Genomic DNA, 54,962 nt, shown 5'->3' on the forward strand with positions numbered 1-54,962 from the left:
GGACGCACCCCGAGCGAGGCGCTCCCTACTCGCACTGCTTGAGATGTTCCGGCGGCGACAATGAGCCGCATCGCATGGCCAAATGCCTCGAAGTCCAGATCCGGCAATGTCACGTGCTCAACTTGATGACCCAGTCCCTCGCACAGGCGCGCCGCATCTTCCACGGCGGCGATGCAGTCTTGATGCACCGGTGCGCCGGATGGTGAGTCTAATATCAGTCCGATGCGCAGCGGCTGCAACGGTCGCTCGAGTTCCGCTAGATACTTGCCCATATAGGCCGGCGCCGCATATGGCGCGCCTAGATCAGCGCCGTGCGTTGCGTCGAGAACGGCAGCACTGTCCCGAACCGAACGCGAGACGACGTGTTCAACACTCATCCCTCCCCATCCCTCCCCAGCGACAGGACCAAGTGGATTGCGCATCTTCGTGGGTTTGAGACCAAATAGGCCACAACAGGCCGCGGGGATTCGAATCGAACCACCGCCGTCGGACGCGTGGGCCACGGGCAGGATGCCAGCTGCCACTGCAGCAGCAGCGCCCCCCGACGAGCCCCCAGAAGAGTAGTCGGTATCCCAGGGATTCCGAGTAGGCGCGCCGTAAGCTGGGCTTTCCGTCGTGCAATTAGCGCCAAACTCAGGCGTGGTTGTCCGACCGAAGAAATTGAACCCGGCACGTCTTAGGCGCGCCGCGAGTTCACTGTCATGTTCACAGCGCACACCTGCGAATAACCGAGAACCATTGGTAAGGCGGAACCCGCTAACTGCAAGCATGATGTCCTTAACCAGCATAGGCACGCCTGCAAAGCTTCCGCGGACGGGCGACTGTTCCATGGAGAACGCGACGGTACGCGCCATGTCGAGTTCCTCCCAGCAGACCGCGTTGATGAAGGGCTGTACGCGCAACATCTGCTCGACTGCGCATTCCAACAGCTCGATGGGGCGGACTTCTTTCTCTCGAACCAGCATCGCTAGTGCCAGTCCATCATGGAGCAAGTATTCGGATAATTTCATAGTCTTGACTCACTCTTCCTTATCGATTGACAAGCTGCGAGGGGATCAATAGAGCGGCCAAACTTCCCAGTGCGGTACAGGTTGCGAGGATGGTCAGGCCCCATGTTGGGCTACCAGTCGCTGAGAATAGCCATCCGAACATGGTAGGGCTGGAAAAGCCCGCGATCTGCCCGAAGGCGTTGATGAAAGCTATGCCTACTGTGGCCGCCCCGCCAGACAGAATTGCCGTCGGCAAGTTCCAGTACAAGGCATTGCCGATGATATTTCCGCAAATCGCGGCCAAACAGGCCAGCCACAGAAGCTGCGGGTCATGGAGAACGATTGGCATAGATGCCGTGCCAACGGCGCAAACCAGGCCGGGAATGACGACATGCCAGCGTCGCTCGAGCATCAGGTCAGATGTGCGCCCAAGGATAAGCATGGCGACGAGTGCGACTACATAGATCGCGGAGACCATCCACCCTAGCTTGACCGGGTCCATCAATCCGGCGGAGCGCAGCATGGACGGCATCCAAAAGTGCAAGGTCACGTTGCCAAGGATAGAGAAGTTCACGACGGCCAGTAGCCAGACCGTCGGTGAACTCAGTGCTTTGCTCATTTTGTGCACGACTGCGTGGCTCTGATCACCTTGCGTTCGCTGCTGCAGAAACTGCTTTTCCCCTTCAGTAAGCCACCTTGACTTACTGATCGAGTCATCAAGAAACCTCAACGTAACGATCCCTAACAACACGGCGGGAATTCCCTCGATGAGGAAGAGCCATTGCCAGCCCGCGAGTCCATACGCACCTGAAAAACTTTTCAGTATCCAACCAGAAAGCGGGCCGCCCACGATGCTCGACATCGGAATCGCAGCCATGAAGAGTGTGATAACGCGACTACGACGCTGCGCCGGATACCATTGCGTTAGATACAGCATGACCCCTGGAAAAAAGCCGGCCTCCGCCGCCCCGAGAAGGACGCGCAGCACATAAAACTGCATGGGTGTTTGCACAAAGAGCGTCATCACGGACAACAGGCCCCATGAAACCATAATTCGCGCAATCCAGCGCCGAGCACCGAAGCGAGCGAGCAACAGGTTACTCGGCACCTCCAGGAGGAAATAGCTCACAAAGAAGATTCCCGCCCCGAGTCCGAAGACGGCCTCACTGAAGCCAAGATCCGCAAGCATAGCGCTCTTAGCGAATGAGACATTGACCCGATCGAGGAAGGCGAAAACGTAGCAGACAAAGAGTAAGCCGACGATTCTGCGAGTCACCTTGGCATAAATTCTGTCTTCATCGACGGCATCGTAGTCAGCGAGATCCGTAGACGCTCGAGCTGCGTACGGGAGGTTGGTTGAAAAAGGCATCTGGTCTCCACTAGAGTTCTGGGCTCTGCGCACCGCGCGTTAAGCTGATTAGATGCTAACCAAAGTCATCTGCCGCGGGTACTGATATTATTTAAGCGCGAGCACTTTTGGTTATCACCTAGTCTAGTAGTCGGGCCCCCCCGCCGGCTGCTCATCCTTTGCGATTCAGGCAGAAATGAAAAATCATCAGCTTCGGGCGTTGGTCAGCATCGCCCAATATGGCAGCATGCGCGCGGCGGCGAAGGCACTTTCCTTGTCGCAAACCGCGCTGACAAAATCAATCCGTGAGTTTGAGCTTGAACTGCATGCCACCCTGCTACATCGGAGTCCCCAGGGCGTTCAATTGACAGACGTGGGGAACGAGCTGCTGCATCACGCGAAGCTGATTCTTGCGGAAATGGACGAGGCTCGTGCCGCTGTACGTGCCATGCTCGGCAGGAGCACACCCCGCGTCACAGCCGCAGTAACACCGGCATTTTCTGTCCTGTGTCTGCCGCAGACCCTGGAGAGATTTCGATCACGCTTCCCTGATGCGACCCTCAGCATTCGAGACGCGTTCCTGTCGCAGACATTGCCTATGCTGCGCGATGGCACGGTAGATTTGGCGATCACAGCGCTGCTCCCTGATACGTTGGGGCCAGATCTGTCGTTTGAGCCATGGGGCATGATGAGCATAGCGATCGTAGGGCGCCGAGGCCGCTTCAGTAAAGCTCTGCGTACGATAGATAGTTTGACGGATGCGGCTTGGATAATGGATAGTTCGAGCGGAGGCATTAGCGAAGCCGTCCGCAGGTGGCTAACGCAGCACAATGTTTCTATGCCCAGCACCGTGATCGAATGCCCATCGTCATTTGCCTCCATGGTCCTGATCACGCAAGGCGACGTAATCGCTCCAGTCCCACGTGCAATGTTATCGACACCGTGGCTGGCTTCGAGTGAAGAGATCGGTTTGGTCGAAGCATCTCCGACGGTGCCATTCGGTATCGTAATTCGTGCAGGCAGCAGGCTTGACGCACCCGCTAACTGGTTCTTGGAATGCGCGCGAATTACTATTAAGTCTAGTTCGCTAGATTCTTAATGAATCGCTGAATGTTATTTATATTTCTTAGAGACTTTTTAAAAAGGAGCCCCGGGGGCTGTTAACCTTTTCGGCAAGCTGTTAACCTTGGCCATCTGAACAACTGGAACCGAGGGGATGATCGCGCCGATCATTGACGACGAACTTGGGGGCACTGATCGAACCTTCGCTGCAGCCGCCGAGACCTCGACGCAAGAAGTGTCCAGGGCGGCCACCGGTTTCGAACTGGGCTGCACTGCACGACATCCTGTTCGTGTTCAAGACCGGCGTACGCTGGTGCGACCTGTCGACCAAGTTGGGATTTGGGTCGGGGCCGACCTGCTGGAGGCGCTTGCGCGATTGGCAGACGGCCGGCGTTTGGAAGCGATTGCGCGAGCTACTGCTGCCGACGTTGCGCGAGGTCGGCCAGCTCGATTTCTCCCGAGCAGCCGTCGATTCATCGTCGGTGCGAGCCGTTGGGGCGGGCGAAAAACTGGTCCGAACCCCACGGATCGCTCGCGACCAGGTTCCAAGCATCACATCCTCGTCGATGCAAATGGCGTCCCCATTAGTGCAATCCTGACCGGGGCGAACCGCAACGACGTCACCCAATTGCTGCCACTCATCGACGCGATCCCGCCAATTCGCGGCGTGCGCGGTCGTCGAACACCTGTGGCGCAGCGTCAAATATGAGGAGGTCCACCTGAAAGCCTAAGACTCGGTCAGTTATGCGCGCCGCTCCGTCGCTGACTACCTGAGCTGGTACAACCAACCACGGCCCCATTCCAGTCTGGCAGACAAGACTCCGAATGAGGCATACTTCGCCACGCTGCCAGCGATCAAATCGGCAGCTTGACTGCCCCAGCGCCTCCACTTAAAAATCCGGATCCCCTGTCCGAACAAACGGCGCCACCTCTGAGGACCCTGTTAACCGGGGCGCCACTGGTTAGCTCACAAGGTCAGTCAAATTGCTGCGAAATTGCACGAAGGCATTCGATAGTCTCAATTTCCCGATTTGTCTCTTCCGTCATGGTTGTCCCGTATGCATGGTTCGACGAGAGTTTGACAATGACGACGCCGCGGGAAGGATCAACATAAACGAATTGGTTGTAGATACCGATCGCGCTGAACTCGTTTCGATTGCCGTCGGGAATCCACCATTGGTAGCCATAGCCGAGTGGCAACGTGTGGTCCGCCAAGATTGGCATTCCCGGCATCAGGTGGAGTGCGTCAGGAGTGATCGAGGCCTTCACCCAGGCTTTGGGGACGAGCTGCTTGCCCTTCCAGACACCGTCCTTTCGATACAACTCTCCCAGTTTTGCAAAGTCACGAGCGGTAAGGTTGAGTCCTGCGAACGCCATCTCCATCCCGACGCTGTCAATCAGCCAGTAGCCCGGCGACGTCATTCCGAGCGGTTCATACAGCCGCTCCTTCATGTAGTCGGTCAGTGAGCGCTTTGTTGCGTGAACCACCAGGGCGCCGAGCGCCTGCGTGTCTCCCGAGTTGTAGCGACACACCGTGCCGGGCCGACTCTCGCTCACCATGCCGGCGACAAACGCATCAAGCGTACCCACGTCACTCATAGCGGCGCCGAGACGGAAAACGTCCGAACTGGAATCATGGTAATCCTCATTCCAGCGTGCACCCGATGACATCTGCAATACTTCCTTGATCCGGACGCCGTCATATGCCGAACCCGTCGGTACAGGAACATAGTCGCTGATTGCATCGTCAACGCTACGGATGTGGCCCTCGGCTATGGCGATACCTACCAGAGCCGAGACAAAGCTCTTCGAGACTGACCACGAGATCCACTGCACGTTTCGGCCGCCGGTTAGAGCATACCGCTCGTAGCGAACGACACCATCTTTCAGTACCAGTAGCGCTGCCGTGTCGGTATCCGAAAGGAATCCTTCAAGGGAGCGGGTCGCGCCTCCAAACTCATAGGTTGGCGGGAGTGAGATCGGCTCGCCATCGGGAAACTCGCACGGCACCGCGGACTGCGGCATCCGAGATGTGGGCAAAATTTCCTTGAAGCTGGAGAACGACTCATGTTGCGATGTGCCGTTGAACAGCGGCAAGCGGTCTAGTGTCGTCTTTTCCTGATCAATCATTTGTGAACTCCGTTACAAGTTGATTTCTTCCACAAAGTGGCGTCTTGGCCGGGATACCATCCGCCACATGGAACAATCGCAGGCAAACCAATGCCGTCCAGGCGGCCTGATACCTTCCCAAAACGAAACGGCGACAAGAGGCTGGTTCAAGCGTATTCTGCGGGAGGGCTGTAGCCCGCCGTTATCCATTTTCAGCAAAGTTTTGCGGATACCTGCTGGGCGATATGGGTGCTTCGTGTATCCCGAAGATGCGCAGCCATTTTCAATGTACGATGACCATGAGGAAGCGATCGCCACCGGGACCGATGAGGCGTAGCATGACAACGCAGATGTTGTTACGCTGGATGCCCTAGTCATTGGCACAATCGGTGGCGGAAAGTTGCGGAAAACCAGCGACTTTGTTATCGCGATGCTACAGCCGATGGCTCCCGACGACCCGCGGGCGAACTGCTGCGCCAGTGCGGAAAGCCACCATTGCTGCCGCCACATGTCAACTGATTCTCGAAACTTGCCTAAACGCAGGCTCGCTGACGGACTTTTTTCTCATGTTTTCTTCTTTGCCCCACGCCGCACGGCCATGGATTCATCAGGTTTTCAGTCGCGACGTAGACGAGCATGCGATCGCGCAACATGACTGGACCGATGTTGCCCCTGTTTGGTGTAGCTCTTAACTCTCGGGTTATGCGGCCTTTTTACGCTGTGCCGCATGCCAGCGTTGCTCGTATTGCATGGGACTGAGATAACCCAGCGCGGAATGCAGCCGTCGGTGATTATAAAAGGCCATCCAGTCCAGCACCGCGTCCATGGCCTCCCGCCGGGTGGCGAACTTTCTTCCGTGCAAACTGGTGGTCTTGAGCCGTCCCCCGAAGCTTTCGGTGGGCGCATCCCAGCAATTCCCCTTCCGGCTCATGGACGAGCGCACGCCCCAGTCGCGCATGGTGCGCTGGAACTCATGGCTGCAATACTGGGCGGATTCAACCGGTCGTCGGAACACCTTTGATCAAGGAGGTGTTTATGGGACGGCCAGCGGGGTGGATGCACAGGGCGAGGAGCGATGCGCTCGCCAGGTGCGCTGTCGCATCGGCGTGAGATCGAGCGGCAATTCTGGAAGCAAATCGCAACAGGCATTACAAGTGAGAAGACTGCAGAGGCGGTTGGCGTGTCGCCGGCAGTAGGCACTCGCTGGTTCCGCCATAATGGTGGCATGCCACTTTCCATGTCATGCCCAGTATCCGGGAGGTACTTGTCGTTCGCGGAGCGAGAAGAGATTGGACTACTTTCGTTCCAGGGCGTCGGGGTGTGCGAGATTGCTCGCCGTATCGGACGCAGCCCATCAACGGTCTCCCGGGAACTGACGCGTAACGCTGCAACTCGTGGCGGCCGGCTTGAGTATCGAGCTTCGGTTGCACAGTGGAAGGCGGAACTAGTTGCCAAACGCCCCAAACCTTCGAAACTGGTGACTAACCCACGGCTGTACTACTACGTGCAAGACCGTCTGGAGGGCAAGGTTCGCGCCGCTGATGGCCGTGAGATTTCCGGGCCCGGGCAAGCGCCGTTCAAAGGGAGAAACAAACCGCATCGCGGTGACCGTAAATGGGTCAATGGCTGGTCGCCCGAACAGATTTCCAACCGGTTGCAGATCGACTTCCCGGATGACGAATCCATGCGCATCTCTCACGAAGCCATTTACCAGGCTCTCTATATCCAGAGCCGAGGTGCCCTCAAGCGCGAGCTGGTCAGCTGTCTGCGCACTGGGCGGGTGTTGCGCGTGCCGAGGGCCAGGGCCCAAGCCAAGGCTTGAGCGTACGTTAGCGAGGATGTAATGATCTCCAACCGGCCTGCAGAAGCGCAGGATCGTGCTGTGTCAGGGCATTGGGAGAGTGACCTGATCATCGGCCTGAACCGGTCCGCGATCGGAACGCTGGTCGAGCGATCAAGCCGATTCACCATGCTTGTCCACCTGCCTCGCGAGGAAGGCTAAGGGCTGATTCCCAGGACAAAGAATGGCCCTGCGCTGGGAGCTATCACGGCAAGCGTCAGCGGAACCCAATTGTAATAGACTTGACGCCTTCCTCTGACCGTGGGTGACGGCTACAGATCGACCACTTTACGCAGAAACGCGAAGGAGACCCGCCAGTGGCCCTCGTCGGGATTGCACTGCACGGACACGGTCTTCTGGTTGACGCGCACGACGGTGCCGATGCGCTCATGCAGGTGCTGGTCCGTAAAGGCCGCCGTGTCACCGACCATGAAGTCAGCACGTTGCGCATGGGGCGGGGGTGGAGAGGCGTGCGATGACGGTTGGGCCGCAGCGGTGGCATCGGCGATGACCGCGGCATAGGGCAAGGCCCAGCGCCGGCGCGTGGCGGTGTCCTCGACCACGGCCTGCGTCTGCCGCAGTTCGAGGATACGGCCCCGCCGCAGCGGCTGGATGAGATCGTCGGCGGCGTAGCTGACGGTCATGCCGATATGCAGGTGCCGGCGGCTCTCCAGGATCCGCTTCGAATCGTCGAGCATGCGCCCGATGGTCAGATACAAGCGGTACAGGTCGGCGCTTGGAGCGAAGCGCAGTGCGTCAAGAATGCAACCCCGAGCATCACGAATACGAGCTCCATCTGGCCGTGGAAAATATCGACCACATCCGTACGCGGGCCAGGTTGCCTCAGACCAACGGCATCGTCGAACGGCTGCACAAAACCATGCTCAACGAGTTCTATCGCATCGCCTTCCGCAAGAAGGTCTACGACTCGATCGGCACATTGCGGCTCGATCTCGATGCCCGGCTTGACCAGTATAACAACCGGCGAGAACATCAGGGGCGATGGTGTTACTGCAAAACGCCCATGCGCACCTTCCTCGACTCGCTGGAACTCGCCAAGGAGAAACTGATCCCGGCATTGAGCCGCGCTTGTCGATTCAACAGCCCGACTATCATCATGATTTACAACTCAATCATGTAAAAGTCGCTTTTCCCAGCTCCGCACTCGGGGCAGCTCCAGCTATCGGGAACGTCTTCCCACTTCGTACCTGGCGCGATTCCATGGTCGGGGGCACCAAGCTCCTCATCATAAATCCATCCACAGATTACACACATCAACGTTTTTTTCATCTTAACTGCTCTTTTTTCTTTAGATCGCTACGGTAATTGTTTTGGCTATTGCGTCAGCTTCACGGGCTACATCCCCGGCGAGGACGAACCCACAAATCGAGCCGTACTTGTCCTTGTAAATCAGTTTCTGGCCGCCTTCTGTTGCCTCCAATTCGGCCGTCACGTCCTCCAAGGACGCCGGGGGGAGCAAAGAAATTGGATACAAGTGAGTCTTCAGTTTCACGGGCATCGGTGGGAAAGCCATCTTCGTTGCCTCGCCCGTGATGGAGAGAGCTACTGCCTTGCTCGCGAAACTGATAGGCGCAATGTACGGCAGCCACCCAGACTTGTACTCAGCGCAGTCGCCCAGGGCGTAAATATTCGGCTCGCTCGTGAGGCCGCACTCGTCGACGACAATGCCGACAGAAGTTCGAATGCCAGCGGCCTTGGCCAGCTCTGCCCGGGGTACCTGGCCGGCGGCAACCAGGAAGGCATCTGCCTTCACCGGAGCAAGTTCATCCACAGAGATTGCGTAGCCAGTGCTGTCAGCCGATACCTCCATGCTCTTCATCCCGCAGTACCACTCCACTCCCGCTTCATAAAGAATACGCTGCAAGCAGGTGCCTATTTCGATTGGCAGCATTCGTTGAAGTGGATATGCATCAGGAGTAATCACCAGGGGCTTGACCCCATGCTGAATCAAATCTTCAGCGATTTCACATCCAATCATTCCACTGCCAATGACTGCGATGCGCATACCCTCCTGCAAGTGCTCGCGCAAGCGGCCATACTGAGCAAGAGAGTTGACGTCAAAGACGTGATTCTCGGGCGCTGCCAACGCAATCTTCCTAGGCCGGCTACCTGTCGCCAGCACCAAGTTGTCATATTCCAGATCGGTTGCGTCCTTGAGCACCACCGTCTTGTTGGCGATGTCCACATTCTCAGCCTCGCCGAGCACGAATTCGGCACTGAGCTCAGTGCTTAGGCGGCTTACTTCCTTCAATACCAGCGTTGCCGCAGTCTTTCTCATCCTCAGCGCGTTCGAAATCGCCGGCTTGTAGTAGTAGCCACCACCCTCATCGGTAACGAAGGTGATGACGTGTTCCACGTCAAGGCGGCGGATTTCTCGGGCAACGGAATAACCAGCCATCCCGCTGCCAATAATTACAGTCTTTTTCACGATACGACCTTATTTATGCGGCCGCTGTGCGGCCTTCCATCCCAACTCTTTGAGTTCCGCAGCCTCTTCGCGGTCGAACTGCCTTGCGGTCCATCATGTCGACCGAAAGTCTGTTGTCTTGGGGCTGGCGTATTCCGTTCCTGGCCAGCGTACCGCTGATCGGTGTCGGCATGTATAAACGCTTTAGAGTTCACCATTCACTCGGCCGTCCACATGGCACGGCATGACTTGGCGTGCGTGATTCACACTCATACTGCTGACGGTATGGCCGATTCGGCTCAGGAGGAAGGCCTGCTGCCGATTTCTCAACACGCTCTGAAGTTCTACAACCGCCTTGCCTACCACAGCTACGAAGGCATCGCGCTCGGCCTGGAAGAACGTGAACGTGATGCAGGACAAATATGCGGATGCAAAGGTACCAAAGGCCAACAAGGTACCAATCAAGGGGTCAAACTTCGGGAAGAAGATTCTATTGAAGACGAAAGCGGACGCTGTCGCGGAGACGAACAAGTCGTACCACTCAACGGTTGTCCCAATGACGCTGGCTCCGGCAATCTTCTTGACGCTATTTTCAGTTTTGGAGGGCGAGTTGAAGAGTAGCTGGTATTCATTTTTGCTGTGCTTTCGGTGGGTCCGCCGGGCAGTGCCTGCGGAATCATGCGCCTCTCTGTTGCCCTGGGAAATACTCGTCGCAGGGTCCTGTTTGAGCTAACCATCTATCCGGATCAGCCCATAGCTTCCTTAAACAACTTTCGTGCGTCTTCCTCGGTAAGGGCACGCGGATTGGTCAGCGTCGAGTGGTCGCTCAGCGCTCCTTCAACTACAAAATCTTCAACGTCTTCGGCAACCTGCAGCTCGCGGAGGTTTTGGGGCATTCCGATACGAACATTGAGCTTTTCGACTTCTTCGGCAAAATTCGCTGTCATAGGCAGGCCGAGTGCAACACGAAGGCGTGCGTACTTGTCACCTACATGCGCCTCGTTAAAGCGTAGAACTGCTGGCAAGATCACCGCATTCACTGTTCCGTGGTGGAGTTTCGGGTACGTTAAAGCACCGAGTGGATGGGAGAGCGCGTGCACAGCACCCAGCCCTTTCTGGAAAGCCAAGCCACCTTCGATGCCCGCCATCATCATTTCCCAGCGAGCCTGCTTATTGGTGGGGTTCTTAACTGCCAGCTCTATCCACTTCCAGGCACGAGCGGCGCCATCTAATGCAATCGCTTCTGCTGGAGGATTCACCCGCGGCGACAGGAAGGTTTCGATGCAATGAGTAAAGGCGTCCATCCCCGTACCTGCGGTCAACGCCGGTGGCATACCTTCTGTCAGATCGGGGTCGCACAGCGAGCGCTTGGGGAGCAAATGCGGACTGACAATGAGCTTCTTCTGCCCATCGTGCAAACAAATCAGCGCACCGCGCCCAACCTCGCTACCAGTGCCGGCAGTTGTCGGGATGGCGATGAATGGCGCCGCGCTCGCCGTGATGAGTGGCATTGCAGCCATTCCCGCATATCGAGAAAGCGGCCCCTCGTGGGTAGCCAACACCGCCACACCCTTCGCCAAGTCCAGCGGAGAGCCGCCGCCGATGGCAATCATGCCGTCGCACTTCTGGGCGCAATAAAGGGCGGTCGCCTGTTCCACCGCCTCTTCAGTGGGATTAGGAGGAGTATCCGTATAGATAACCCGGCGGTGCTCCTCGCTCAAGTGGGCGGCGATTTTTTCCCATATGCCAGCTTTTACGATACCGGTATCGGTGACAATCATTGGCCTACGAATACCAGCACTGGCCAAGGCGGATTCCAGCTGTTGCAGGACCCCGGTACCAAACTCAATGTTTGTCAGATAGCTGATTGAAGCCATTTTCACGCCCTCAAGAAGCTGCGCGCAGCATAGCGTCCAGCAGGACATTGCAGCCTGCTTCGAGATGCTCTGATTTCGCGTCTTCAATCTCGTTGTACGAAACGCCGTCTTTGCTCGGTACGAAAGTCATCGCTACTGGAAGTTGTCCAGCGACATATACGGCATCGTGGCCGGCGCCGCTGACGATACCCGCAGCGAACTGAGTCGGACCTTGCCGATTGAGTGCGAGGATCAGCGTAGCCGGCTCCGGCTGCATCAGCATGTTCAGCGTGCCGCCGGCTTGTTGTTTCTCAGCAGTTTGCGCAAGCGCCGGTGCTTGGCTAAAAAAGCTGGCCGCTGCGACCAACGCCAGTTGCGCGATGGCATCTATTTTCTTGGCATCCATGGAATTTCCTTTCAACGTGGCTCGTGGAGTTGAGGTACGGAACGGCGGGTGATGGAATTTAAGAATCAGTCGGCTGTGGCCTGCTCACTGGCTCACCGCGGATCTCATGTTTGATGTAGCGCAATACAGATACTGTCGACGCTGGGTATCCTTTCTCTGTGTTCGTAATGTGAGTTGCCAAGATTGCGTTGAGCTTGGGCAAAGCGTGGAACGGAACCACTGGATAAGCGTGGTGCTCGACGTGGTACGGCATGTTCCAAGCAAAGAATCGGATGAGCGCGTTGGTATATGTAGTGCGCGTGTTCGCCAGCATGTTCGGGCCGTGCTCACAACCGGTATGCTCTGCCAACAGGTAAGGGCGAAGGAACCACTGGCCAACCACTACAGGAACAACCCATAACAGTAGAGCGGCGGGAGAACGCGTAGCAATCGAAACCACGATGATGGTGAGATAGCCAAGCAAATAGAATCTCGCTTCGCGCGCAATCAAGCCACGCTTGTTCTCAGGAACCCAAGGCTTAGTGACCTTCCCTTTAACGCCATGCACGAGCAGCATGCGAACGCGGTCAATCCATGTCGGAATTCCTGACCAGAAAAATACCAGTCCGAAACGAGTAGTAGGTAGAGGAACGGCCAGCTCAGGGTCTTTCGCGGGGTCTTGAGTATAACGGTGATGATCCCAGTGGTATGCGCGGTAATACTCATACGGAAGCAAAATTGCGAATCCCGCGAAATGCCCACAGATGTAATTGAGTGTACGGGTCTTGAATGCCGTTTGGTGGGCCATTTCATGTTCGGTAGTGAACAGGAATGCGATGAGATAGCCTGTGATGGCAGTCAGTGGGATGGCCCAGCATGTCCCGATGCTATTCCAGAGCGCGGTTCCGGCTATCGCCATCGCACCGAAGTGCCCCAGCGCGCGCATCACGCCAGAGAAATCAGACTTCACTGAAAGCGGCATCAGTTCACTTGCTTTCAGTCGAAATTGGGCTGGTTTTTCCATGATTACTTTAATCCTTTATTTGGTCAGTCGCGTCTTCGGCCGCTATGCCAAAAGCAGCTCTTTGACGTTTTCTTCAATGAAGTCACGTTCTTCGGTCAGGCCTGCAGGGTTGCCGGCACGGTGTCCCCAGACAGAGGGAATCGGTTTGAGCGCAGCGTTTTTCAGATGCTCCATTTCGCGGCGGTTGTCCTCCACTCGGAAGTAGAGATCCTGCGCGCCCGGCATAAGCAGCGTCTTGGCGCGGATGCTGCTAAGCGCCTGACTCAGGTTTCCGCCATAAGTCGTGTTGTCGCTGATATCGCCCTTTTGCCACGTCCACATTTGAGCCAGAAGGTCGGACGGGTCGCGACGCGCAAACGTGGTCTCCCAATACAACACCAGGTAATCCTCCAGGGAACCATATGCCGGGCTGCGCCACATTTCGTCTCGGTACACAGTCTGCGAAAGTGCCCAACCTGCATAAACGCGACCCATCGCACGGACGCCGCGCGCGGGATAGTGTGTAAAGACACCGTCCTGGTAAGCAGCATCCGCCATCAAAGAGTGCTTCACGCCTTCGATAAAGACCCGATTGTGGGGAGAACACTTGGCTGTGCCGCACACGACGGCGATTCGCTCGACCGCGTCGGGAAACAACGCGCCCCAGTGATAAGCCTGCATACCTCCCATCGACCAACCATAGACAAGTTGAACCCGCTCAACTCCCCACAACTCCAGTAGCATCTTCTTCTGGACATGAACTGCATCAAAGTAGGAGACATTGGGATAGCGCGTCCCGACGTTTGGCCAAGATGTATTCGACGGCGAGCTCGAAAGGCCATTTCCGAAAAGATTCGGAATGATGATGAAATACTTGCTAGGGTCCAGCGCACCACCTTCTCGAACCATAAATTCGATGTCGTAATGCTGCGCACTGAACGACGTCGGATAGAGAATCACATTGGACTTGTCCGCATTCAAACTTCCATAAGTCTTGTATGCGATGAACATGTCCTTGAATGTGCGACCAGATTGCAGCGCGATATCGCCAGCTCGATAGAGGCGGAAATCGCCGGCAGCAGCTGCTTGAGTCTCCATGTGAATTTTCCCATTCATCGTTTCACCTCAGTTTAGCATCAAAATTCAATTACTGTACGATGGGTACATAAATATATTTCTGTCCTAGCAAACTACGTGCCAAGGCTCCGCCGGAGCGGCCCCCTGAATCGCCGGACACAGTCCACGGGGCCGGAGCGCCGGCGGCGGTCGCCGGACAAGAAGCTCGCGATGGTGGCGCGCCAGCACGGCGTATATCCGAATCAGCTCTTTCATTGGCGCAAGCTGAATCAGGACGGCAGCCTATCGGCGGTCAGTGGCGGTGATGAAGTCGTGCCGGCATCGGAGTTGAGCGACGCGCTCAGGCAAGTCCGTGAGCTACAGCGCCTGCTGGGCAAGAAGACCATGGAGAGCGAGATTCCTCGTGAGGCAGTGGAGGTGATGAAGTGCGAAAATGGATTGCGTGCTCACCCTCATTGCCGGGGACGACCTGTGAAGGGGGTCTGCGAAGTTCTCGGTGTAGCGCGCCCAAATGTGGCAGAGAAGCTGGCTCGTCCTGCAGGTTGGCAGGATGGGCGCTATGCTAGGAAAACCGACGATGCAGGGTTGATCGAGGCGATTCGCGATGCGGTCGCGCATTTGCCCAGCTACGGCTATCGCCGGGTATGGGGTGTACTGCGCCGGGAACAAGCGCGGAAAAGCGCGCCGCCCGTCAACGTGAAGCGGGACTATCGGGTCATGCGAGTGTACGGATTGCTGCTGCAACGCAGAGTGGCGCCGCCACGACCGCAGCGCAGGCATGAGGGTAAGGTCACGGTAGCAAAGACGAACCAGCGGTGGTGGTCTTACGGCTTTGAGTTGCGCTGAGACAACGGCGAGCCGTTGCGCGTGACGCGCACCCCTGATTTCTGTACTCTAAGTATCGTTTGTGGTGCAAGCTGGTGCACTATTGCGTTGCAATGCACAAAATTCGGGCATTTCAATTCGGTGACGGGGTTCTAGCGAGGTGCGTGGTGTGCTGGATTGCGTAGTTCACTGGGAAGGAAATCCCATTACAATGGCATAAGATTTTCTTCACATTTCAGATCCGCTAATGGAAGCAATACTCATGAGAAAGAAGTCAGAGGAGACAGCAGTTTCCGAACCCAAGCCCCGGGGTCGTCCACGTTCGGAGGAGGCCGCAACGGCAGTGATGGATGCGGCTTATCGTTTGAGCGCCGAGTTCGGTTTGAAGGGCGCGACGATACAGGCGATAGCTGCGGAGACTGGCGTCTCAAAAATGACCATATATAAATGGTGGGACAAACGCTTATATTTGTTGATTGATGCGTTCCTTGTTCATACGAACAGAGTTCTATTCATATCACCAGATGACCCGGCAGATGAAGCCATTCACGCCCATGCTCTGCGCTATGTGGCAGCTTTACAGGGGGATTTGGGCAGAGTGATGCTAGCGGTGCTAGCAGAATGTGTCGCAGAAACTGGAACCTCTCAAACTTTCGTTGACCGCTATCTCAACTACAGAAGAAAGCTTGGACTCAGTATAATAAAGAAAGGCCAAAAAGACGGATGCATCACTACGGCGCAACCAGCAGAACTTCTCTACGACAAAATTTACGGGACTATCCTCTACAGGCATCAGTTTGGCCTTAAGGGACTTGATAAGAACTCCTTAAAAATACTTGTCGATTCAACTCTCAAGCCTTGACTCTCTAGCGGATTATCTGGAACGAGTTTGGTATTTTATCTGCCTTTTATTGAGCTCCTCTTCGAGAAACTCAAGAAACTTTTGTATCTTGGCCGGCAAACGCCGTTTCTCTGTTAAGGACGCGCTTGCACCGCCCCCAGTTGAACCCGGACGCGCATCCTTAAACGATGCGCCAGCGCATTTGCCTGCGGGGGGGGGTCTTGTCGACTGGCGCTGTCACCGCCTCGGCGGCCGTCTATGACCCTGGCACGAACAGTTGGGCGCCCACCGGAAGCGTGGCCGTCCCACGTATCGACGCGTCGGCCACGCGGCTGCCAGACGGCAGAGTGCTGGTGGCCGGCGGGACCCAGGGGGGCAGCACAGAAACGGCCACCGCGGAGATCTATGATCCCGCCACCGGGATCTGGTCGCCGGTGGCTAGCATGTCCGAGGTGCGTCTCTGGCACCGCGCCGTGCTGCGGCCCAGCGGCAAAGTCCTTATCCTCGGCCGGATACGTATCGAGCGCCTTAAGCTTCCGGGACACAGTTGAGATGTACGACCCGGTTGCCAACATCTGGACGACGATGGCTACGCGGCTGTCTGTGCCGCGCGCCCAGCACGGCGCAACGATGCTGGCCGACGGCAGCGGCGTGCTGCTCGTAGGCGGCGCCATCCGGGGCGGAGGCGTCAATGCCGAGGTGTTTGCGGTGAACGACAGCAATTCAGTATCCGGCCAGCGATAGCTTTATTAGCAAATCCGTTCTGTTGAATGACTGCAGTGTGCTGGTCACGGACAGTATCATCGACACGGCTTGGCGCTACGATTCCCGCACGTTCACCTTGACGCCGAGCACGATGAGCCGGCAGCGCGCCCATCCGACTGTGACGGTCCTTCCCGACGGCCGCGTGCTCGCGGCGGGGGGGGGGGCCGGGTATTGCTTAGGCGAGCAACGAGCTCTACAACCCCGACGTCAATACCCGGACGACGGCGACATTGTTGACCACCAGCCGCCACTCCGCCTCGGCCACGTTACTTCGCGACGGCAGCGTCCTCGTCATCAGCGGGGCCACCAGCGGCGGCGGCGGCAGGGTCCCCGATGCGGAGCGGTTCGTGCCCTAATCGCGCTTCTGGCGTGGCGGCAAGGCCGTCAGCTTGGCATGATCGGGGGGGGGCGGGACACGACATTTGAATGCATCCGTGCTGGTCATTGTGATCAGGTGGCCGGACTGCCGGGCTGGCTCCGCGCCACGCCATAGTCGTGCAGGCCCCAGTAGGGCGGGCTAGTGACGATGCTCCGCACGCGCACACGCTGGCCGCATGACCAAGACCGATTCCGCCAAGTTTCGGCCCGCCTACGCACCCTCACCGCGACAATTCCGTTCGGATACGTGTGTTCATTGACGCGCCCCGTACATCCGAATGATTGGACAAGAACACCCGCACAGCATTCCCACGCGGCCGCTCGCGCTACCGCAGTGCTTGGTCCCTGTGCTTTCGAAATAGAAAAAGCCCGCCGGGCGGCGGGCTGCGACGACTGGGTCGTCGACTTGCTCCCTGATCCGTGTGTCCTGATTCTTGCCTGGCGAGCAGTGAAACCAGGACGCGAATCCATAGCGAGCGATCAACGGCCGATCTGCTTGCTCACGGCGTTTTCCTGCTGGTTAAGGGCGCGCTGATCGGCACGGGTAATGTGGCCGCCGTCGTGGCTTGCCATAGTGCGTTCTTCGGCGCTGATCTGGTGATCTTCGCTGTGCAGCTTGGCCGCCTGGCCGCGGGACATTTCACCTTCCTTGACCTCTTGGTGGATACGAGCGTTCTGGTTGGCCAGACGTCCGTTGACCTGCTCGCGACGCGGGTGATTCTTCTGCCACTGGGTATCGTTTGCCATTGCACCACCAGCCATGCCCGCCGCCAGAACGGCGATTGCCACACTTCCAATCAGTTTGCGAGCAAACACCGTGAGCTCCTTGGTTGTTGATGCCCGGCAGGATTGGCCGCGCACTCCAGTAACGCCGCGGAATCGGGCGACGATGACAAGGAGGCGGGGAGCGCTTTGTAACGATTTGTTGAAGCTGAAGCCGCGTTTGATACATTGATATCGATGCGTCGAGCTCGAGGATGAGGGTAGTTTTCTGTAATTTCCGGCCGCTCAGGTTCAGAGATGTGTGCCGTCAGCAGGGCGAGCACGCCGCCGAGCGCGTCTACATCGTACGAGGTGAGCTGCAGCCAGCCACTGGCGATGGGATGATTGTGGAACGCAGAGCGAAGACTCTGATGGCCGATGGGGACGCGGGTAGTCTGCCGCCTGCGTCACGCGAATTCGAGTTCCAGCCCCCATACACTCGCCTTAATCAGAGCACCTAGCAGGAAACGAGTAGCGAACCCTAGCGCTTCCAGCCGATCCGGTGCCGTTCCTGCGTGGCCTCATGCCGCGCATCGTCTTCGGTGTGCAGGTAGGCGCTGGTGGTCGAGATGGAAGCGTGCCCGAAATTGTCCCGCACGAAACGCAGGTCCACCTGCTGGTCGGTCATATGCGAGCCCGCGGTATGGCGCAGCCAGTGTGCCGAGGCACTGGCCAGCACCTCGGCCCGGCTTGCCCATTCGGTTCCTCGCGCGCGCAGGCGCTCCGCCGCTAGCGCGAAGATCTCCTTGAGTACCAGGTGCAGCGCGCCGCGCGACAAGGGTTTTTCCTTGCCAATGATCGGGAGCACGATGGGGCGATCCTCGCCAGCGTGCGGCACTGGTGGCAAGCCGTAAGTGGCGCGATAGCGCGCGAGCTCCACCATCATTTCGTCGGTGGCGGGCACCAGCCGCGTCTTGTCGCCCTTGCCCGTCACCTCTAGCCACCAACGCTCCAGGCCCTGGCTGTCGCGCCGGCAGAAAAACGCCCCCATACGCGTACTGGCCACCTCCGCCGCGCGCAAGCCACCGAGATACAGCACGGTCAGCAGCCAACGGCAACGCGCCACATGCAGCAGCTCGCGCTCGGTCGCACGTTCGCTCGTGCCCGGCATGGCATCGATGGCGTCTTTGACCGCCTGCCACATGTCGTGACTCAGGTAGCGCGTGATGCGCGGCTTGGCCGCGCCGCGCCGGCTGCGCGCCAGCGACAGTGGGTTGCCGGCCAGGTAGCCGGCGCTGACCAGCCAGGCAAACAACGTGTTGAGGATGACCATCGCATGGCGCGCACTGGCCGGGGAAAGCGGGCCGGCAAAGGGCCGCCACCCGGGCGCGCCGCGCGCCAGCTTCTTGCGCGATGCCATGACCCAGCGCGCAGCAGGTTGCGGATCGGCCAGGAAACGCTCGTACAGCAGCAGGTCCTCATGGGTGAGCGACGACAACGGCTTGCCGTGCTGCAGGACGGCCCACAGCAGCAAGCGCTCGACCTCGCGCCGATAGGTCTGCAGGGTGGCCGGCGTGTCGGTGTAACGCGCCAGCCAGGCGGTGACGGCGGCCAGGTCGTCAGTGGCCGAGATCTGCGGGGTGCCGCCGCGGGCCCGGTTGCTGCCGGCGGCGCCGGACAACTCGGCGGGCAGGCGCAGGCGCTCGATCGGAGTGGCCGGCAGGGCGGCGAGGGAGAGGGCTTCCATGGGTGGAGCGGGAGTCACGAGGTGAGTGTAGTGATTATTATAGACAGAAGCCTACTTATGTCTAAATATTTGTCTTTTTAGTTATATATTTGACGTATTACGTAGTAATATATTAGAAATTTACCGAACGTTCTACGTAGAACATGACCGCCAGCCCGCTCGATCCGCCCATGCCCAGCGCCGCCGCCGCCGAGGCCCGGCTCGCCGCCGACGTCGCCGATCTTCGTGCGCACTTCCCCGAAACCCGCGCGCTCTACCGTGAGGTCTGCGCCTTGCTGTTCTTCCGCTACGGCATCACGCCCACCGCCAACAAGCTCTATCAGTTGGTGCGCAAGGGCAGCATGGGCACGCCCACCGAGGTGCTGGCGCAGTTCTGGCAAGACTTGCGCGGCAAGCTGCGCGTGACCATCGACCAGCCCGGCCTGCCGGACGCGCTCAAGGCGATCGCGGCCAATGCCGTGCAGTCGATCTGGCAGGCCGCCAACGAGGCCGCCACCGGCGAGCTGGCCGCGCTGAGGGCCGAGGCGCGGTTGCAGGCGAACGAGGCGGAGGCGCAGCGCGACCAGGCGCGCGCCGCGGTGGCGGTGGCCGAGCAGGAGACAGCCGCCGTGCAGGCCGAGCTCGACGCCGCCCAGCGGGCCGGCGCGGCGCGACAGGGGGAGCTGGACGCCGAGCGCCAGGCCCACGCGGCCGCGCAGGCGCGCCAGCAGGAGGGCATACGCCAGGTTGAGGCGCTCGAGCGGCAACTGCAGGCGCTGCGTACCCAATTCTCGGCGGAGCTGGAGCACACCCGTGAGCAGGTGGCGGTCGCGCAGGAGCGCGCCAGCGCCACCGAGCGCCGCGCGCTGCGCGAGATCGACCAGGAACGCACGCTGCGCCAGAAGGCCGAGCAGGCGGTGGTGGACCTGCGCACCGAGCTGGCGGCCGCGCAGGCGCGGGCGCAGGAGGCCGCCGTGGCCGGCGCCGAGGCGCGGGCGCGGCTGCAGGCCGAGTGCGATACGCTCAGCCGGCAACTGGCGGAGGTGGAGCAGGCGCTCAGGCGCGGGCAGGCGGCCCAAGACGAGCTGCGGGCGGAACTGGAGATGGCAGTACGGCGGGCCGAGCGGGCCGATGCGGAGGCCAGCGCCACGCGCCGCCTGGTATCGCCGAGGCGCCGGGCGCCGGCAACACGGACCAAGTTCAAGCCCGGGCCGGCCTGAGGGGCGCTGTGCGGGTGGGGGTCTGTCCACCGCGCGCGGGGACAAGCCTGTGGACAAGCCGCGCGGGCGCGGGTGGCCAACGGCCCCGTTGGCATTGATGAAAATTTAAGCAAAACGGGCGGCGCGGAATCCGGCGTCTCCCCCAAATCGGTTCACCTACACCATGTCGATGGAAATCGAGCGCGCGCAAGCGATCACCTGGATCCGCATCCAGATGGCCCAGCAAGGGCTGACCCTGGCCGACCTGCAGGCAGCCGGCTGCTTTGCCGAGCCAGCGCCGAGCCCTTCGCCGGGGCCGGCGTGCTATCGCAACGCGCAGGGGCAGGGCTGGGACGGCCATGGCGTCATGCCGGACTGGCTGCAGCGGGCGGTCCACGCCGGGCAGACCGTGGAACATTTCCGCATCGGTCGGACCGAGTGATCGCGGATGGCTACCGCAAGCCCGCTCACGATCTGATCACGGCCATACTCGTCCAAGTGGTCAGTGCATAGCGCCGCAGATCCAGCAAGTAGTCGCCAAGCCGAGCAGAAGGCGGGACGGACGAAGTGACTATTTATGTGCTGTATGCGATACATTATGGGCGCCTGATCTGCGTAACGCTTGCTCAGCAGGTGACCGCGGAGCGGTGTGGTATGCGTACTTGTCGTGTGCTTTATTGAAAAGTGTTGCACCTAGTGCTAGACTTTACCATCTGATTTCTGACCAGCTACATGAAAAGTCCTGCGCAGCGTGTCTTCAAAACGTCCTGGTTCAGCAAAACGGCAAGCAAGGCTGGAATCGACGATGCTGAATTATGTGAGGCTGCACAGGAACTGATGCTGAGCCAAGGCGATGATCTAGGCGGCGGCGTTTGGAAGAAGCGGCTCAACAAGAACAGGCATCGCTCAATTGTCCTCAACAAGGTCGGCAAGCGATGGATATTCACCTACTTGTTCGCGAAGAAGGACCGGGAAAACATCAGCGATAAGGAACTGGAAGGGTTCAAGAAGCTTTCCAAGGATTACGCGGCGGCCTCCGCGTCGCAGATCGCTGGACTGCTCGGTCAAGGGGAGCTACTGGAGATTTGCCATGACTGCTAAACGATTCAAGACCGACGCCTTTGAGGCGATCCACAGCGCCGCATCTGGCCTCCTGAAGGCGAAATCCATCGACAAGAAAACCATGCGCGAGTATGACGACTTGTGCCTGGAAGAACCGCCACACTTCGAGGCTAAGGACATCGTTCAGATCCGCAAATCGGTCAAGGTGAGCCAGCCCATTTTTGCTCGCTACCTGAACACAAGTACGTCAACCATTCAGAAATGGGAGAGCGGGCAGAAGCAGCCTAGCGGGATGGCAGCGAGGTTGCTGCAAGTCGTCCAGAAGCATGGTTTGGAAGTGCTTGCTTGAACCCCGACTGCCCGGTCAAGGGCTGACAGGGTAAAGGGCGCCACGGCGCCCCTCGTATACCGCATCGAGACGCTCTCGTGCCGATGGCGGGAGAAGTTCTCCGACGCCAAATACTGCGTTGGAGAATGGCACGTCAGGATCAAGCATGACGATACCCTGAGCTTTCTTTGCGACGCCCGGGAAGCGCCGAGGCGGTGGTCCGTCGTTGCGCGCACTGTCGTCGCAACGGTGGCGACGTCGCCGCGTATCCGCGAATCGAGTTCGCCGCGGGGTAATCTTTATCTTGGCATGCCCCGATACCATGCGCGGTTCAGGCGTGCCACGGCGTAGCCTTCGATTCCCCGGCGGAGCAGCGCAGCCGAAGCGGCGCTGGTGCGCCAGCTGCTGGCGGAATTGCGGGTGGCGCCCCCTGAGCGAGAGGGTGGGGCGCGACGGCGCAAGGCCGGGAGCCGGGCGCCGAGCGACAAGCCGAGCGACAAGCCGGGCGAAAACTCGACGAAAATCAGGGGACGGCTACCGCCTCCCTCGCCCCGGAAGGCGGCAGCGATAGCAGTGACGACAACGATGACAGCCAACAATGAGCGGGCGGCGGCGATCCGCTGGATCTAGGACCAGATGGCGGACTATGGGCTGACGATGGAGGAGCTGGAAGCGGCGGGATGCTTCGATCCGCCGCCACCAGCCCCTCCGCCGACGGCGGTCTGCTACCGCAATGCCGAGGGACTGACCTGGGACGGGCAGGGCGAGATGCCGTCCTGGCTCAAGCGGGCGGTCAATGCGGGGCAAAGCGTGGAGTTTTACCGGGTCGAATAGCTGCCAATTACTTAGGTGCAAGGAGATGAATATCAGCCCGTTGCTACCGGCCGAGATGGTGACGCCAGCAGAGACGACTCGCGTGTCACGCCGCTGCGGCTTTGCTATCGGATTCCATTCCGCTCGTAGTACCGTGTCCGAGACTGTCTTCACAAACCTGCGCCGGAATCAATGTCGCTTCCCGCGCGACGTCACACCCGGTTCTAATAATCAAACAACCAAGACCAAATATGTTCCGTGCTTTTAATCTGGAAGGTGTCAACAAGGAGTTGTTCGCGAATTGGAAAGCCTCCGGGGAGGCCCGCTTCGCTGGGGAGAAGCTGAATGTCCGAAATGCGATAGCGTCATACATCCGGAATGACGCCATCAACGGCCTGAAGGTGAAGGGGGACTGGTTCGGGCAGGTCAAGGCGGACGTATTCATTTCGCATTCCCATTGCGATGAGGCGATTGCTATCGGAATGGCGGGATGGCTGCATGAAAGGTTCGGCCTGACCGCGTTCATCGATTCCTGCGTCTGGGGCCATGCGAATGACCTGCTCCGGTCGATCGACAACGAGTATTGCAAACTGAACAGTACGACCTACAACTACCAACTGCGAAACCGGTCGACGAGTCACGTGCACATGATGCTTTCCACTGCACTTACGCACATGATCGACGGCTGTGAGTGTGTTGTCTTTCTCAATACGCCGGCGGCAATGACTACAGACAAGCTCCTAGACAAGGACTCAGATGGCCAGACATCGTCTCCGTGGATCTATGCAGAGCTCGTCACGATGCAGGTGATCAGGCGCAGGGAGCCTGTCAGATCGCCCGGGCGTAGGATGACCAAGGCATCGATGGAGCGCTTCAACGAGGGCGCGATGGATGGCCTTGATGTCCAGTACCCGCTGTACCTCAATGCCCTGACCCCGCTTGCAGTCAAGGATCTGATCAAATGGGAGAAGACCGAGACAACCGGCGAAGAAGCCCTCGATGCACTCTATGACCTGAAGCCTGAGCCGGAGTTGCTTCGCGAGGACTTCACTGAGTCCGCTCGGTGAACCTATTATCGCTCTACGCCTATGATCTGAACGGAGAAAAACATGGTGCGCAGAGTGTTTTTCGGCTTTCACTATGATCGTGAGGTCCATCGGATAGTACAGATCCGCAATTCATGGATTGTTCGTGCGAAAGAAGAAGACCAACCGTTCTACGACAAGGTTGACTTTGACAAGGCCAAAAAGCGCGCGCCGTAGGTGTTGCAAAGGCTCCGGCGGCTGATTCGCCAATGTTTAAGTCTAATTAACAGGATATGCCAATGGCTTTCAGGAAACCTCTTGCGGGCGTACGTGTTCATCTGTCTGGATCCGTCCCTGACATGCAGAAGGAAGAAATCTGTCTATTCGTGAAACGGCTTTCCACGAGGATATTTGGCGAGGGGGGCGCCGTGATCCACGGCAGTCACCCGTCCTTTATTGAACCATTGGAAGAAGCGGCAAGGGCGTTTATCGACGCGGGCGGCGAGATTGGTACTTTGACATTTTTGCGCGCCCAAAAATTTTCCGCGACTGCGGAACAAATTGAGGAAATAGAGAGGCAGCGGAAATACGCCGTTGTACAAGTAGTCCCGGTTGAGTCAGAGGGAGAGTCCCGCAGCGATTTGACCCCGATGCGCAACTGGATGGCAGAGCGATCCGACGTCGTGGTCTGCGTGGGCGGAAAATGGTGGGATGTAAATAAGGCCAACGCTGGGGTTCCCACTGAACTCGATGCGATGCTTGATCTTGGAAAACCCGGCTTTATCGTCGCTGGCTTTGGCGGAGCAATTTCAGGCTATCTGAAAGACAATCCAGGATTGCTTTCGAGCCTTCAAAATGGGCTGTCCGAAGAGGAAAACAGGAAGATTGCATATGAAACGTCTATTGAGAGCATTGTAGATTTGATTGTCAATCAGTTGAAGCGCTTGCCGCTGGTGCGACGTAGCGTAGAAAGGGGACGCAATTTCAGAATCCTTGCGCTCGATGGAGGAGGATTGCGAGGAACCTTCACTGCCGCCGTTTTGGCAAAATGGGATGACATGCTTGGGAGTGGCGGTGGTAACAATTTAGTCTCGCATTTTGATTTAGTGACAGGAACGTCGACCGGGGCTATTTTGGCAATTGGTCTTGGTTTGGGAATCAAGCCTAGCGAGATACTGGCGTTTTACCGGGACAAGGGGTCGCTAATTTTCCCAAAAGATAGAACGCTGCGGCATTGGTTACGGTCCAAACACGAGTCCTCAACACTGCGTGGATTGCTTCAGGAGGTCTATGGCGATCGGAAGATGTCGGGCTCATCCTGCCGGCTGGTCATTCCAACAGTGAGGGCCAAGCATGGGCAGGCTGAAGCCTTGGTTACGCCACACAGCCCAGATCGAACGGCATTTCGGGATATCCTGTCCGTCGATGCCGCGCTTGCTTCCTCAGCCGCTCCTACGTACTTTGACGAATCCCTATGGAATGGGCCTATTGTGCCGGAGATTTTTCTGGACGGTGGTGTTTGGGCAAATAATCCAATCCTGCCGGCGCTGGCGGAATCGGTGCGCCATCTCAAGATTCCGTTGGATCGGATAGATGTACTAAGCATAGGTACTTTGAGTAGTGAGTCCGATTTTACGGATTCCCTGGGAAAAGGTAAGGCTGGTTGGGCGTTGCACAGCGTGGACCTTTTCTTCGCAGCCCAGCAACATGGTGCAATACTCTTGGCGGAAAGTTTTCTGGGACCAACCCGTCATCTCAGGGTCAATCAGCAAACCCCAGTCGAGATTAAACTTGACGATACTGAGGCGATTGACGAGATGGCTGCTAGGGGAAACGAAGCTGGCAAGGATTCTTTTGCGTCGGTTCGATCCCGATTTCTTGACGGGATGCATGCACCCGACTGGACAAGATATTAGCCTGTGTTGATAAGCGTTGAAAAGGTGAGCGCGGTGGATGTCCGCAGGACGAGAGCAGAGATACAGGGAGTGTCCATATTTCCTTGAGGCGCGAATTCCGGATCGTGGAATTGGAACCTGAACTAGAGAGGGATGGCCGGGATTCGCAAATATGTGAAGCTTAAGATATTCACGAATTTCAGCCGGCCCTCATCGCCGCCAACGCCGTGCAGTCGATCTGGCAGGCCGCCAACGAGGCCGCCGCCGGCGAACTGGCCGCCTTGCGGGCCGAAGCGCGGCTGTAGGCGAGCGAGGCGGAAGTGCAGCGCGACCAGGCGCGGGCCGCGGTGGTGGTGGCCGAGCAGGAGAAAGCGGTCTTGCAAGCCGGGCTCGACGCCGCCCAGCAAGCGCGCGCGGCGCTGCAGGGGGACTGGACGCCGCGCGCCAGGCCCACGTGGCCACCCAGGCGCGTCAGGAGGAGGGCCGGCGCCAGATCGAGGCGCTCGAGCGGCAACTGGGCAAGATGCGTACGCAGTTCTCGGCGGAGCTGGAGCGCACCCGCGAGCAGGTGGCGGTCGCGCAAGAACGCGCCGAGGCCACGGACCGCCGCGCGCTGCACGAGATCGACCAGGAGCGCACGCTGCGGCAGAAGGGCGAGCAGGCGGTGGCCGAATTGCGTACGGAACTGGCGGCGATGCAGGCGAGGGCGCAAGGCGCAGCCGTGACCGGCGCCGAGGTGCGGGCGCGGCTGCAGGCCGAGTGCGACACGCTCTGCCTGCAACTGGCGCAGGCAGAGCAGGTGCTTGAGTATGACGAGGCGGCACAGGGAGGGCTGCGGGACGAACTCGAAGTGGCGCTGCGCCGGAACGAGCGGGCCGATGCGGAAGCCACCGCGACGCGCCGCCTGGTAGGCGCCAAGCGCCGGGCGCCGGGCGCCGGCGACCAAAACCAAGTTCAAGCCGGGGCCGGCCTGAGGGGGGACGCCGGAGGTGTCGGATGGCATTTATTCACCGCGCGAGGGGACAAGCCTGTGGACAAGCCGCGCGGGGGCCGAGTGCCGGCGGCGTCAGTCGATTTGACTAAAATTTAAGCAGCGAGGGGCCACGCCCTCACGCCGGCGCGGATTCCCACTGCGGCCATCACCTGGAACAACGCTGAAATCCAACACTCCCACAAGACTGCACCACGCGGGATCCGACGCCGCCCCAAATCACTTCACCTTCACCATGTCGATCGAAATCGAGCGCGCGCAAGCGATCACCTGGGTTCGCATCCAGATGGCCCAGCACGGCCTGACCCTGGCCGACCTGCAGGCGGCCGGCTGCTTTATCGAGACACCGCCGACCCCATCGCCTGGGGCGGTGCGCTACCGCAACGCGCAGGGCTGGGACGGCCGCGGCGCTATGCCGGAGTGGCTGCAGCGGGCGATCCACGCCGGGCAGACGGTGGAACATTTCCGGGTGCCCGTCGCGCGGGGGCACGGGGCGCGCCGTGAAGGGGTGTTCCGATTTGAAATCAGACGCTTAGCGCGGCATGCGTCGAATTCTTGACGAATCACGACCATCCCTCTAGTTGGCTATCGGGTCCAAAGTGGGCAGTCCCTCGGAGCGAGGTAGAGAGGATCGTTCCTGGGAGGCATGCAACTGTACGTCCGCACCTACTGCTGCCACCAGGGTGACAACTCGTGGCGATGGCAGCCTGGTGAGAGTTTCACAGATAAAACACAAAATCCACGGCCGCGATGATGTAACATTTAGTTTCAAAAAACCTGTAGTGGCTCCGTGGGCAAGGTGTTGAACAGGTCGGGTAATAAGGTGGGGGGTATGGCAAAACGCTGACTTCGCGCCGATCAAGACTCTTGCGAGGAGACCGCGTTGTCTGTCTTGTATCAATTGGCCGTACTCGGTGCACCGTCCGAAGAACAAGTCCATGCGCTTGAGCAAATCGTCTCGCCAGCCGTGCAATTGTTTGGCCTGCGGCTGGGCTATGAAGTTGGATGGGTAGTGCGCCCTGGCGCGTTCAATCCCGATCAGCAGAGATCGGCTGCTGCTGTCTTCTACGGGGGCACCGCCGCGCCGCTGGCGAACGTGGCTCAACTGCTGCGCCGGGGAATCCCGATAGTACCTGTGGTTTCGGACGCCACACGCGTCGCTGAGGAGATACCCGAACTTCTGCAGCCGCTGAACTGCTTGGCGTACAACGCAGGCGGCGCGCAGCGCATTGCCACCGCGCTACTGGAGAGTTCGGGGCTGTTGCCTCGCCAGCGCCGCGTATTTGTCAGTTATCGCAGGGGCGAAGCGCGTGAGGCCGCGCTGCAACTCTTCGACGCATTTTCCGCGCGTTTTTTCGATGTTTTCCTTGACACTCACGGCATCGCACCCGCCGAAGACTTCCAAGCAATGCTGTGGCATCGCCTTTGCGATTCCGACGTGCTGGTCATGCTCGATACCCCGGGGTACTTCGACAGCCGGTGGACCAGTGCAGAGTTTGGTCGAGCACTCTCCAAGGGAATCAGCGTGCTGCGCGTCGGCTGGCCGGACTTCACTCCCTCTATGCGAACGGCGACAGCTAGTCGCGCTGAGTTGTTGCCGGAAGAAGTGGATGTGGGGACGGGTCGCCTGGCCGACGCGGCGGTGGAACGCATCTGTCTGCAGTTGGAGTCCGTCCGAAGTGAAAGTCACGCGGTCCGCAATGTCAACCTGGTCAGCAACCTGCGCAACGCGGTGGAGACGATCGGCGGGCACGTTGCAGGCGTTGGTGTGAACAAGGCGGTGTACATCAAATTGCCAGATGGCAAGGACGTCGTGGTGTATCCCACAGTTGGGGTACCGACATCGACGACCCTGCACGACGCCGCCATCAACTCACCGGATCGATCGGTCGCCGTCGTCTACGACCACGTCGGATTGCATCCCCGCTGGCTAGGGCATCTAGACTGGCTAGGTGACCACATCCGCTCGGCTCGCTGGGTGAAGGCTAGCGAAGCAGGGTGGCAGTTCGCGGACTGGGAGGCCTAACCCGTGAGCGCAATCTTTCTTTCGGCGAGCGTGCCCGTCATCGGGCGTGGCACTTATCACGAGACGGCCAACCCGTTCCTCATTCAGTGCGCAGTGCGGGAACTGGTCGTCGCCCTCATCCGGCAGCACAAGATTGTCTGGGGTGGGCATCCAGCCATCACACCAATGATCTGGGCAATCTGCGAGGACCTGGGTGTTGACTATTCTGATTCGGTCATCCTTTACCAAAGCAATTACTTCAAGGACCGCTTTCCCGAGGAGAACCAGCGCTTTGGCAATGTCGTTCTGACCGAGGCAGTGCCACAAAATCTGGGCGCGAGCTTGCTGCACATGCGCGAGGAGATGCTGTCACGTGAGGATCTAAAGGCTGCTGTATTCATCGGCGGTATGGACGGTGTCGAAGCGGAGTACGACCTGTTTGTGCGGTTCCACCCGCGGGCCAAGATACTGCCGGTTGCGGCGCCCGGAGGAGCTGCGCTCGCGCTGGCAAGGCGGCTTGATCTCTTCGATGAAGAGGGATTACGTGATATCGACTTTGCCGGTCTATTCCACTCACATTTGAGCGCGATCGACGACGTACGTTAGGATGCAAACCAGATCAACCATAGTGGCGCGCAACCAAGAGATAGGAACGGCGAGTAATTTATTTTACAGATTTCACTATTAAAAGGATGGATGGCGTGCCCACAAGGTCCGCAACATTGGGGGTGTCGATGGTGATCAGCTGGTCACCGATAACAAATAGGAATACTACACATCCGTCTTCAGACCCTCGGCCAACAGTTTTTGAACATTATTTCTATGACTGCGTATAGGATGACCACGGTCGTAAAAATGTTAGCGGAGAATTGAAGTGGCAGAAACGAAAAATGTGTTTATCAGCCATGTTCATGAAGACGATCATGGCCTGAAAAAGTTTAAGGATCTCCTTGCATCAAAAAAGGTCGATATCCGCGATTCTTCGATCCATACAGGCAAGTTCAACGACGCGAAGGACGAGCACTACATCAAGACGCAAATTCTGGCTCCAGCTATTAACTGGGCCGGTGTGTTCATTTGCTACGTGTCACCCAAGACGAAAGACAGCGAATGGGTCAACTGGGAGATCGAGTACGCAGCAAAGCAGGGGAAGCGCATTGTTGGTGTATGGGAGCATGGCGAGAAAGAGTGCGACCTTCCTCAGGCCTTGAGCGAATACGCTGATGCTTTGGTCGGCTGGAACGGTGACGCCATCATTGACGCGATCAACGGAAAGGACACTTGGGAAAAGCCCGACGGTGGATCTTGTGAACCCGTGCCTCTTAAGCGTCATCCCTGCTAAATGGCCCGCGTTCATTCCTACGTAGTCCGCTACGATAGCGGCTTCGCTCCGAACCCTTTCTATGGACACTGCACGCTTGCAACTTGCAAGCCAGGCATTCGACGTAGTGCCCAAGTCGGGGATTGGGTCATCGGATGCGGCAGCAATGCCCAAGGCATTCGACGGGGAGGTCACATTGTTTATGCCATGCGTGTGTCGGAGGCCTTAACCTTTGACCAATATTCTGCTGATCCCAGATTCCTCGCCAAGATGCCGTTTCGCAATGGCAGTCGGAAACAGAGTTCTGGCGACAATATTTACCACCGCCAGAATGCGAATTCTGAATGGTTTCAACGAGATTCTTTCCATTCTAATCCCGACGGCACAACGAATTATAAGCACGTTCGTAGAGACACATCGGTGAATAGAGTTTTGCTAAGTGATGATTATGTCTACTTCGGCGGAATCGGGCCCAAGTTTCCGATCGGTCTCCGTGATCGAAATGGCAGACCGATTTGGAAGAGTGGAATTGGAGTAACGTGTTTTGATGATGCCCAACTGCTCGCGGCGTTCGAGCGCTGGCTTCGTGGACTAGCGGTCATTGGCTATCAGGGAGCTCCATTTGAATGGCTCACCTTACGAGGATGATCGTCCATGAAAAAAGAAGGCTCACTTCTACTTTCAGAGTATGAAGCGCAGATAGCGCCCACTGACCTTATTAGTCAGGCAGAGCTTGCCCCAATCCAGCAAGGTCTGTATGGGGAAGTTGGTGGTATCATGGCCACTGCAAAAAAGATAACTCGCGAAGGACCCGCCTATCCCGAGTATCGCACGGCTGCAGAAGAGGAGTTTGGAGATGCGCTATGGTATCTCTCTGCGCTTTGCCGGCGTATGCATATTCCTCTTGAGGAAGTTTTTGCTGAAGCGACTAACCATGGGAGCTTCAAGAATGTTGGAGCCGCAAGTGATATCGCGGGAGGGGCGCTGGCTTACATCGCGCTGCCGATCGTTGCGACCGAATCAGTTGATTTGACGCTCGTGCGGTTGGGGCAGGCTGCGGCAGCATTGCTTATCGGGAGTCCGGCTAGGGCCGACGTCATCTCATTCGCGAGAGCTTATCTAGATGGGCTCCAAGCTACGAGGTTGGTATTCTCTACAGTGGCTCGGAATAACCTCCGGAAGGCTCGAGGGGCGTTTGTAGAACCAACTTCGTCGGATTTGGACGGTCTTGACTTTGACACCGAGTTCGAATTTGACGAGCAGCTTCCTAGAAATTTCAAAATTGAGGTGGGTCAACGAGCTGGCGAGAAAACATATTTGAAATGGAAGGGGGTTTTTATTGGGGACCCACTAACAGACAATATTTCTGATCGCGATGGATATCGGTTTCACGATGTTTTTCATTTGGCCTACGCGTCCGTATTGCATTGGTCTCCAGTCTTTCGTGCTTTAATCAAGCATAAAAGAAAGAGTAACCCAAAGTACGATGAAGAGCAGGATAGTGGTAGAGCTATCGTTGTAGAAGAAGGTCTTAGTGCATGGATTTTTTCCAAGGCAAAAGAGCTCCAGTATTTTGAAGGCCACGATAGAGTATCGTTGGGCATGCTCAAGACGATTGCAGAATTTGTCAAGGGTTATGAGGTCGAAGACTGCCCCCTGAAACTATGGGAAAGGGCAATTTTGCAAGGATACGCTGTTTTTCGCCAACTTAAGGCCAATCAGGGTGGCATAATTATTGGTGACCGCGACCAGCGTACCATTAAATATGAGCTGCTTAAATCAGTGTAATGAGACTTCATCCGTTTGTTGAATCCGTCGCGAAGTTGCAGTTTGAAAATTGCTTCAATCCCTACACCGACCGCTGTGAGGTACATGATCGATGGGATGCACCGCGTCGTAGGTCCAGTGTTCTTTCGGCGATGCTGCATCGCGCAGCCGAAGAGCCGATCGATGCGATCTGGATAGGGCGGGACCTTGGATATCGAGGGGGGCGTCGCACAGGGCTGGCGCTGACGGACGATGTTCACATGGTTGCGCATGCTCGGCGCTGGGGAGTGCAGGTCGGAGCAGAACGGCCAACAAAGGGCGCAGCCATTGCTGAACGAACGGCAGCAGTGATCTGGAGTCAGCTCGATCAGATTGATGCGCGGATTTTTCTTTGGAACGTCTTCCCACTACATCCCCACGAACCTGGCGACTGCTTTTCCAATCGACAGCACAATGCCCGCGAGCGGTGCGCTGGGGAAGAACTACTCCAACAACTAGTTGGCGACTTGCGACCAGCCCGAATCGTTGCAATCGGCAATGACGCCGCCGCCACCGCCCACCGGATTGCGAATACGACGCCGGTCTATTGCGTGAGGCATCCAAGCTACGGAGGCCAAACGGAGTTCAAGGCGCAGGTAGCGTCGTTATACAAGCTTTCCGGTTGCGACTCACTGTTCTAGTGGGATGCGCGTGGTTCGGAACACCAAGAGAAAAGGTCTGTGAAACACAATCCTAAGAAATTCTCGGCAGAAATCGACGCGTTTATCGATCGCTATGTTACTGACTTGCGCCGGGGAACGGCGGCGGTTTTCGCGGGGGCGGGACTCTCCGTCAGTAGCGGCTACGTGAATTGGGCCGAGCTATTGCGCGGAATTGCCGCTGAGCTCGATCTGGATGTCGACCGCGAAACGAATCTGGTCGCGGTAGCGCAGTATCACGTCAATGAGAGGCTCAATCGCAGCCACATCAATCAGAAGCTGATCGACGAGTTCAGCGTCGGTCACGACATCAACGAGAATCAGGAAATTCTCGCATCATTGCCCATCGACATTTACTGGACAACGAACTACGACCGCATGATCGAGCGCGCACTCGAAGCAGCCGGTAAGGTCGTTGATCGGAAGTACACCGTCAATCATCTCAAGAGCACGGTTCGGTGTCCCGACGCCGTGGTGTACAAGATGCACGGTGATGTCGAAGATGCCGACAACGCTGTCCTTACGAAGGATGACTACGAAGGGTACTTTCGGGACAGGGAACTATTTGTCACCACGCTCGCGGGGCACCTACTTAGCAAAACGTTCCTGTTTCTCGGGTTCAGCTTTACGGACCCGAATATTGACTACATCCTGAGCAGGATCCGTGTCGCCCTGAAGAAGCAGCCCAAGTCGCACTACTGCATTTTGCGGCGGGAGGTTCGCAAGCCACGAGAGAAGCTGGCCAATTTCAAATACCGCCAGAAACAACAGTACTACTTTGTTAAGGATCTTGCGCGGTTAGGCATCCAAGCGCTGATGGTCGACGAGTTCAGCGATATCACGGGAATTCTGGCAGCCGTGCAGACGCGCTATCGTGCGCAGACGGTCTTCATCTCCGGAAGCGCTTCCGAGTTCTACCCGTGGACTGCGGATGATGCGGCGGATTTGATCGAGTCGCTGGCGGACAGGCTCATACGTAAGAATCTCACCATTGTGAGCGGCTTCGGGCTGGGCGTCGGCCCATCCGTAATCGCGGGGGCGCTTCAGACGATCCAGCGACACCCCCAGCGATATTCCCGCGAGCAGCTCCAAACGTTCCCGTTTCCGCTAGTGGACGGGGCGAGGCCACGGCGCAGCCGTATGTATCGACAACATCGGGAATTCATGCTGGAAAAATCGGGAATCGCGATCTTTCTATTTGGCAACAATGAAGACGGAAAAGGGGATGTAGAGGATTCGGAAGGCGTATTGCAGGAATTCGAGATCGCCAAACAGATGGGGGTGCACGTCATCCCTGTCGGTGCAACAGGGTGGGTGGCCAAGCGAATCGCCGGCGAGCTATCTCCGACGGTGAAGGAGCGCTCGCGACAGTTCCAGAAAGCTTTTGCTGCCGCTATGGACGAGAACGTTTCCGTGGAGGAAACGGTCAAGGCAGCGATGACGATGGTGGACGAATACTGCCGGCTCTGACCGCCGCTGTACGAGCCTGCACGATAGCAACGAACAAGGGAAAAAGCGATGGGAAGAAAGATCTTTGTTTCGTACAAGTATGCGGATGAACAGGTGCATACCCTGCCAGATCGCACGGAGACCACGACGGCGCGTCACTACGTGGATCTCCTGCAGGAAATTCTGGGCAAGGAAGATCACATCAACAAGGGAGAGGACGACGGGCTGGATCTGAGCGACTTCAAGGAAGAGACTATTGAGGCCGCTTTGCGGGACAAGATCTATGACAGCACCATGACGATTGTAATGATCTCGAAGGGTATGCGGAATGCATCGGTGCCAGAGAATGACCAGTGGATACCCTGGGAAATCTCGTATTCCTTGCGCGAGCAGAAGCGGGGCGACCGCACTAAAACGCCCAACGCGCTGCTTGCCATCGTCCTGCCTGACGAGAAGGGCAGCTTCGACTACTACATCGCCGATCAGTTCTGTCCGTCGTGCAAGTGCAGGACGTTGCGAACGCCGACCCTGTTCAAGATTCTGTCGAAGAACATGTTTAACGTGAAGTCACCGTCGTACAATGACTGTGACCAGCATACGGCCAGCTCACGCGTGTATACCGGAGATTCTTCCTATATCTATTCGGTGAAGTGGACGGATTTCGAGGCAAAACCCGCCCACTACATCGACAAGGCCTACGGCATCCACAAGAAGATTGACGACTTCAACATCGTGAAGGCCGTGTAAGGCCACGGCATGCGGCCGTCGGAGACGCTTGGGTCTAAATGATCCTGTAGCGCTTCCGATGGCCACGCCATTTAAGGCAGTGGCGGCTGTCGTCGCTCAAGTGGCGAGATGCACAATTCGCGATGGAAAAGTCGGACGAAATCGAGGGGGCCGACGTCGTCGGGGGGGGTAGTGCAAGTTCTTGCTGAGGATTCGGGAGGCACCACCTGTCACGGCGACCGGCAGCCTCTTCGCTTGCGGATGCAGCTCGATGAACATGGCGTGCTCGTTCAGGATGCCCTCCATCCCGCCAATGAACACCGCAGCGTCGAAGTCCGCTGACTTCATCATCGCCTCGCGCATGGCCTTGAGGCTCTGTGACAGGTCACCGTCAACAGCTGCCACGTACGTCACATTGGCAAATGTGTTTGTTTTCTGCGGGGAGATCCTCGGTCTTGAAGAATGCGCTTTGGAACCAATGCACGGCTTCTGCATACCGTACGCCCATACCCCGTGCGGAGGCCCAAAGCATGGGCGTGATCGCCGCATGTCCGCCCCAGACTAGGAGACGGCGTCCAAGGACGACCGAGGCCAGCGCACTGGCCGCTGACTGGATTGGCAGGGGTTCGATATCCTGATCGTACGGCGCCCGGCCCTGGGCAGGGATGCTGGCAGAAAGAGATACCGCGCCCATCTACATGCCCTCCACCTCGGGAAGCTGCCATCCGGCTTCCCGACTCTTGATCCATTTCACCGTGGGCACCTTGGTGCCGAGCCATTGCAGGTGTCCGAGCCACTGCTCCGTCAGCCCGACGTGGTCATACACCACGATGGCAGTATGAGCCTCGTTTTCCTGCGAGGCTTCAGTCCGTTCTGCGAGTTCGACAAGCGATTGATGCCTTGATGCGCTCGCGCCGAGGGTGAGATTGAAGCCTTTAAACATGAGGGTGGTCAATTATTTGTGCATTGCGGGCAAGGCTGTAGCAATGCGAAATAGGGGAATCCACCCCCATTGGGGGAGTGACGGTGCCGGGCGAGGCGGCATGATAGCGATGAGCTTGATTTGCTTGTTTCGCTTTTGGCAAAAAGTAGCCAAAGTGAAACGCGGAAATCACCAGATTCCCATCTTGGGTGGCAGCGCTCCTGCTGAGGTGGAAGAACTCGCCATGGCTACAGGTGTATATCTCCGACCGTTGGGATCGCAGGCGAAGCCAACTCGGATGCCCCATGCTTGAGGGTCTGCACCAGGTTCGCGAACGACGAGAAGGCGTACACCACGAGCTTGTGCGCGTGCTGTGCGTTCTTGTTGCCGCAGGCGGCGGCAAGTGCCTTATCACAGAGCGTGACCACATAGCTCAAATTGTAAAGCATTTCCTCTGTCTTGCGGTGGAGGAAATTGGCGACCGATTGCTTGCATTCAGGCGCCGGAAGCGAGGAGTCTGATGTTGGCTGGGCGCTCATGGCCGAATCCATGTCGTGGTGAAGCGCTGATTTTTCCCACCCGACCGTTTGGAGCAACCTGCATAGACGCGGGTAGGAGTTTCAATGATTCAGTTCATCACCAAATCGGAGTTGCGCAACTTTGCGTCAAACCTCTCTACGGAGGAGCGAAGTCGGCTGCTTGCGAGAGCAACGCATCGGAGCCTTACGGGCTCGACATTTCTTTCGCATTCCAGCAAAGACCAGGATCTTGTTGTCGGTGCGACCCGCGTGCTCGAAGGGCATGGGGCGAGTGTGTACCTCGATGAGATCGATCCGGAAATGCCGCCCTACACAACAGAAGAAACGGCCGCCATTCTGAAAGGGCGAATCCGGCAGACCAGTCGATTCGTCCTCCTGGCCACTGCCAATAGCAAGGACAGCCGCTGGGTGCCATGGGAACTGGGCGTCGCAGACGGCTTCAAGGGATTAGATCGAATCGCTTTGTTCCCCGCAGCAGACGCCGCATATGAGCAGTCGTGGGCGTCCTGGGAGTATCTGGGGCTGTATATGCGGATTGTTTGGGGCAACTTGCAGGGACACGCGGACCCGCTCTGGATGGTGCTTGACGCCCGTCGCAACATAGCCACGCCGCTTTCTGAATGGTTGAGGACGCCGGCGTAGTGGCTTCCGTCGACCGGGCACCGCCCGCGGTGGTGGGGGCCGAGTTGCAGGAGTTGCGTACCCAATTCTCGATGGACCTGGAGCGCACCCGCGATCAGGTCGCAGTGGTGCAGGAGCGGACCAGCGCCACTGAGCGCCGCGGGAGATTGGCGAGGAGCGCACGTTTTGCCAGAAGGGCGGGCCAGTGGCAGCAGGCCTGCGCACCGAACTGGCGGCCGCATGGGCGAGGGCGCAGGACGTTGCCTTGGCCGGCGCCGACGCGCTAGCGCGCCTGCCGGCCGAGTGCCTGGCAGTTGGGCGAGGCGCAGCAGGAATTCGTTTGCAACGAATTGACGAGAGGCAGTGCAGTCTGCGTTAAGGATCAGTGGGCAGGCCTACTGATTGGTCCCGACTTTCACTCGAATTGGGCTGGAGGTACAATGTGAGAATTCATGCCGTCCAGTGGCGTTATAACGGGCCACGGCAATGCCGATCAGAGGGACGCGTGATGCATGTACCACCACTCTAGAGTTTACATGGGCAATTTCGCCTCTTCGAGCGTCCCGTTCAATACTTCAGCAGTTTTTTTCCTTCGATCCTGATTCAGCTTGATTAGCTCCCCAACAACTTCAGTGCCAATCTCGACCCCCATCGCAACAACGGGCGCTAGCGTAGACGTTTTGACGCTAGCGCAAGCGCTGAAGGCGTTATATTTGTCGAATGTAGTTTGAGTTATTTTTGTTCTTGGTAGTTCAACGTATCCCCACAACGCGTCAGCAACACCATTCACGTATACCTGAAGCGTGCTGATGTCGCCATTGATGGCCGTCCGAGCCGTCGAATATTCGGCAAGACACTTCTTCTCTGTGTCAAACGCTCGAAGACCTTCTGCCTCCACTCGCATCTGTGCATAGCTCCCGACAGCGCCTAGTGCTTCAGGATCCTTTGGGTTTATCAGTGAGGTGCAGGCACTTAGCAGCACAACGCCTGATAGGGCGAGTGGCAGCGTTGCACGTTGACTCTTGTGGTGACGCATCTGGGAACCCCGATCAAGATGGATTGTCGCGCGCGCCATACGGAAGCTCGACCATACGCCACGCCATTGCCGTTGCGTGCGGCAACTTGGAAAGTACGTGTCTACTATTCTCGCGGATACCCGCCTTTGGGTGGGTATCAAATGAAAAATACGCAGGGTGGCCCACATCAGTATCAGTTTTTGCGTAAAGACTGGTCGGACTGCCGCATAGCCGTAAGGCCACCCCCCCCTGGCAGGTACTGCGATTTCCTCGCTCCTGGTCGTTCCGGGAAATGGATGATGTCGTTCTTCTAGCTAGAGAACGTTAGAGAATTTGATACATAACACTCTTCGATCCCCCATCATGCCAACACTCGTTGAATTCCGGACCGAAGCAAGACTTCATTGTCGCTATGTGCAGGGCGTGCAGGAACCGGAGCACGAGTTTGGTGCGATGCCCAATTGGGATAGATGGGGGCTCCTCCGACTGTGTGCCCTGGCCAGGTGTCAATGTATCCGAGGGCGGGGAGTTTGTATGAGTGAGGCTGGAAACCATTCTGCGCAGGCAGCTCCGTCGATCTGGCAATTCTTCGGCGCGCTCAGCATCCAGCAGGCTTGGGCGGCTGGCGTGGCGGTGTGCATGGCGTTGGCAGGTGTTGCAAGTGTGGCCTTCCTGATGGGCCAGACGCGGGCGCACGCCGACGATGCACAGAAACTGACGGTTCGATCAGAGGCCCTAGCCAAATCCAACGCGGATCTTTGGTGACATATGCGAATAGTGAGACAACCGCCCGTGCGAGGCCATAGGGCTATGGGCGACCCGGGTCCGCAGCGTTCCCTGCATTCTGTGTCGCTGCGAAAAAATGCTTTTTAACATAACGCCCGGTCCGCGAAAAATGGATGTCTAGGCTGTTGGGAAGGGGCGAAACGTACTCCACGGCCTGGGGAACGGTCCGACCCTCAGTTGTCCGTCGGCGAGCGGTTGGTGGGAACCGGTGCAAAGTCGAAATGGGCGGCAGCATATACGGCATTGCACGCCCATACTTCTTCCCCGTCCTTATAGAAGGTGACCCATTTGCCGTCGCTGACGCATTGGGCGCCGGGAAAAACCTCCTCATGGCCGTTTGGACCGTCCAGCGGGAAGGGCGCGTGGGGCGTGGCCCAGTAGTGGCCGTTCAGTAAGGCCGTGATCGATTTTCGGGGCATTCTCTTCAGTACTGCCATGCGGTGTCACACAACGAGCGATCCAACCCGCCGCGGCGAACCGGATTGTGTCAATCCCGCAACGGCGTGGCACCGTCCCGGGACATCCTCGTGTAGCCTCACTGCCAATTACCTCCTGCTATACGGTGCAAGTTCGCTATGGCGCAATACTTCCAAATTGCAACCCGAGCCGTCGGCGTCGGCGCCGTCCTTGTGATCGTCGCCGTTGCCTCCCGGCAAGTGTATCTGCGGGTCACTGCCGAGGCTGGCATTGCCGGCGGTGAAGAGGATCCCGCGGCAACGATGTTGATCCGATGCGAGGCCATGCACAGCCGACTGCAGAGTCGGCATATTTCCGAAGACGCTGCGGATTCTGACGAGGCGACGCGCGCCCGGCGGTGTATGGAGTCCTGAGCTCGCAGCAAACCTAAGCAGTCTGCAGTTCACGCTCCGTGTGTGACGCTAGCGGTCCATCCCGCGCGCCAGCCCTGGTTCCATTTAACTCCGGAATCACGGTCGGCACGTATGTGGCCGATTACGTCCAGCGGATAGTGCAGGCGCTTGAGCACCTTCGCTACGCCAGCGGGCAGCGCATTTTTCGCAGATGCCTTCTTTGATCAGAAATTGTACGAGAGCTTGCCCTTGGCCTCTACAATCAGCTTCGTGGCAAGCATCTCGTCAATGACACCCGAGATATCCTTGTCCTTCAGCTTCAAGTGCTCCATCGCCTTGAGATGCTTGACCAAGGTCGCGCGCTTGCCCGGCCGTGCTGTCTTTGGTGACCGGCCCAAGATCTCGCGTACCTTGATAGTCGCGGCGAAGGCCGCGCCAATATCAATGCCATCAGAGGCTTGCACGGAAACACTGTTCTTCGTCTTCGCAGGCGGTGGTACTTCCGAAAGCGATTCAATCCGCTTGCAAGGCATGCCGCCGCTGGCGATATGAACAATGAGCGGGTCGTAACCCTTGTCCTTCGACAGGACGAAAACGGGGCCGCGCTCGCCACGCTCGGCAAGTCGTCCCAGCTCGAAGGCGATGTGGAAATCCAGTGCATTGCGACCGCTGCCGCTGGCTCGGATCCATTGTGCCGGCGGCTCAAGTGCCTGGCCTGCGATCACCAGATCCAGAGAAATGGACTTTTGGCTGGCGCCGGCGAAGACAATCAGGCGGGCTCCCCCAGGCACCGCAGCCGGTGCGAGCTGCTGGATGTTCTCCATGTCGACGAGAATGATCGGGCCGGGCATCTTTCTGTCCGTTTCGTTAGCGCGGGTCTCGGATCACTACAAATCCGGGATCGCAGTGATCGCGGCCGGCGTCCTTGGCTTCCTCTTCGGTGTCGAACGTGCTCGCATCGACCAAGTTAGCCGTGTAGCCAACGTCGCCATCCTTTGGGCAGAGATAGCCGTCTCCGCTGCGGACAATCCAGCCGCGCTGTTTGCTTGTCGCTTTCATCTTTTTCCTAGATGTGGAGCATTGAAAGGATAGCCAGCACACCGCCAATCGCACCTACCCCGTACGATGCCACCTGCAACCATCGGCGCCGCGTGAGCAGCGTGATTGCCGCCAAGGCTATAGAAACCTGAACTGCTACGACGGCTTGTGCCCAGCGGTGATGATGGTGGACAGCATTCTCACTGGCCTCGTCAGCGTCCCTAGCCGCTCGCTCTTGCGCCTCTGCCTTCTGCCGGATTTGCTCCTTCTCCGCCCCGTAGCGCAGCGCCTCCCGATTGGCGGCGGCTTGATCCACGCCGGGCAGCTGTGCCATCAGTTCAGCAATCGCTTGCTTCTGTCCCTTCGCTTGGTAGTAGGCCCATTGGTTGGCTGCTTCGGTCTTGTGAATAGCGGCCTCATTCTTCAGAAGCAGCGCTTCGTTTTGGGTCGCCCCGCCCTGATAGCCGAAAACCGCGCCAGCCGTCGACAGGATCGCTGTCATCACCGCAATACGTCCCGAAAAACTGTCGGCATGACCGATTTCCGCCGCGTGCTCAATCGCGTGGTCGTGGGCACCGTGTACGTGAAATCCCTCTGACATTGTTATTCCGCTTCAAAACAGCTGCTTGACGGCCCAAACGCCCAAAATGAGCACGATGGCGATGACAATGACGCCTACCAAACCGTGACCACGCATCAGAGCGCCGACCGTGTGGTTGGTCGCGCTGCGTACCACGGCGCCGGCTGCCTGGTCCACAATAGACGTATGGCTATGTGCAAGAATTTTCATGCTTTTCCTACATGAGATCGATGTTCAGTTGGAATCCAATCTTTCAAACCTCAGGACCAAATGCCGGCTTGGCATACCTGTTGAGAATGGGAGCGAACATCACCCCATTCTCAGTACGCAGCTCTACCGCGCCGTGCTTCAGCAGGTATGCAAACTCGGCCGCCGAAACGACGTTCTCGTCCGTAACATACTGAACACCAGCCTTGTTCCAGCCGTTGCTAACCAACTTGACAAGAATCGCCTTGGAGGCGGCATCAAGCGGCGCAGATGAAATCTGCAGGCTCATCGTTCGTCCTTTCTAGTCGATCACTGCCGCACACCCGTCTGCTGGGGCGCCAGCTACTCCATCACGGCGATCACCTTTCCGTTATCTAGTGCGCGAGCACCGCGCCAAGATTGAGTTCATCGGCAATTTTCTTCAATCGCTTGTCGCGCGTCCAGATGGTGATGCCTGGTTGTAGGCGCGCGGACGCCAACAGTGACGTGTCGACATATCCGATTCCACGATTGAACAAACCTTCGCGCTCGATCAGATAAAAGGTCTCCTCCGGCGTTGCAACTAGCGCGCGCGGCAGATCGAGCAACGCGCCAAGCACGACGTCACGGTCACGCAGACTACCGAGCGAAATCTCGCCTATCACATATGGATGAGCCAGCACACGCTCCTCGGCAAGCAGGCTAATCAGCATAGGATCAGAAGCGTTGATGTGGTCAATCCAGACCGACGTGTCGACAAGAATCATTCGACGACCTGCCGGCGACGCGGCGCCCCCTTGATGCCCGGTTGGCTACCGCCAAGATTCGCGAGTCGTTTCGCGGCTTCACGCTGGATCAAGGCCTTTAGTGCTTCGCGCACAAGTGCCGTTTTTTCCTCCAGGCCCGTATAGGCTTGAGCCTTGGCGATCAAGTCGTCATCAAGCGCAATAGTCGTACGCATGGGAACCTCCGTAAGTATCGGCACAAATTATAGCATCGGTTGATGCTTATAATAGTGCATTCCGTCATGTCGTAGTTGGAGAGCGCGCCAAAACGGGGGCAAACGACCGGACAAGCGCTGAGAGGCCAATGAGCCACCTCAAATGCGCGCCGGCTCCGGTCGTATGTTGAACGATGGTATCCCTCCATCGCCGGAGAGGTAGACCACCGCCTTACTGCTTAGTCACCCCCGGTTTGGCGCGGTCTCCCGGACGCGCTAAAGGGGGTAATCGTACTTTTCGTGCAAAATCTGGCGGTTTCCCCGAAAGCCTTTGTCGACAACACTTTCCGACAAGCCCACACCTGTTGGCCGCTGCGAATGAGAGGAGGGCGTAACATAACTGCCCGCGATTCGGATCGCGCCATCTCGATGGGGGCAAGAGATGCCGGGCTTGGGATTTCGCTATGTGGGAAGTGACCGGTTGCCGATGCGGCTGTTGGAATTCGATGTGGAACTGTATTTCGCGCTGACCGACAGCGACGTCGCGGCGATCATTGAGCGCTTTCGGAAAGACGCTCTACGACCACCTGATCTGGGCCTGCGGGTATTTGGGCTTGAAGTCAATTGGCCCGGACCAGTGGGCAGACCTCGAAGCATGGCATGGATGCACCAGGATGCCACGGAATCGCTCACGCTCGACGAACTGCTCCAGCACGCGAACTGTTGGCTGTATGAACGAAGGATTCTGATTCCCGCCGACCGGACATTGAGGGATCTCGGACGATCTGTCTGGGCTGAGATCGAGTGCAACACGCTCGCCCTGATCCGCAATGTCCCTTTGCACGCTACGCCGATGATGCGGCGGTTCACTGCCGCACGGAGGCACAGGCGAGGGCCGTGATGCAAGCCATTGCTTCACGGCTGGGCGAATGTGGGCTGACCATGCATCCGGAGAAGTCGAAGATCGTGTACTGCAAGGACAGCAACCGTAGAAGGCGTATCCGAACGTGCAGTTTACGTTTCTGGGCTTTACGTTCCGGCCCAGGGAAGCGCAGAGCCAGCAGGGCCGGCGCTTTACCAGTTTCCTGCCGGCGGTAAGCGGCGAGGCGCTCAAGCGGATGCGTGCGGTAGTGCGGGGGTGGCAGTGGTCGCGCCGAAGTCCAGCGACGTTGGCTGAGCTTGCGGAGCAATCCAATTCGGTCATCCGCGGTTGGTGAACCTACTATGGCGCTTTCTATCGGCGGGCGATGCGCGGTTTGTTCCGCATGACTGCCAGCCCTGAATCCACGTCTCCCGGCGCCGCCCTGCAGGCCACGCTCGCCGCCGACGTGGGAACCCTGCGTGCACAGTTCCCCGAGACGCGCGCGCTCTACCGCGAGGTCTGTGGCTTGCTGTTCTTCCGCTACGGGATCACGCCCACCGCCAACAAGCTCTACGGCCTGGTGCGCAAGGGCAGCATGGGCACGCCCACCGAGGTGCTGGCGCAGTTCTGGGGGGACCTGCGCGACAAGATGCGCGTGACCATTGAACAGCCCGGTCTGCCGGATGCGCTCAAGGCGATCGCGGCCGACGTCGTGCAGTCGATATGGCGGCCGCCAACGAGGCGGTCGCCGGCGAACTGGCCGCCTTGCGCGCCGAAGCGCGGCTGCAGGCGAGCGAGGCGGAGGCGCAGCGCGACCAGGCGCGGGCGGCGGTGGCGGTGGCCGAGCAGGAGACAGCCGCTGTACAGGCCGAGCGCGACGCCGTCCAGCGCGCACGCGCGGTGCTGCAAGGCGAATTGGAAGCCGAGCGCCAGGCCCACGCGGCCGCGCGGGCGCGTCAGGAGGAGGGCGTGCGTCAGGTCGAGGCGCTCGAGCGGCAGTTGCTGGAGCTGCGTACCCAATTCTCGACGGACCTGGAGCGCACCCGCGAGCAGGTCGCCGTCGAGCAGGAGCGGGCCAGCGCCACCGAGCGCCGTGCGCTGCGCGAGATCGACCAGGAGCGCACGCTGCGCCAGAAGGCCGAGCAGGCGGCGGCGGACCTGCGCGCCGAGCAGGCGCGGTCGCAGGACGCCGCCGTGGCCAGTGCCGAGGCACGGGCAAGGCAGCACGCCGAGCGCGACACGCTCCGCCTACAACTGGCGCAGGCGCAACAGGCGCTGGCGGATGGGCAGGCGGCGCAAGATGAGCTGCTGGCACAACTGGAAATGGCACTGCGGCGCCCCGAGCGGGCCGATGCGCAAGCCGCCGCGACGCGCCGCCTGGTATCGCCCAGGCGGCGGGCGCCGGTGACGCGCACCAAGTTCAAGCCCGGGCCGGTCTAAGGGAGCGCCCGAGGGCGAGGGTGGGATTTGTCCACCGCGCCACGAGATAAGCCTGTGGACAAACCGCGCGGGGACGGCGGCCAAATAGGGCGCGGCCTTCCTTACGAGGAAATGTGGCGTTCCCGACTGCCGCCGTGCTCCCCCAAGGAGCCCTGGGATGTACTCAGTGCCCGCCACGTCAGCGCTCCATCGCGACAGACTCGCTTCGCCCTCTAGCATATGCTGCAAGATATACATAATGAGCGGCGAAACCGTGCAGATATGGCCCAAACTCCACAAATTAGCGACCTTGACTATAATCGACTATAGTTTGGTCTAATCGAACATATTCTAGGGAGCGTGCGGATGGAAGTTTTCAAACGAGAGGCACTAGCAACAGAGTTGGCCACCAAAATTCTGACGGTCTCACCGACTTCCGCGTCCAGTTCCGGCCTTTTTCTGGCGGCGCCAAGACGAACCGGCAAGTCGACCTTCTTAAGGGAGGATCTGCGGCCGGCGTTGGAGAACCTCGGTGCCCTTGTAGTCTATGCCGATCTGTGGGAAGACCGCCGAGCTGACCCAGGAGAGGTCATTGTCGGGGCCGTGCGGGCCGAGCTCGCGAGCCATGAAGGCGTCATTAAGCGACTCGCTCGCTCTGCCGGAATGGAGAAAGTCGCGGTTGGCGGGATGTCGTTCTCCCTTGATCGGGTTGGCCTTGGCGAAGGGATTTCTCTGTCGGCGGCACTTGCCGCCCTATCGGATGATGCGGGCAAGCCCATTGTGCTGGTAATCGACGAAGCGCAGCAAGCGATTGTCAGTGAGAAGGGGAACGACGCCCTGTTCGCGTTAAAGGCCGCGCGGGATGAACTGAATAGCAGCAGACATAAGGGTCTGCGAATCGTCGCGACGGGCTCCAATCGTGACAAGCTGGCCATGCTTCGCAATAGCCGAGACCAGGCGTTCTACGGAGCTCCCCTCGTCAACTTCCCGGCGCTGGACATGGCCTATGTCCAATGGTTCTGTGATCGACTTGACTTGGGAGCCAAACTCGACCCGGCAGAGGTGTTCGAGCTGTTCAAGCGAGCCGCTTTCCGCCCGGAACTGTTGGGTGCCGCGGCTGACGCGCTTCGGTTTGAATTCGGACTTCCGGCAGGAGACATCCCCGCAAGATTTGCGGCCGCGGTTGAAGAGCAGATCGCGGTCAGCAACACCGAACAGATGCGCGTGGTTCACAGTCTGACGCCGCTTCAATCCACAGTTCTTCGAGTCATGGCCGTTCGGGGGAGCAATTACGCGCCGTTCGAGGCAGCCACCATGGAGGCGTATGACGCCGTCTTGAAGGCGATTGACCCGGGCGCCGACGCGAGAGTCGATGTTTCGAATGTCCAGCAGGCGCTTTCTGCGCTCCAGGACAAAGCGCTTGTATGGCGGGCAGCGCGCGGCGTCTACGCGCTCGAGGAGACCGGATTGGCGAGTCTGATGCAGCAGGAGGGAATGCTGAAGCCAGTGCCGGCGGCATAGGGGGCATGCCGGGATAAAGCCGGAAATGACACATAAGGCTGGAAGTAATAAAGAACGCGACTTTTATGTGCGCGACGGGTCGGCCGTTCGAGCGCTCGCTCTAGCGCAGCGAGCCACGTTGCCCCGCTTCGTCCGCGTCTCATATTCGGGTGATTCCGAATCCCGGCCGACAGCGCCGCAGCCTATTCCACTTCAATATCAGAGGTGGGTTGCGCTTGTGATAGCGAATTGCTCGCATCTTGGCAATCCCCGTATCATCGAAGGCCGCACGGCGGCCCACCCTCCCTCACTGCGACACAACCGCATTACGTACCGCGCTTGAAATGCACATCGGGCACGGCCTTTCCCGGTAACCCGTACCCGGCCATCCAGCCAACGATCGCCGCTATCCGACTCAAGAACCCCGCACAGTTGCCGATAGCCGATGCACTGCATCGGGAGGTTCGCAATGAAACGTGTATTAGTGCTGGTCATGTGCCTGGCCCTGGCCGCTTGTGGCGGTGGTGGTGGTGATGTTGCGGCAGGAAGTAGCGCCAGCACTGGCACTGGCGGATCCCCGCTGCCTGCTGTCTTGCAGAGCCTCTCGGGCATTGCGGCAACTGGGTCGGCAATCTCCGGCCGAATTTACCTGAAGGATGCTGCGGGGAACGAGCGGTACGTCGACACCACGGACGGCACCTATAGCTTCTCCACTGCCGATCTTACGCCGCCCTTCATGTTGAAGGCCGAATGGACTGCGAACGGTGCAACCCAGCGGTTGTATTCCTTCTCGCCCTCGAGTGGTGCGGCAAACATTACACCACTAACCCAACTCGCGGTCGTTGGCGCGGCGGGCACGAGCGCACTCGACGCAATCTACGCGACATCTGGTGCCGCTGCTTTCACGACTATCTCGAATGCCTTGCCCGGCGCCATCTCCATCCTGACAGCCGAACTCGCCCCGCTCCTGGCCAGGTACGCCGCCTCCAGCATTGACCTGATGTCCGGCAAGTTCACGGCGGATCATACCGGCATGGACGCACTGCTGGACAACATCACCGTCAGCTATGGCGCCGGCACCGTCACGGTCGCGAACCTGGACGGCAGCACGGTGCTGCAGGCGCCCATCGGCAACCTAGCCGGCGCGCTGTCGGCCGCGGACTGGACTTCGCAGGATGCGCTGGTCGCCAGCGACCCCGACGTGGGGGTAGACAGTAACGGCAACGGCCTCGTGGCCTGGTCTGAGCAGGTGGCTTCACAATTCGTCATTCGTGCGCGCTTCCCGACGGATGCCGGCGCAGCCGCGACCACTTTGAGCACCGCTGGCGATGCGTTCCTGCCACGTGTTGCCTTCGACGCAGCGGGTAATGCCACCGTGATCTGGATGGCCTCGGAGAACAACATCAGCAACCTCTGGGCGAGCCGCTACACGGCTGCGTCCCGGACTTGGAGCACGCCGCTGCGGGTTGTGTCGTCGGCGAGCGTCGCTACCGGTGTCTCCACGCCGGACCTCGCCGTCGACGGCCGGGGCAATGCCATCGTGACCTGGTATCAAGGCGACGGGCGCACGAACCACTTTGATGTGTGGGCCGTCAAGTACGCAGCATTGTCCGGTGCCTGGGGCGCGCCGTTCATGGTCAGCGACGGCGTCAATAGCGCAGCCAACAGCCACGTCGCGGTCAACGCCGCCGGCCAGGGGCTCATCGCGTGGGTGCAGCAACAGGGCGATGGTACTACCGTGTCAAACGGACCGCAGGACATCTACGGGCGCAGCGTCACAACCGGCGCCAGCGCCTGGGGCCCGCGCGCCATGCTCAATGCCGTCGGCGGCAACCTGTACAACGTCTACGGGCAAGTGGCCGTTGCGGTGGATGGCAGCGGCAATGGCCTTGCGTTGTGGGTACAGAGCACGGCCAGCCTGTCCTTTGCGATCCAGTCGGCACGGTACGTTGCCGCCAGCGGGTGGCAGACTTCGACGGTCGTCTCGAACAATACACTTGGCGAATGTTACGACCCGCATGTGGAGATCGACGGAGCGGGCAATGCCATCGCGGTCTGGCAGGAGCAGAACGGGGTTGGCGCCTACGGCGGTGCGAACCGCTACGCGGCTGGCACGGGCTGGGGCGTGCCGGAGAAGTTCAGCGGCACGGTGCCGGGAGACGTCTATGCGCCCCGCGTGGCCGTGGGTGCGGACGGCAACGCCACGGCCATCTGGTATCAGTGGGAAGCCTCCGGCATCAACGTCAGGACCAGTCGCTACCTGACCGGCAGCGGCTGGGATGTGCCCAGCCTGCTCAGCGCGACACCGGCCGACGGCACGACCTACCCGGTGCCGCGCGTGGCCACCAATGCGGCTGGCCGCACGCTGGCGGTCTGGGGGATCGACCGGATGTAGCAGCATGACCTATTCCATCCAATCGCGGCGCGACCTGGTTGGAGTAGGTCATCACGACTCTGTGCAGCTGCGGTATCTGCCGGTGGCCAATCGCCTTGCGGGCTACAGCCCTTTCGTCTTGCGCAAGTACGTGGACCCCAAGGGGGCGGCGTACGAGGCAGCCCATGGGTGATCGCCTTTGGTAGGTCGACACGTAAGACCGGCGGCGGCAAGTAGTTGCCGGATGACATCCGATTCCAGATTCAGTACAGATTGTTCTTCAGGTCTGCCCTAAGTTCCTTCATTGACTGTCCATCCACGGCCGCCGCCAACGGTCGGCCATCACCCCGCTGATACGTTTCCCACACCTCACATTTGGAAATACGAAACGGTCTTGTGCCACGCACAAGGCGCGATTTAGGGAACTGCCGTCGCGGACGCTCAGGCGGCGCAGAGAAAGGTGGCAGGCAGGGGCGGCGGGGCAGGGCGGACGTCGCCGGATGCCGCAGGCAGCGGCGGGTAAAGCCGCCCGAAACCCCACTTTCGGAAAGCGAAATTGGCACCCGCAGTGAAATAGCCGATGCTTGGAGCCTGCCAAGCGGAGCCGCCGGTCCGGCGCACCGGTCCCGGTCCGCATAGAACAACGAAGGAGACACCGTATCATGATGCAAACGCGCACCGTCGGCGACCTGAAGGTCACCCGTATCCTCGAATACGCGGGTCCCACGCACGATCCGGCCTTCCTGTTCCCCGACATCGACCGCTCGGTCCTGGATGCGAATGCCGGCTTGATGGCGCCGCACCATTGGATCCCTCACATGAACAAGCTGATCGTGACGATCCAGTTCTGGGTGGTGCATGCGGGCAGCCATATCATCGTCGTCGATACCGGCGTAGGCAACTTCAAGCCGCGCGCGGGCATCGCACGCATGAACATGCTCAACACTCTAGTGCGCGAATGGATGATCGCGGCCGGAGCGCCGCCGGAGAAGGTCACCCACGTGGTCATGACACACCTGCATGCCGACCACGTCGGCTGGAACACCACTTGGCAGGACAACCGCTGGGAGCCCACCTTCCCCAACGCGCGCTACTACCTTCCCAAGGACGACTTCGTCTTCTGCGAGCAGGGCCGCAACAAGGAGCCGGGCGTGGTGGATGTGTTCGGCGAATCGTTCTTCGACAGCGTGATGCCGGTGGTCGACGCGGGGCTGGCCGAGATGATCGAGCCGGGGCGTGAGATTGCCGATTGCCTGCAGGTAGAGGCCGCGGCCGGCCATAGCCCGGGGCAGGTCGCGTTCCGGGTCCGTTCGCGCGGCGAGGAAGCAATTTTCTGCGGCGACATCCTGCATAGCCCGCTGCAGATCGTGCGCCCAGACCTGAACTCCGGCTACTGTATCCGCCCCGACCTTGCCCGCAGCACGCGCCTGACCTTCCTCACCCAGGCCGCGGACAGCGGTGCGCTGGTGCTGCCGGTGCATTTCGGCGAGCCGTACTGCGGCTATGTGCGGCGCCAGGGCCAGGGCTTTCGCTTCGAGCCGGCGGGATGGTAGTGCACGGCGGCCGGGCTGTGCGCCCGCTCCATGGCGCCAGGTTTCGCCCGCATCGGGGTTATCATCCCCGCTACACGATTGAGCTGCGAGACCTGCTGCATGGCTGTCCCCTTCGATATCACTGACTTCCGCCTCTTCGTCAACGTGGCGGAAACGCGCAGCCTGACCCGCGGTGCCGAGCGATCGTTTCTTTCGGTGCCGGCGGTCAGCAACCGCATCAAGAACCTCGAGGACACGCTAGGCGTAAGGCTGCTGGAGCGCTCACCGCAGGGCGTGGCGCTGACGGCGGCCGGTGAGGTCTACCTGCACCACGCGCGCGTGGTGCTGGCCGAGCTGGAGCGGCTCACCGGCAACCTTCAGCCCTTCACCGCAGGCCTGAGCGGACAGGTCAAGCTGGTGGCCAACACCACCGCCATCACCGAATACCTGCCACCGGTCATAGGGGAGTACCTCGCCACCCAACCGGATGTGCGCATCGACGTGCGCGAGCGTCTCAGCGATGACGTGGTGCGCGTGCTCCGCGAGGGCGGCGCCGATCTCGGCATCATCTCTGGCAATGTGCCCACCGCAGGCCTGCAGGCAGTGCCCTTCGTCAAGAGCGCGCTGATCCTGGTCGCGCCGCTCGGCCATCCGCTGCTCGCGGAGCCGGCCGTGTGGTTCGAGCAGTCGCTCGAACATGCCTTCGTCGCCTTGCTAGAGGGTAGCGCCTACCAGATGTTCATGACGCGCGCCGCGGGCGCGCTGCACAAGCCCATGACTATCCGCGTGCACGTGGCCAGCTACGACGCCACCTGCCGCATGGTGGCCGCCGGCGCCGGTATCGCCATCATGCCCAAGGCCGCCTTCGCGCGCCTCAAGGGCGAGCAGCGCATCGGCTGCAGCGATCTGCGCGACGATTGGGCCGTGCGCACCTTCCAGGTCTGCGCGCGGGACCTGGAAGGCTTGTCCAGCTTTGCGCGCGAGTTCGCGAACCGCCTGATCGGCCACTACGCGCCCGCCAGCGACGCGGGCTAGCGGGGGGGCAGCGGGCCACCTGTCGCGCTTGCTGCCTGCCCAGGGCGCCTTCTCTTCGCCTTCCTTTCACCATTCGCCTTCGCACTCGGCACAGCGCGCGAGGCGCTTCCCCGTTTGTCGCACATGGTATGAGCGCAGCATGTCGAAACGTTCCCGCCAGACCTTCACGGCAGCCCTGGCCCAGTCTTTAACGCAGCGCTAAGGGTGCTTGCAAATCGCGAAATTGTTTGGCCGGCAGGTGCATGGCAATCTTGCCGTACCCGATAACAACGACGCGAGACATGATCGACAAGCTCTACGCAACAGCGCGCGACGCGGTGGCCGACGTGGCCGACGGCGCCACCATCGCCATTGGCGGATTTGGCGGCGCCGGCATGCCTGACGAACTGATCGATGCACTTGTCGCACAGGGTGCCAAGGATCTCACCGTGGTGAGCAACAACGCCGGCAACGGCGACACCGGCCTCGCCGCGCTTCTCAAGGCGCGCCGCGTACGCAGGCTGATGTGCTCCTTCCCGCGCCAGCGCGATGCCCATGTCTTCGAGGCACTGTACCGCGCCGGAGAGATCGAGCTGGAAGTGATTCCCCAGGGCACGCTGGCAGAGCGCCTGCGCGCGGCCGGCTGCGGCATCGGCGGCTTCTATACGCCGACCGGCCACGGCACGCTGCTGGCGGCAGGCAAGGAAGCCCGCCGCATCGGTGCGCGCGACTACGTGCTCGAGTATCCCATCCACGTCGACGTGGCCCTGGTCAACGCCGCGGCAGCCGACCGCTGGGGCAACCTCGTCTACAACAAGACCGCGCGCAACTTCGCACCCGTGATGGCGATGGCCGCCACCACCACCATCGCCGCGGTGACGCGCGTGTGCGAACTGGGTGAACTGGACCCCGAGGCCGTCGTCACGCCCGGCATCTTCGTCAAGCGCGTGGTGCTGCGCGGCGGTGCCTGCGCGCAGCCGATGTGCGGGCTGGAAGGCACGGCGGAAAACCTACAGGCAGGCGCAAACGCAAACGCACAGGCAAGGTGAGGCAAATGGACCAAGTGGCAAGAAACCTGCTGGCCGCGCGCGTCGCGCGCGACATCCCCAACGGCGCTTACGTCAACCTCGGCATCGGCCTGCCTACGCTGGTGGCCAACCATCTGCCGCGCCACCGCGAAGTCATCCTGCACAGCGAGAACGGTGTGCTGGGGCAATGGTCGGCCGCCGAACCCGGCCAGGAAGACTGGGAGCTGATCAACGCCGGCAAGGAAGCGATTCGGCTAGAGCGCGGCGCGGCCTTTTTCCATCACGCCGACGCCTTCGGCATGATGCGCGGCGGCCATCTCGACATCTGCGTGCTTGGCGCCTTCCAGGTCTCGGAACGCGGCGACCTCGCCAACTGGCACACCGGCGCGCCCGACGCCATCCCCGCTGTCGGCGGCGCCATGGACCTGGCCATCGGCGCCAAGCAGGTGTTCGTGATGATGGACCACCTGACCAAGGACGGCGCGAGCAAGCTGCGCCGCCAGTGCAGCTACCCGCTCACCGGGATGGCATGCGTGGGCCGCGTGTACACCGAGCTCGGCACCTTCGCCGTCGGCCCGCGAGGGGTGTCGGTCATCGAGATCGTCGGCGACATGTCGCCGCAGGCGCTGCAGTCGGTCACCGACGTGGCGCTCGACTTCACGACGATGGTCATGGCCGAGTACGCCTGAGCACCGGGCGGGAGCCGCGCGCGGCAGCAGGACCAAGACAAGACAGAAGAGTCAGAACAGACAGGAGACAATAATGACAGGTTGGTACAAGGCTGGGAATGCCCAGCAGAAGAAGACGTTCTGGGCCTGCTATTCCGGCTGGGCGCTGGATTCCTTCGACATGCAGATGTTCAGCTTCCTGCTGCCCGCGCTAACCGCGGCGTGGGGCCTGAGCAAGGCCGAAGTCGGTGTCCTCGGCACCGTGGCGCTGATTGTCACCGCCATCGGTGGCTGGGGCGCCGGCATCCTCAGCGACCGCTACGGCCGCGCGCGCATCCTGGTGTTCGCCATCATCTGGTTCACGTTCTTCGGCGTGCTTGCCGGCTTCGCGCAGTCGTACAACCAACTGCTGGTCGCGCGCACGCTGCAAGGGCTGGGCTTCGGCGGCGAATGGGCCGTCGGCGCCGCGCTGATGGCCGAGGTAATCGACCCCAAGCACCGCGGCAAGGCCATGGGCTTCGTGCAATCCGGCTTCGCCCTGGGCTGGGCGCTGGCGGTGGTGGTGGCCACGGCGCTGCTGGCCTGGCTGCCGCATGACCTGGCCTGGCGCGTGGCCTTCTGGAGCGGCGTGATCCCGGCCTCGATCGTGCTCTTCATCCGCCGCCACATCAAGGACTCGGCCATGTTCGAGCGCGCCAGGCAGAGCCGCACGCCGCGCGCCTCGCTGGCCTCGGTGTTCAGCCGCAAGTACGCGCGCTCGTTGATCCTCTCCAGCGTACTGGTGATCGGCCTGCAGGCCGGCTGCTATGCCATCCTGATCTGGCTGCCCTCGCTACTCGCCCAGCGCCAGGTGGCCGCGTCCTCGATGATCGTCACAGTCTTCATCATGTCCTTCGGCTCGTTCTGCGGTTTCGCCGTGGCGGCAGACCTGGCCGACCGCATCGGCCGGCGCCCCACGCTGATAGGCCTGGCCGTGTGCGCGTGGATCGTCACCGCCAGCTATATGCTGCTGCCGCTAAATCCGGTGCTGGCTGCTGTGCTCGGCTTCCTGGTCGGCTTCTCCGCGATCGGTATGTTCGCCGCGCTGGGGCCTTTCCTGAGCGAGATGTTCCCCACCCAGGTGCGCACCACCTGCATGGGTTTCGCCTACAACGTGGGCAAGTCTGTGGGCGCGGGCTCCGTCGTCGGTGTCGGCGTGCTATCCACCCACATCGGCCTAGCAAACGCCATGGGCGCCTTCTGCCTGGTGGCCTATGCCATCGCCGTGTTCGGCATCCTGCTGTTGCCCGAGACACGAGGCATCGCCATCGAGCACATCGGCGCAGCGGAAGGTGCCAATACCGAGACCCGCGCCGCGACAGCGCTCGCCGAGCCCACGCGGGCGCATACTTGATGCGCTGCGCCGGCAGGCGCGCACCACACAGAGCTGATTCATACCAAGAGGAGACACGATGATCCGCATGCTGTACCTGCTGGTGAAGCCAGAAGGCATGTCCGATGCCACCTTTCGCGCCGAATGCCGGCGGCACTACGACATGTCGCACGACGTGCCGGGCCTTTATAAATACGAGGTCCGACTCGTTGCCGAGCAGCCCACCGACACCCACGTGCCATTCTTTAACATCGGCCACGTCGATGCCATCGGCGAATGCTGGTTCGAGAACGAAGCGGCCTACGCCACCTATATGGCTTCCGACACCCGCAAGATTTGGTTCGAGCACGGCAAGACCTTCATCGGCCGGCTCAAGCCCTTCCGCACCGAGACGGTCGGCGACGGCGCGGGCTGAGCTGGACCGGCCCCAGCTGTCCACTACCGGGCGGGCCCCGGCCGGCGCACCGCACGGTCGGACCCACCCTATAACCACCCTTCAAGGAGACACCATGCTTTACCACGTACAGATGGACGTGAAAATCCCCGACTCCCTGCCGGCCGAGCGGGCCGACGCCATCAAGACCGCGGAGAAGGCGCGGGCCATCGAGATCCAGAAATCCGGGAAGTGGCCTCACCTGTGGCGCGTCGTGGGCCACTACGCCAACGTCAGCATTTTCGACGTGGAGAGTAACGATGAACTGCACGCGCTGCTGTCGTCGCTGCCGCTGTTTCCTTATATGACCATCCAGGTCACGCCGCTGGCGCAGCATCCGTCGGCGATCTGATGGCGGCGGGGCAGGCGCTGGCCATGCCGCCTCCGACTGCCCAACTGCTCGGTACGCGAGTCGCCGAAACCCGGCGACTTGACCGCGCAGCTCATCAGCGCGCCGCGCAGGTTGTTGACCAAGGCACGGGCGCAAGCCCCGGAGTTCAGTCCGGGGTAAGCCGGGAATTTTGGGGGTTAGTGAGGGGTCTGCTGCTGCTCAATGTACTGGCGCAGGATATCCAGCGGAGCCCCACCGCACGACGCCGCGAAGTAGGACGGGGACCAAAGCACGCCCCGCCGCTTGAGCCACGGATGGAAATCCCCGAACTGTTGCCGCCGCAGTCTGCTCGACACGCCCTTGAGCGATGCGACGAGCG

60 protein-coding genes and 12 pseudogenes (2 of these 72 cut by a window edge) are annotated in these 54,962 nt (G+C 59.6%); 43 read left to right on the plus strand and 29 right to left on the minus strand.

The annotated features are described in order from the left end of the window. Positions 1-1,010: the 5' portion of an amidase gene (locus F7R26_RS37785; RefSeq protein ID WP_150991966.1), read on the minus strand. Its footprint begins 448 nt before the window's first position; 1,010 of the gene's 1,458 nt are visible here — the first part of the coding sequence; its start codon is at positions 1,008-1,010; its stop codon lies beyond the left edge, outside the window. 19 nt (positions 1,011-1,029) lie between these two features. Then, complete coding sequence (locus F7R26_RS37790) at positions 1,030-2,358, minus strand: MFS transporter (protein WP_150991964.1); 1,329 nt, start codon at positions 2,356-2,358, stop codon at positions 1,030-1,032. A 175-nt stretch (positions 2,359-2,533) separates the two neighbouring features. Between F7R26_RS37790 and F7R26_RS37795 the strand changes: the two genes are divergently transcribed. From F7R26_RS37795 to F7R26_RS37805, 3 genes and pseudogenes are all read left to right on the plus strand, one after another. Then, positions 2,534-3,436 carry a LysR family transcriptional regulator gene (locus tag F7R26_RS37795; protein ID WP_150991962.1) on the plus strand — a complete coding sequence of 301 codons (903 nt, stop codon included), beginning with the start codon at positions 2,534-2,536 and terminating at the stop codon, positions 3,434-3,436. Between the two features lie 117 nt (positions 3,437-3,553). Further along, positions 3,554-4,078: pseudogene (locus F7R26_RS37800) on the plus strand (IS5 family transposase); the annotation flags it as partial. Then, positions 4,077-4,271, plus strand: a pseudogene (locus F7R26_RS37805) (integrase core domain-containing protein); the annotation flags it as partial. The pseudogenes F7R26_RS37800 and F7R26_RS37805, both read left to right, overlap by 2 nt. Before the next feature lie 103 nt (positions 4,272-4,374). Here the strand turns inward: F7R26_RS37805 and F7R26_RS37810 are convergent. Together F7R26_RS37810 and F7R26_RS37815 are read right to left on the minus strand one after the other, a co-directional pair. Beyond that, complete coding sequence (locus F7R26_RS37810; RefSeq protein ID WP_150991960.1) at positions 4,375-5,529, minus strand: serine hydrolase domain-containing protein; 1,155 nt, start codon at positions 5,527-5,529, stop codon at positions 4,375-4,377. A gap of 679 nt (positions 5,530-6,208) precedes the next feature. Continuing rightward, positions 6,209-6,499, minus strand: a pseudogene (locus F7R26_RS37815) (IS3 family transposase); the annotation flags it as partial. Between the two features lie 84 nt (positions 6,500-6,583). Between F7R26_RS37815 and F7R26_RS37820 the strand changes: the two are divergent. Next, a pseudogene (locus tag F7R26_RS37820) lies at positions 6,584-7,507 on the plus strand (IS30 family transposase); the annotation flags it as partial. A 113-nt stretch (positions 7,508-7,620) separates the two neighbouring features. Here F7R26_RS37820 and F7R26_RS37825 read toward each other — a convergent pair. Then, a complete protein-coding gene (locus F7R26_RS37825; RefSeq protein WP_241754839.1) occupies positions 7,621-8,067 on the minus strand; it encodes a hypothetical protein in 447 nt (148 codons plus the stop codon). 53 nt (positions 8,068-8,120) lie between these two features. Between F7R26_RS37825 and F7R26_RS37830 the strand changes: the two are divergent. Beyond that, a pseudogene (locus tag F7R26_RS37830) lies at positions 8,121-8,489 on the plus strand (integrase core domain-containing protein); the annotation flags it as partial. On the opposite strand, the gene F7R26_RS37835 reads toward F7R26_RS37830, so the two are convergent. Beyond that, positions 8,471-8,638 carry a rubredoxin gene (locus F7R26_RS37835; protein ID WP_150991955.1) on the minus strand — a complete coding sequence of 56 codons (168 nt, stop codon included), beginning with the start codon at positions 8,636-8,638 and terminating at the stop codon, positions 8,471-8,473. The pseudogene F7R26_RS37830 and the gene F7R26_RS37835 sit on opposite strands and share 19 nt — an antisense overlap. 19 nt (positions 8,639-8,657) lie before the next feature. Beyond that, a complete protein-coding gene (locus tag F7R26_RS37840; RefSeq protein ID WP_150991952.1) occupies positions 8,658-9,797 on the minus strand; it encodes an NAD(P)/FAD-dependent oxidoreductase in 1,140 nt (379 codons plus the stop codon). 174 nt (positions 9,798-9,971) lie between these two features. Here F7R26_RS37840 and F7R26_RS37845 point away from each other — a divergent pair. Beyond that, positions 9,972-10,184 (plus strand): annotated as a pseudogene (locus F7R26_RS37845) (class II aldolase/adducin family protein); the annotation flags it as partial. Here the strand turns inward: F7R26_RS37845 and F7R26_RS41295 are convergent. The 5 genes and pseudogenes from F7R26_RS41295 to F7R26_RS37865 all read right to left on the minus strand — a co-directional run. After that, positions 10,185-10,352: pseudogene (locus F7R26_RS41295) on the minus strand (MFS transporter); the annotation flags it as partial. Positions 10,353-10,522: 170 nt separating this feature from the next. After that, entirely contained in the window at positions 10,523-11,701 is a 1,179-nt protein-coding gene (locus F7R26_RS37850; protein ID WP_241754840.1) for an iron-containing alcohol dehydrogenase, read from the minus strand. Further along, positions 11,664-11,837 (minus strand): annotated as a pseudogene (locus tag F7R26_RS37855) (Zn-dependent hydrolase); the annotation flags it as partial. The pseudogene F7R26_RS37855 and the gene F7R26_RS37850, both read right to left, overlap by 38 nt. Positions 11,838-12,096: 259 nt before the next feature. Next, positions 12,097-13,041 (minus strand): fatty acid desaturase, encoded by a 945-nt coding sequence (locus F7R26_RS37860; protein WP_150991950.1) that lies wholly within the window; start codon positions 13,039-13,041, stop codon positions 12,097-12,099. A gap of 42 nt (positions 13,042-13,083) precedes the next feature. After that, positions 13,084-14,118 (minus strand): alpha/beta fold hydrolase, encoded by a 1,035-nt coding sequence (locus F7R26_RS37865; protein WP_150991948.1) that lies wholly within the window; start codon positions 14,116-14,118, stop codon positions 13,084-13,086. A gap of 123 nt (positions 14,119-14,241) precedes the next feature. On the opposite strand from F7R26_RS37865, the pseudogene F7R26_RS37870 reads away from it, so the two are divergent. From F7R26_RS37870 to F7R26_RS37885, 4 genes and pseudogenes are all read left to right on the plus strand, one after another. Beyond that, a pseudogene (locus F7R26_RS37870) lies at positions 14,242-14,940 on the plus strand (transposase); the annotation flags it as partial. 229 nt (positions 14,941-15,169) lie between these two features. Next, the gene (locus tag F7R26_RS37875; RefSeq protein WP_150991944.1) at positions 15,170-15,784 is read left to right on the plus strand and encodes a TetR/AcrR family transcriptional regulator; all 615 of its coding nucleotides are present in this window, start codon (positions 15,170-15,172) and stop codon (positions 15,782-15,784) included. 167 nt (positions 15,785-15,951) lie between these two features. Further along, entirely contained in the window at positions 15,952-16,314 is a 363-nt protein-coding gene (locus F7R26_RS37880; RefSeq protein WP_150991942.1) for a tRNA wybutosine-synthesizing protein 4 beta-propeller domain-containing protein, read from the plus strand. 1 nt (position 16,315) lies between these two features. Beyond that, positions 16,316-16,507 (plus strand): hypothetical protein, encoded by a 192-nt coding sequence (locus tag F7R26_RS37885; protein WP_150991940.1) that lies wholly within the window; start codon positions 16,316-16,318, stop codon positions 16,505-16,507. An 879-nt stretch (positions 16,508-17,386) separates the two neighbouring features. On the opposite strand, the gene F7R26_RS37890 is transcribed toward F7R26_RS37885, so the two are convergent. Next, on the minus strand, positions 17,387-17,668 hold the full coding sequence (locus tag F7R26_RS37890) for a hypothetical protein (RefSeq protein ID WP_150991999.1): 282 nt from the start codon (positions 17,666-17,668) through the stop codon (positions 17,387-17,389). A 481-nt stretch (positions 17,669-18,149) separates the two neighbouring features. Continuing rightward, positions 18,150-19,355, minus strand: coding sequence for a tyrosine-type recombinase/integrase (locus F7R26_RS37895; protein WP_150991938.1), 1,206 nt, complete (start codon positions 19,353-19,355; stop codon positions 18,150-18,152). A 143-nt stretch (positions 19,356-19,498) separates the two neighbouring features. On the opposite strand from F7R26_RS37895, the gene F7R26_RS37900 reads away from it, so the two are divergent. The 8 genes from F7R26_RS37900 to F7R26_RS37935 all read left to right on the plus strand — a co-directional run bounded on the left by F7R26_RS37900 (position 19,499) and on the right by F7R26_RS37935 (position 25,677). Further along, positions 19,499-20,554, plus strand: a complete 1,056-nt coding sequence (locus F7R26_RS37900; RefSeq protein ID WP_193692290.1) for a DNA-binding protein — start codon at positions 19,499-19,501, stop codon at positions 20,552-20,554. A 163-nt stretch (positions 20,555-20,717) separates the two neighbouring features. Beyond that, positions 20,718-20,975 (plus strand): H-NS family nucleoid-associated regulatory protein, encoded by a 258-nt coding sequence (locus F7R26_RS37905; protein WP_150992833.1) that lies wholly within the window; start codon positions 20,718-20,720, stop codon positions 20,973-20,975. A gap of 290 nt (positions 20,976-21,265) precedes the next feature. Continuing rightward, positions 21,266-21,634 carry a type II toxin-antitoxin system RelE/ParE family toxin gene (locus F7R26_RS37910; protein ID WP_150992831.1) on the plus strand — a complete coding sequence of 123 codons (369 nt, stop codon included), beginning with the start codon at positions 21,266-21,268 and terminating at the stop codon, positions 21,632-21,634. Continuing rightward, on the plus strand, positions 21,624-21,944 hold the full coding sequence (locus F7R26_RS37915; RefSeq protein ID WP_150992829.1) for a helix-turn-helix domain-containing protein: 321 nt from the start codon (positions 21,624-21,626) through the stop codon (positions 21,942-21,944). The genes F7R26_RS37910 and F7R26_RS37915 overlap by 11 nt, the downstream gene beginning before the upstream one ends. 615 nt (positions 21,945-22,559) lie before the next feature. After that, the gene (locus F7R26_RS37920) at positions 22,560-22,757 is read left to right on the plus strand and encodes an H-NS family nucleoid-associated regulatory protein (RefSeq protein ID WP_241754841.1); all 198 of its coding nucleotides are present in this window, start codon (positions 22,560-22,562) and stop codon (positions 22,755-22,757) included. Between the two features lie 230 nt (positions 22,758-22,987). Further along, on the plus strand, positions 22,988-23,803 hold the full coding sequence (locus F7R26_RS37925; protein ID WP_150992827.1) for a hypothetical protein: 816 nt from the start codon (positions 22,988-22,990) through the stop codon (positions 23,801-23,803). 42 nt (positions 23,804-23,845) lie between these two features. Then, positions 23,846-23,998 (plus strand): TIR domain-containing protein, encoded by a 153-nt coding sequence (locus F7R26_RS37930; RefSeq protein ID WP_170302019.1) that lies wholly within the window; start codon positions 23,846-23,848, stop codon positions 23,996-23,998. Between the two features lie 122 nt (positions 23,999-24,120). After that, a complete protein-coding gene (locus tag F7R26_RS37935) occupies positions 24,121-25,677 on the plus strand; it encodes a CBASS cGAMP-activated phospholipase (RefSeq protein WP_241754842.1) in 1,557 nt (518 codons plus the stop codon). Between the two features lie 122 nt (positions 25,678-25,799). On the opposite strand, the gene F7R26_RS41300 is transcribed toward F7R26_RS37935, so the two are convergent. Then, the gene (locus tag F7R26_RS41300; RefSeq protein WP_241754843.1) at positions 25,800-26,039 is read right to left on the minus strand and encodes a hypothetical protein; all 240 of its coding nucleotides are present in this window, start codon (positions 26,037-26,039) and stop codon (positions 25,800-25,802) included. 71 nt (positions 26,040-26,110) lie between these two features. On the opposite strand from F7R26_RS41300, the gene F7R26_RS37940 reads away from it, so the two are divergent. The 10 genes from F7R26_RS37940 to F7R26_RS37985 all read left to right on the plus strand — a co-directional run bounded on the left by F7R26_RS37940 (position 26,111) and on the right by F7R26_RS37985 (position 34,634). Continuing rightward, positions 26,111-26,746 carry a hypothetical protein gene (locus F7R26_RS37940; protein ID WP_241754844.1) on the plus strand — a complete coding sequence of 212 codons (636 nt, stop codon included), beginning with the start codon at positions 26,111-26,113 and terminating at the stop codon, positions 26,744-26,746. A 136-nt stretch (positions 26,747-26,882) separates the two neighbouring features. Then, complete coding sequence (locus F7R26_RS37945) at positions 26,883-27,206, plus strand: H-NS histone family protein (RefSeq protein ID WP_150992823.1); 324 nt, start codon at positions 26,883-26,885, stop codon at positions 27,204-27,206. Between the two features lie 324 nt (positions 27,207-27,530). Next, positions 27,531-28,673 carry a toll/interleukin-1 receptor domain-containing protein gene (locus F7R26_RS37950; protein WP_150992821.1) on the plus strand — a complete coding sequence of 381 codons (1,143 nt, stop codon included), beginning with the start codon at positions 27,531-27,533 and terminating at the stop codon, positions 28,671-28,673. Between the two features lie 3 nt (positions 28,674-28,676). Further along, positions 28,677-29,258 (plus strand): SLOG domain-containing protein, encoded by a 582-nt coding sequence (locus F7R26_RS37955; RefSeq protein ID WP_150992819.1) that lies wholly within the window; start codon positions 28,677-28,679, stop codon positions 29,256-29,258. 268 nt (positions 29,259-29,526) lie between these two features. Then, a complete protein-coding gene (locus F7R26_RS37960; RefSeq protein ID WP_150992817.1) occupies positions 29,527-29,994 on the plus strand; it encodes a TIR domain-containing protein in 468 nt (155 codons plus the stop codon). Then, on the plus strand, positions 29,995-30,621 hold the full coding sequence (locus tag F7R26_RS37965; RefSeq protein WP_150992815.1) for an Nmad2 family putative nucleotide modification protein: 627 nt from the start codon (positions 29,995-29,997) through the stop codon (positions 30,619-30,621). 6 nt (positions 30,622-30,627) lie between these two features. Beyond that, entirely contained in the window at positions 30,628-31,761 is a 1,134-nt protein-coding gene (locus F7R26_RS37970) for a nucleoside triphosphate pyrophosphohydrolase family protein (RefSeq protein ID WP_150992813.1), read from the plus strand. Continuing rightward, entirely contained in the window at positions 31,761-32,420 is a 660-nt protein-coding gene (locus F7R26_RS37975; protein ID WP_150992811.1) for a uracil-DNA glycosylase, read from the plus strand. The genes F7R26_RS37970 and F7R26_RS37975 overlap by 1 nt, the downstream gene beginning before the upstream one ends. Before the next feature lie 39 nt (positions 32,421-32,459). Further along, positions 32,460-33,908, plus strand: coding sequence for an SIR2 family protein (locus tag F7R26_RS37980; protein ID WP_150992809.1), 1,449 nt, complete (start codon positions 32,460-32,462; stop codon positions 33,906-33,908). Between the two features lie 48 nt (positions 33,909-33,956). Next, on the plus strand, positions 33,957-34,634 hold the full coding sequence (locus F7R26_RS37985) for a TIR domain-containing protein (protein WP_150992807.1): 678 nt from the start codon (positions 33,957-33,959) through the stop codon (positions 34,632-34,634). Between the two features lie 96 nt (positions 34,635-34,730). On the opposite strand, the gene F7R26_RS41305 is transcribed toward F7R26_RS37985, so the two are convergent. The 4 genes from F7R26_RS41305 to F7R26_RS38000 form a co-directional block, all read right to left on the minus strand. After that, entirely contained in the window at positions 34,731-35,018 is a 288-nt protein-coding gene (locus tag F7R26_RS41305; RefSeq protein ID WP_241754845.1) for an SLOG domain-containing protein, read from the minus strand. After that, positions 35,005-35,307 carry an SLOG domain-containing protein gene (locus F7R26_RS41310; protein ID WP_241754846.1) on the minus strand — a complete coding sequence of 101 codons (303 nt, stop codon included), beginning with the start codon at positions 35,305-35,307 and terminating at the stop codon, positions 35,005-35,007. The genes F7R26_RS41305 and F7R26_RS41310 overlap by 14 nt, the downstream gene beginning before the upstream one ends. Beyond that, positions 35,308-35,568, minus strand: coding sequence for a hypothetical protein (locus F7R26_RS37995; protein WP_150992805.1), 261 nt, complete (start codon positions 35,566-35,568; stop codon positions 35,308-35,310). Between the two features lie 215 nt (positions 35,569-35,783). Then, positions 35,784-36,074, minus strand: a complete 291-nt coding sequence (locus F7R26_RS38000) for a hypothetical protein (RefSeq protein WP_150992803.1) — start codon at positions 36,072-36,074, stop codon at positions 35,784-35,786. 84 nt (positions 36,075-36,158) lie between these two features. Here F7R26_RS38000 and F7R26_RS38005 point away from each other — a divergent pair, with 84 nt between their 5' ends. Further along, positions 36,159-36,716, plus strand: coding sequence for a toll/interleukin-1 receptor domain-containing protein (locus F7R26_RS38005; RefSeq protein WP_150992801.1), 558 nt, complete (start codon positions 36,159-36,161; stop codon positions 36,714-36,716). A gap of 511 nt (positions 36,717-37,227) precedes the next feature. On the opposite strand, the gene F7R26_RS38010 is transcribed toward F7R26_RS38005, so the two are convergent. Then, on the minus strand, positions 37,228-37,731 hold the full coding sequence (locus F7R26_RS38010; RefSeq protein WP_150992799.1) for a hypothetical protein: 504 nt from the start codon (positions 37,729-37,731) through the stop codon (positions 37,228-37,230). A gap of 514 nt (positions 37,732-38,245) precedes the next feature. Here F7R26_RS38010 and F7R26_RS38015 point away from each other — a divergent pair. Continuing rightward, positions 38,246-38,476 carry a hypothetical protein gene (locus tag F7R26_RS38015; RefSeq protein WP_150992797.1) on the plus strand — a complete coding sequence of 77 codons (231 nt, stop codon included), beginning with the start codon at positions 38,246-38,248 and terminating at the stop codon, positions 38,474-38,476. Between the two features lie 194 nt (positions 38,477-38,670). Here F7R26_RS38015 and F7R26_RS38020 read toward each other — a convergent pair whose 3' ends face one another. The 8 genes from F7R26_RS38020 to F7R26_RS38055 form a co-directional block, all read right to left on the minus strand. Continuing rightward, positions 38,671-38,934 (minus strand): hypothetical protein, encoded by a 264-nt coding sequence (locus F7R26_RS38020; RefSeq protein ID WP_241754847.1) that lies wholly within the window; start codon positions 38,932-38,934, stop codon positions 38,671-38,673. Positions 38,935-39,530: 596 nt separating this feature from the next. Beyond that, on the minus strand, positions 39,531-40,157 hold the full coding sequence (locus tag F7R26_RS38025) for a PIN domain-containing protein (protein ID WP_045242046.1): 627 nt from the start codon (positions 40,155-40,157) through the stop codon (positions 39,531-39,533). A gap of 16 nt (positions 40,158-40,173) precedes the next feature. Beyond that, entirely contained in the window at positions 40,174-40,365 is a 192-nt protein-coding gene (locus F7R26_RS38030) for a hypothetical protein (protein WP_150992792.1), read from the minus strand. 7 nt (positions 40,366-40,372) lie between these two features. Further along, positions 40,373-40,945, minus strand: a complete 573-nt coding sequence (locus F7R26_RS38035; protein ID WP_150992790.1) for a DUF4337 domain-containing protein — start codon at positions 40,943-40,945, stop codon at positions 40,373-40,375. Between the two features lie 12 nt (positions 40,946-40,957). Beyond that, on the minus strand, positions 40,958-41,134 hold the full coding sequence (locus tag F7R26_RS38040) for a hypothetical protein (protein ID WP_170302018.1): 177 nt from the start codon (positions 41,132-41,134) through the stop codon (positions 40,958-40,960). Positions 41,135-41,177: 43 nt separating this feature from the next. Continuing rightward, complete coding sequence (locus tag F7R26_RS38045) at positions 41,178-41,420, minus strand: hypothetical protein (RefSeq protein WP_150992788.1); 243 nt, start codon at positions 41,418-41,420, stop codon at positions 41,178-41,180. 85 nt (positions 41,421-41,505) lie between these two features. Further along, a complete protein-coding gene (locus F7R26_RS38050) occupies positions 41,506-41,877 on the minus strand; it encodes a type II toxin-antitoxin system VapC family toxin (RefSeq protein WP_150992786.1) in 372 nt (123 codons plus the stop codon). Next, positions 41,874-42,071 (minus strand): type II toxin-antitoxin system VapB family antitoxin, encoded by a 198-nt coding sequence (locus F7R26_RS38055; protein WP_150992784.1) that lies wholly within the window; start codon positions 42,069-42,071, stop codon positions 41,874-41,876. Before F7R26_RS38055 ends, F7R26_RS38050 begins: the two co-directional genes overlap by 4 nt. 421 nt (positions 42,072-42,492) lie before the next feature. On the opposite strand from F7R26_RS38055, the pseudogene F7R26_RS38060 reads away from it, so the two are divergent. The 13 genes and pseudogenes from F7R26_RS38060 to catC form a co-directional block, all read left to right on the plus strand. After that, positions 42,493-42,885: pseudogene (locus F7R26_RS38060) on the plus strand (DUF4158 domain-containing protein); the annotation flags it as partial. Then, a pseudogene (locus tag F7R26_RS38065) lies at positions 42,867-43,264 on the plus strand (reverse transcriptase domain-containing protein); the annotation flags it as partial. The pseudogenes F7R26_RS38060 and F7R26_RS38065, both read left to right, overlap by 19 nt. 51 nt (positions 43,265-43,315) lie before the next feature. Continuing rightward, a pseudogene (locus tag F7R26_RS41320) lies at positions 43,316-43,576 on the plus strand (DNA-binding protein); the annotation flags it as partial. 59 nt (positions 43,577-43,635) lie between these two features. Then, the gene (locus tag F7R26_RS38070; protein ID WP_241754848.1) at positions 43,636-44,352 is read left to right on the plus strand and encodes a coiled-coil domain-containing protein; all 717 of its coding nucleotides are present in this window, start codon (positions 43,636-43,638) and stop codon (positions 44,350-44,352) included. Positions 44,353-44,697: 345 nt separating this feature from the next. Then, the gene (locus tag F7R26_RS38075) at positions 44,698-45,852 is read left to right on the plus strand and encodes an ATP-binding protein (protein WP_150992782.1); all 1,155 of its coding nucleotides are present in this window, start codon (positions 44,698-44,700) and stop codon (positions 45,850-45,852) included. Between the two features lie 448 nt (positions 45,853-46,300). Continuing rightward, positions 46,301-48,226 carry a hypothetical protein gene (locus F7R26_RS38080; protein ID WP_193692291.1) on the plus strand — a complete coding sequence of 642 codons (1,926 nt, stop codon included), beginning with the start codon at positions 46,301-46,303 and terminating at the stop codon, positions 48,224-48,226. 641 nt (positions 48,227-48,867) lie between these two features. After that, positions 48,868-49,758, plus strand: a complete 891-nt coding sequence (locus F7R26_RS38090; RefSeq protein ID WP_150993537.1) for an MBL fold metallo-hydrolase — start codon at positions 48,868-48,870, stop codon at positions 49,756-49,758. Between the two features lie 99 nt (positions 49,759-49,857). After that, positions 49,858-50,772, plus strand: coding sequence for a LysR family transcriptional regulator (locus tag F7R26_RS38095; RefSeq protein WP_150993535.1), 915 nt, complete (start codon positions 49,858-49,860; stop codon positions 50,770-50,772). A gap of 281 nt (positions 50,773-51,053) precedes the next feature. Next, positions 51,054-51,800, plus strand: coding sequence for a 3-oxoacid CoA-transferase subunit A (locus F7R26_RS38100; RefSeq protein ID WP_150993533.1), 747 nt, complete (start codon positions 51,054-51,056; stop codon positions 51,798-51,800). Between the two features lie 5 nt (positions 51,801-51,805). Beyond that, a complete protein-coding gene (locus F7R26_RS38105) occupies positions 51,806-52,468 on the plus strand; it encodes a 3-oxoacid CoA-transferase subunit B (protein ID WP_150993531.1) in 663 nt (220 codons plus the stop codon). Between the two features lie 73 nt (positions 52,469-52,541). Continuing rightward, positions 52,542-53,840, plus strand: a complete 1,299-nt coding sequence (locus F7R26_RS38110) for an MFS transporter (RefSeq protein WP_150993530.1) — start codon at positions 52,542-52,544, stop codon at positions 53,838-53,840. A gap of 58 nt (positions 53,841-53,898) precedes the next feature. Then, positions 53,899-54,234 carry a 4-carboxymethyl-4-methylbutenolide mutase MmlI gene (mmlI, locus tag F7R26_RS38115; protein WP_150993528.1) on the plus strand — a complete coding sequence of 112 codons (336 nt, stop codon included), beginning with the start codon at positions 53,899-53,901 and terminating at the stop codon, positions 54,232-54,234. A gap of 94 nt (positions 54,235-54,328) precedes the next feature. Then, positions 54,329-54,604: a muconolactone Delta-isomerase gene (gene catC, locus F7R26_RS38120; protein WP_150993526.1), complete on the plus strand. Its 276-nt coding sequence runs from the start codon at positions 54,329-54,331 to the stop codon at positions 54,602-54,604. A gap of 176 nt (positions 54,605-54,780) precedes the next feature. On the opposite strand, the gene tnpA is transcribed toward catC, so the two are convergent. Then, positions 54,781-54,962: the end of an IS200/IS605 family transposase gene (gene tnpA, locus F7R26_RS38125; RefSeq protein WP_150993524.1), read on the minus strand. 247 nt of this gene lie beyond the right edge of the window; 182 of the gene's 429 nt are visible here — the last part of the coding sequence; the start codon falls outside the window, past its right edge — the gene reads right to left on this strand; it ends in the stop codon at positions 54,781-54,783.

It is taken from the genome of Cupriavidus basilensis (assembly GCF_008801925.2).
Lineage (GTDB): Bacteria > Pseudomonadota > Gammaproteobacteria > Burkholderiales > Burkholderiaceae > Cupriavidus > Cupriavidus basilensis.

Coding starts and splice junctions, on each gene's coding strand:
- F7R26_RS38035 (WP_150992790.1), bottom strand. CDS start 40,945: ATGTCAGAGGGATTTCACGTACACGGTGCCCACGACCACGCGATTGAG.
- F7R26_RS37985 (WP_150992807.1), top strand. CDS start 33,957: ATGGGAAGAAAGATCTTTGTTTCGTACAAGTATGCGGATGAACAGGTG.
- F7R26_RS37790 (WP_150991964.1), bottom strand. CDS start 2,358: ATGCCTTTTTCAACCAACCTCCCGTACGCAGCTCGAGCGTCTACGGAT.
- F7R26_RS37865 (WP_150991948.1), bottom strand. CDS start 14,118: ATGGAGACTCAAGCAGCTGCTGCCGGCGATTTCCGCCTCTATCGAGCT.
- F7R26_RS38100 (WP_150993533.1), top strand. CDS start 51,054: ATGATCGACAAGCTCTACGCAACAGCGCGCGACGCGGTGGCCGACGTG.
- F7R26_RS38005 (WP_150992801.1), top strand. CDS start 36,159: ATGATTCAGTTCATCACCAAATCGGAGTTGCGCAACTTTGCGTCAAAC.
- F7R26_RS38015 (WP_150992797.1), top strand. CDS start 38,246: ATGAGTGAGGCTGGAAACCATTCTGCGCAGGCAGCTCCGTCGATCTGG.
- F7R26_RS38020 (WP_241754847.1), bottom strand. CDS start 38,934: ATGGCAGTACTGAAGAGAATGCCCCGAAAATCGATCACGGCCTTACTG.
- F7R26_RS37915 (WP_150992829.1), top strand. CDS start 21,624: ATGACTGCTAAACGATTCAAGACCGACGCCTTTGAGGCGATCCACAGC.
- F7R26_RS41310 (WP_241754846.1), bottom strand. CDS start 35,307: ATGGGCGCGGTATCTCTTTCTGCCAGCATCCCTGCCCAGGGCCGGGCG.
- F7R26_RS37905 (WP_150992833.1), top strand. CDS start 20,718: ATGTCGATGGAAATCGAGCGCGCGCAAGCGATCACCTGGATCCGCATC.
- F7R26_RS37920 (WP_241754841.1), top strand. CDS start 22,560: ATGGCGGACTATGGGCTGACGATGGAGGAGCTGGAAGCGGCGGGATGC.
- catC (WP_150993526.1), top strand. CDS start 54,329: ATGCTTTACCACGTACAGATGGACGTGAAAATCCCCGACTCCCTGCCG.
- F7R26_RS37910 (WP_150992831.1), top strand. CDS start 21,266: ATGAAAAGTCCTGCGCAGCGTGTCTTCAAAACGTCCTGGTTCAGCAAA.
- F7R26_RS37935 (WP_241754842.1), top strand. CDS start 24,121: ATGCAGAAGGAAGAAATCTGTCTATTCGTGAAACGGCTTTCCACGAGG.
- F7R26_RS37895 (WP_150991938.1), bottom strand. CDS start 19,355: ATGGAAGCCCTCTCCCTCGCCGCCCTGCCGGCCACTCCGATCGAGCGC.
- F7R26_RS38030 (WP_150992792.1), bottom strand. CDS start 40,365: ATGAAAGCGACAAGCAAACAGCGCGGCTGGATTGTCCGCAGCGGAGAC.
- F7R26_RS38045 (WP_150992788.1), bottom strand. CDS start 41,420: ATGAGCCTGCAGATTTCATCTGCGCCGCTTGATGCCGCCTCCAAGGCG.
- F7R26_RS38075 (WP_150992782.1), top strand. CDS start 44,698: ATGGAAGTTTTCAAACGAGAGGCACTAGCAACAGAGTTGGCCACCAAA.
- mmlI (WP_150993528.1), top strand. CDS start 53,899: ATGATCCGCATGCTGTACCTGCTGGTGAAGCCAGAAGGCATGTCCGAT.
- F7R26_RS37900 (WP_193692290.1), top strand. CDS start 19,499: ATGACCGCCAGCCCGCTCGATCCGCCCATGCCCAGCGCCGCCGCCGCC.
- F7R26_RS37810 (WP_150991960.1), bottom strand. CDS start 5,529: ATGATTGATCAGGAAAAGACGACACTAGACCGCTTGCCGCTGTTCAAC.
- F7R26_RS38025 (WP_045242046.1), bottom strand. CDS start 40,157: ATGCCCGGCCCGATCATTCTCGTCGACATGGAGAACATCCAGCAGCTC.
- F7R26_RS37925 (WP_150992827.1), top strand. CDS start 22,988: ATGTTCCGTGCTTTTAATCTGGAAGGTGTCAACAAGGAGTTGTTCGCG.
- F7R26_RS37930 (WP_170302019.1), top strand. CDS start 23,846: ATGGTGCGCAGAGTGTTTTTCGGCTTTCACTATGATCGTGAGGTCCAT.
- F7R26_RS38050 (WP_150992786.1), bottom strand. CDS start 41,877: ATGATTCTTGTCGACACGTCGGTCTGGATTGACCACATCAACGCTTCT.
- F7R26_RS38095 (WP_150993535.1), top strand. CDS start 49,858: ATGGCTGTCCCCTTCGATATCACTGACTTCCGCCTCTTCGTCAACGTG.
- F7R26_RS37885 (WP_150991940.1), top strand. CDS start 16,316: ATGTACGACCCGGTTGCCAACATCTGGACGACGATGGCTACGCGGCTG.
- F7R26_RS37860 (WP_150991950.1), bottom strand. CDS start 13,041: ATGGAAAAACCAGCCCAATTTCGACTGAAAGCAAGTGAACTGATGCCG.
- F7R26_RS37850 (WP_241754840.1), bottom strand. CDS start 11,701: ATGTCCTGCTGGACGCTATGCTGCGCGCAGCTTCTTGAGGGCGTGAAA.
- F7R26_RS38080 (WP_193692291.1), top strand. CDS start 46,301: ATGAAACGTGTATTAGTGCTGGTCATGTGCCTGGCCCTGGCCGCTTGT.
- F7R26_RS37975 (WP_150992811.1), top strand. CDS start 31,761: ATGAGACTTCATCCGTTTGTTGAATCCGTCGCGAAGTTGCAGTTTGAA.
- F7R26_RS37835 (WP_150991955.1), bottom strand. CDS start 8,638: ATGAAAAAAACGTTGATGTGTGTAATCTGTGGATGGATTTATGATGAG.
- F7R26_RS37880 (WP_150991942.1), top strand. CDS start 15,952: ATGCGCCAGCGCATTTGCCTGCGGGGGGGGGTCTTGTCGACTGGCGCT.
- F7R26_RS37970 (WP_150992813.1), top strand. CDS start 30,628: ATGAAAAAAGAAGGCTCACTTCTACTTTCAGAGTATGAAGCGCAGATA.
- F7R26_RS38110 (WP_150993530.1), top strand. CDS start 52,542: ATGACAGGTTGGTACAAGGCTGGGAATGCCCAGCAGAAGAAGACGTTC.
- F7R26_RS37795 (WP_150991962.1), top strand. CDS start 2,534: ATGAAAAATCATCAGCTTCGGGCGTTGGTCAGCATCGCCCAATATGGC.
- F7R26_RS38090 (WP_150993537.1), top strand. CDS start 48,868: ATGATGCAAACGCGCACCGTCGGCGACCTGAAGGTCACCCGTATCCTC.
- F7R26_RS38105 (WP_150993531.1), top strand. CDS start 51,806: ATGGACCAAGTGGCAAGAAACCTGCTGGCCGCGCGCGTCGCGCGCGAC.
- F7R26_RS38010 (WP_150992799.1), bottom strand. CDS start 37,731: ATGCGTCACCACAAGAGTCAACGTGCAACGCTGCCACTCGCCCTATCA.
- F7R26_RS37965 (WP_150992815.1), top strand. CDS start 29,995: ATGGCCCGCGTTCATTCCTACGTAGTCCGCTACGATAGCGGCTTCGCT.
- F7R26_RS37875 (WP_150991944.1), top strand. CDS start 15,170: ATGGAAGCAATACTCATGAGAAAGAAGTCAGAGGAGACAGCAGTTTCC.
- F7R26_RS38070 (WP_241754848.1), top strand. CDS start 43,636: ATGGCGGCCGCCAACGAGGCGGTCGCCGGCGAACTGGCCGCCTTGCGC.
- F7R26_RS38000 (WP_150992803.1), bottom strand. CDS start 36,074: ATGAGCGCCCAGCCAACATCAGACTCCTCGCTTCCGGCGCCTGAATGC.
- F7R26_RS37945 (WP_150992823.1), top strand. CDS start 26,883: ATGTCGATCGAAATCGAGCGCGCGCAAGCGATCACCTGGGTTCGCATC.
- F7R26_RS37890 (WP_150991999.1), bottom strand. CDS start 17,668: ATGGCTGGTGGTGCAATGGCAAACGATACCCAGTGGCAGAAGAATCAC.
- F7R26_RS38055 (WP_150992784.1), bottom strand. CDS start 42,071: ATGCGTACGACTATTGCGCTTGATGACGACTTGATCGCCAAGGCTCAA.
- F7R26_RS38040 (WP_170302018.1), bottom strand. CDS start 41,134: ATGAAAATTCTTGCACATAGCCATACGTCTATTGTGGACCAGGCAGCC.